Here is a 57,671-nt window from a genome sequence, read left to right as displayed (position 1 = left end):
TAAAAAATAAAGAGCTTAAAAAGTTTGTTGACGGCAAAACCGTAATGGTTACCGGAGGGGGAGGAACCATAGGGTCAGAACTTTGCAGACAAATAACAGCAAATAATCCCAAAAGGCTTATAGTAGTAGATATATATGAAAATACTGCTTATGAACTTCAAATGGAACTTAAAAGAAAACATCCTGATATAGATGTTACGGTTCTTATTGCTTCCATAAGAGATATGAACAGAATGGATAGTATATTTAATAAATATAAACCTGAAATAGTTTATCACGCTGCGGCACATAAGCATGTTCCTTTAATGGAATATTCACCTAACGAAGCAGTTAAAAATAACTGCAAAGGTACTCTTAATCTTGTTAAATTAGCTGATAAATATAAGGTAGAGAGATTTGTTTTGATTTCTACGGATAAAGCTGTAAGACCTACCAATGTTATGGGGGCAACAAAAAGAATTTGTGAGATGATAATACAGAGCTATAATTCAAAATCAGAAACTGAATTTGTAGCTGTTAGATTTGGTAATGTGCTTGGAAGCAACGGCTCGGTCATACCTCTATTTTTAAAACAAATTGAAGAGGGAGGACCTGTAACAGTTACGCATAAGGAAGTTACTAGATTTTTTATGACTGTAAGAGAAGCGGTATCTCTCGTTATACAGGCAGGACTTCTTGCCAAGGGCGGGGAGATTTTTGTCCTTGATATGGGTAAACCTGTTAAGATTTATGATCTTGCAGTTAATTTGATAAAGCTTAAAGGATATATACCGGGAGAAGAAATAAAAATAGATGTTGTCGGACTCAGACCCGGTGAAAAGATGTACGAAGAAATACTTATGGAAGAAGAAGGTCTTACCGGTACAAAAAATCATATGATTTATATAGCAAAACCAATAGATATAGAAATCAATGAATTTCTGACTGATTTAAATGAACTTATAAATATTGCTTATGAAAATAACGATGAAATCATAAGAAATGAAATCAAAAAGCTTTGTCCTACATATAAAGAAGTTAAGAATGATTAAATAATAACTTAAGAGATAAATCGTCTCTTAAGTTATTATTAATATTCTTGCTTTTTATTAATTATAGATTAAAAATCAATCAATATTTGTCGATATGGTGTATAATATGTATCTGACATATAAGGAGATATTTTTGTGGAGATTAAAAGTAAAAAGAGTAATGTAATATTTAATATTATAATTATAATTACAATGCTTATTTTTGTAATAAGAAATACATTGTTATTAAAACTTGATAATACTTTTTTTATAGGTTTAAACTTAATAAGCTTCTTTTTGTGCATTATTGTCTTTGTATATAATTATATGAAGACATATAATGAATTGAATTTAAAAAAATTTATAAAAAATAATATAATTATTATTTTATATTTTATTTTTAGGATTATTACTTTATTTATAAAAGATTTCGATAATGCGACTCTCAGAAGTATAATTATAGAATTTTTCTTGTTGGTGATTTTATTTAGAGGACTTACTTTAAATGGAAATGATCCAAAGAAAATATTAAAACCATGTATTATTATAATATCATTGGTATCGGCATTTTTTATTTTAAGAGTTGTTTATTATCTTTTTACAAGCAGTGGACTGGAAGAAGCCTTTTTAAAATCTTTGATATACTCTGTTTCAGGTACGACCTTTAGCGTAAATCCCAATGACGGCGGAGTACTTGTGGCTTTTGTGATTGCATTTAGTTTATTATATATTGAAAAAAAAGATTATAAATATTATATATTCCTTATAATATCAATCTTGTATCTATTTATATCGGGATGCAGAAGTGCAATAACCGGATTAATTGTTGTAATGTTATGTTATTTGATAACAAAGTTTTGTAAAAAAATAGGATTTAAAAAGCAAATGGGTGTTGTTTTATCGATATCGCTGGCTTATTTGATAATAATGTTTTCCGTTGTAGGTGTAAACAGCAAGGTTGCAGGATTTACTCCATTTGAAAACTTATGGAATACCTACAGTTCACAGAGGTATATGCTGGATAAGTATACTATTTTATCTTTAAAAGATGATTTTTTATTAGGCTTTGGGAGTTATGAGTATACCGGTGAGAAGAGGTATAATTATTTGATGGATAACATTCCCCAAATGGTAGATGTCAAACTCGGAGCTGATGCAGGGTATGCAAGCAAATATAAGACACTAAATGCGCATAACGGATTTCTTGATTTTATAGCAGGAAATGGTCTTATATGCTTGATTTTGTTTTTGTATTTCTTTGTAAGAAGAATTAAAAATTTAGATGATAAAGTGTGCAGAAAATATTTTTTACCTATTATATATATGATTGTGGTTTCTAATTTTGAAAACACTATTTTAAACATTATTCCATTCATGTTTTTCCTTATGATATTATTCATAGCATCTATGGAATATGAACAATTAAGAATCAATGAATCAAATGAAAATATTTAAATTTGGGAGTTAAAAATGGAAAACAACGAAAGAATTTTTTTAGCTTCACCACATATGAGTGATGAAGGATACGAACAAGAATACATAAAAGAAGCCTTCGATACTAACTGGATAGCACCTCTTGGGGCAAACGTAAATAATTTTGAAAAGGAAATATGTGAAGTAACCGGAGCAAAAGATGCTGCTGCGCTGGTTTCCGGTACTTCCGCCATTCACCTTGCTCTTAAACTGTTAAATATAAAAGAAAATGATATAGTATTTTGTCAAAGTCTGACTTTTTCAGCAAGTGCTAATCCTATCATATACGAAAACGCTACTCCTGTTTTTATAGACAGCGACAGAGATAATTGGAATATGAGTCCTAAAGCTTTGGAAGCGGCGTTTGAAAAATACAAAGAAAAAGGAATTAAACCAAAAGCAGTAATTGTTGTACACTTATATGGTATTTGTGCAAAAATAGATGAGATAATTGAAATATGTAATAAATATGATACTCCTATAGTCGAAGATGCAGCGGAGAGCCTAGGAAGTATATATAAAGGAAAAATGACGGGAACTTTTGGTGATTATGGTATTTTATCTTTTAACGGAAATAAGATAATTACTTCTTCTGGGGGCGGTATGCTTCTTGTAAATGCACCTGATAGCAGTGAAAAAGCTGAAAGAGCAAGATTTTTATCTACTCAGGCAAGAGAAAATAAAAGATACTACTATCATAAAGAAGTCGGATATAACTACAGAATGAGCAATATCGTAGCGGGTATAGGCAGAGGTCAGCTAAAAGTTTTGGATAAAAGAGTGGAAAAGAAAAGAGAGATTTATTTCCATTATAAAGAAGCATTCAAAAATATTTCTGATATCGAGATGATGCCTATTAATGATGAGGAAACTAGATGTAACTGTTGGTTAACCACAATATTAATAGATGAAAAATCAAAGGTAAAACCTTTGGATGTGATTTTGAAGCTTGAAGAAAACAATATTGAAGCAAGACATGTTTGGAACCCTATGCATAAGCAGCCATTTTTTGAAAAATACGATTATATCGATAACGGCGGTGTAGGAGAGTATATATTTAATAATGGAGTATGTCTTCCTTCCGATACAAAAATGACAAAAGAAGATATGGAAAGGGTAAGTAATATTATAAAAACGCTTTGGGATTAATTATGATTAGAAAACGTACTTTTTATGATAAATATATAAAACGGATCATAGATTTTATTTTATCACTATGCGGGATTATAGTGCTTAGTCCTGTTTTATTAATAGTATCGTTTTTGGTCAGAGTGAAACTAGGTTCACCAATTCTATTTAAACAGGAAAGACCGGGGCTTAACGGAAAAATATTTATGATGTATAAGTTTAGGACAATGACTGATGAAAAGGATGAGAACGGGGAACTTCTGGATGACGAGATAAGACTTACTAAGTTTGGTAAGATCCTCAGATCCACAAGTCTTGACGAGCTTCCCGAGATGTTTAATATATTAAAAGGAGATATGAGTATAATAGGTCCAAGACCTCTTTTAGTTAAATATTTGCCTTTATATAATGAAAGACAAGCTCATAGGCACGATGTAAAACCCGGACTTACCGGATATGCACAGGTAAACGGAAGGAATGCAATAAGCTGGGAAGAAAAGTTTGAGCTTGATATATTTTATGTAAATAATTCTTCATTGTTTATGGATATATTCATATTTTTTAAAACAATAAAAAAAGTATTTGTTAAAGAAGGTATCGACAGCGGTACTTCAGTAACAATGGAAGAATTTCAAGGATCCAGAGAAGTCGAAGAGGTTATTTAATGAAAAAGATAGTTGTTATAGGCGGAGGCGGACATGCCAAAGTCGTTATTGATATAATAAAGAAAAACGGATATGAACCGTCGGAATTTGAAGTTTTAGATGACAATTTAGAAGTCGGCAGTGATATTTTATCTTGTAAAGTTGCGGGTAAAGTTAAGGACGCTTTAAAATATAATAAAGATACTAAATTTATAATTGCCATAGGGAATAATCAAGTAAGAGAAAAGATTTCTAAGGAATATGATCTTGATTATTCTACCTTTATTCATCCATCTGCCGTAATAGGTGAAGATGTAGTAATTGGTAAAGGCAGTGTGATAATGGGCGGCAGTGTAATTAACAGCGGAAGTATAATAGGAAATCATACTATAATCAATACTTCCGTCAGCGTAGATCACGACAGTAATATTGATGATTTTGTTCATTTATCTCCCGGAGTTCATATGGGGGGTAGTGTAAGCATTGGAAAAGGGACTTGGCTTGGAGTTGGGACTTCAGTTAAAAATAATGTAATTATAGGCGAAGATATCATAATTGGTGTTGGAAGTGTGGTTGTAAAAGATATAAACGAAAAAGGAGTTTATGTCGGAAATCCTTTAAAAAGAATCAAGTAATTAATGGAGTAATATATGAAAGTATGGATTTTAAATCATTATGCAACTAATATGTATTTTGATGAACTGGGAAGACATCAGAGTTTTGCGAAATACTTACTTAAAAAAGGGCACGAAGTAAAAATTTTTTGTGCCAGTACCGTTCATAACAGTGATGAAGTTGTGGATTTAAATAATAATTTATATATAGAAAAAAAAGGAAAAGATGATGTTCCTTATGTTTTTGTAGAAACTTCTCCTTATATGGGAAATGGAGTTTCGAGAATAAAAAATATGCTTTCATATTATAAAAATGTTAAAAAAGCGGTATATGAATATATAAAAAAAGAGGGTAAGCCTGATATAATATATGCTTCTTCCGTTCATCCTTTGGCTCTCGTTGCGGGGATTAAAATTAAAAAGAAATTTAATATACCTTGTATAAGTGAAGTTAGAGATTTGTGGCCCGAAAGTCTTATAGAGTATGGTATAATAAAAAGAAAGAGTTTAGTTGCAAACGTCCTATATAAGGGAGAGAAGTGGATTTATAAAAAGTCCGATGCGGTACTTTTCACTATTCCTGGCGGAGAAAAATATATAAAAGACAGAAATTGGACAAGTGTGATTCCTCAAAAAAAAGTTTTTTACATCAATAACGGGGTAGACCTTGAGGAATTTGAAGATAATAAGAACAAATATAGTTTTGAAGATGAAGATCTAAATAATGATAAGTTATTTAAAATAGTATATGCCGGTTCCATAAGAGATGTAAATAATATAGATGAAATCCTTGATATGGCAAAAATTTATAAAGATAAACATTTAGATAAAATCAAGTTTATAATTTACGGAGACGGCCCCAGAAAAGAGCCTTTGGAAGAAGAATCAAAACGATTGTCGTTGAATAATTTAGTATTTAAAGGAAGAGTAGAAAAGAAGTATATTCCTTTTATATTATCTAAGAGTGATTTGAATTTGATTAGTGGTATATCCGGAAATATAGGAGCCTATGGAGTTAGCTGGAATAAGCTTTTTGAATATATGGCAAGCGGTAAACCGATATGTGCTAATTATAATCTCGGAGAATTTAATTTAATAGAGGATAATAATGTAGGTATTTGTAAGAAGTACAATGAGCTTGATGAATACTGTGATGATATAGAGAAAAAAATAATATCCGATAAAGATATGTATTCTAAATTATGTGACAATGCACTTAATGCAAGTATAGAATTTAGTTTTGATAAACTTACGGATAAGTTGGTTGATATAATAGACTATTTAATTAAGTAAGATAGGGTGAAAAATATGAAAAACGAACTGTTAAAGAAAATTAAAAATAAAGAAATAATCGTTGGAGTAGTCGGTCTTGGTTATGTTGGGCTGCCTCTTGCCGTTGAAAAAGCAAAAGCCGGATATAAAACTATAGGTTTTGATGTTCAGCCGCAAAAAGTCAATATGGTAAACAGCGGTGAAAATTATATCGGAGATGTGGTCGACAGTGATTTAAAGAAGCTTACTGAAAGTAAAATGTTATCGGCTACGACTGATTTTAGTTTTGTAAAAGATGTTGATTTTATTGCTATATGTGTTCCGACTCCTCTTGATAAACATCAGCAGCCGGATATATCTTATGTTAAAAGCTCTACTATAGAAATATCCAAGTATTTAACCAAAGGTACTATGGTAGTATTGGAATCAACTACTTATCCGGGAACAACCGAAGAGCTTATCAAACCTATTTTGGAAGAAGGCTCTGGGCTTAAATGCGGTGAGGATTTTTATCTTGGATTTTCTCCGGAAAGAGTAGATCCGGGTAATCTTATTTATAAAACCAAAAATACACCTAAGGTAGTAGGCGCTATAGGTAAAGATGCGACGGAAGTAATAGCGGCAATGTATAGTTCGGTTTTGGAAAGTGATATCCATACTGTTTCATCTCCTGCAGTTGCGGAAATGGAAAAGATACTCGAAAATACTTATAGAAATATAAACATAGGTCTTGTAAATGAGCTTGCAATGCTTTGTCACGAAATGGGGATAAGTCTTTGGGAAGTTGTTGACGCTGCAAAGACTAAACCTTACGGTTTTCAAGCTTTTTATCCCGGACCTGGGCTTGGAGGTCACTGTATTCCTCTAGATCCATATTATCTTTCATGGAAAGCAAGGGAATATGGTTTTCATACTTCCATGATTGAGAGCTCTATGATGATAAACGATAAAATGCCTGAGTACTGTGTTGAAAGAGCAATGAAAATACTTAATAGACATGGTAAGGCTTTAAGTACATCAAAAGTACTTGTGTTGGGCGTTGCTTATAAGCAGGATATAGACGATTACAGAGAATCCCCTGCACTCAGTGTTATAGATATACTGGGTGAAAATGGGGCGGATGTAGATTTTTACGATCCTTTTATAAGTGAATATAAACATGAAGGAAAGAGTAAAAAGGGAATAAATAAAATAGACGGTAAAATAATATCTTCTTATGATTTGATTATGATCACTACAGCTCACAGTAATGTGGATTATGAAATGGTAGGTAAAAATGCTAAAGCAGTATTTGATACAAAAAATGTAATGAAAGATATTAAAAATAGAGATAATTTAGAAGTTTTATAATATATTTAGGAGAATAGATATGAAATATGCGTTAATAGGCTGCGGTAGGATTTCTACCAACCATATAAAAGCTGCTGTTAACAATGATTTAGAAATAGTGGCTGTATGTGATATTTTAGATGAAAGAATGGAAGAAGTCCTTTCAAAGCATGGTTTAGAAGAGGACAAAAGTATAAAAAGGTATAATGATTATAAAGTTATGGTGGAAGAAGTTAATCCCGAACTTGTAAGTATTGCTACACAAAGCGGTTCACATGCTGAGATAGCGTTGTATTTAATAGATAAAGGAATAAATGTAATAATAGAAAAGCCTATGGCGATGAGTATCAAAGACGCTGATGAGATAATCAGGCGTTCAAACGAAAAAAATGTGAAAGTATCTGCATGCCATCAAAACAGGTTTAATATCGCAGTTCAGGAGATGAGAAATGCTCTTGAAAGCGAAAGGTTCGGGAAACTTTCTCACGGTTCTATTCATGTGAGATGGAATAGAAACAAAAATTATTATGAACAAGCGCCTTGGAGAGGGACTTGGGCTGAAGACGGCGGAGCATTAATGAACCAGTGTATTCACGGTATAGATTTACTCAGATGGATGATGGGGGATGAAATCGAAGAAGTTTACGGCGTAACAAAACAGCAGTTTCATGACTATCTTGAAGCCGAAGACATAGGTATGGCAGTGGTGAAATTTAAAAATGGAGCTGTCGGAACGATCGAAGGGACTACAAACGTATATCCTAAAAATCTTGAAGAAACTCTTTATTTGTTTGGGGAAAACGGTACGGTAAAACTTGGAGGAAAATCTACAAACAATATAGACGTTTGGGATTTTAAAGATGAAACCGAGGAAGACAGTAAAAATAAAGGTTTGGAAGAAGTCACCGGCAATGTTTACGGAAACGGGCATACTTCTTTATTCAAAGATGTAATGAACGCCATTAAAGAAGACAGAAAACCATATGTAGACGCCGTAGCGGGAAGGAATGCTCTTGAACTAGTTTTAAGCGTATATAAATCACAAAAAGAAGGAAGAGCAGTTAAGCTTCCTTTAAAAGATTTTTCAAGTATAGATATGAAAGGCGAGTTTTAAATGAGCGATTATTTTGTTCATGAATCAAGCTATGTAGATGAAGATGTCATAATTGGTAAAAATACCAAGGTATGGCATTTTTGCCATATACAAAAAGGTGCAAGGATAGGCGAAAATTGTTCTTTCGGACAGAATGTCAATGTGTCAAACAATGTGATCATAGGTAACGGATGTAAGGTTCAAAATAATGTGTCTATTTATGAAGGAGTGGAACTTAAAGATTATGTGTTCTGCGGTCCTTCTATGGTATTTACCAATGATTTGACTCCGAGAGCTAAGTATCCAAAAGGTCCTTTGGGGTATAAAAAAACTATTTTAAATACAGGTTCAACAGTAGGAGCAAATGCAACAATAGTTTGCGGTCATAACCTAGGTAAATGGTGTATGGTTGCTTCAGGAGCTGTAGTCACAAAAGATGTTCCCGATTATGCTTTATATGCGGGCGTTCCCGCAAAGCAAATAGGCTGGGTGTGCGAGTGCGGGAATATACTCGATGAAAATTTAGAATGTTCTTGTAAAAGAAAATACAAAAAAGGAAGCAATGGACTTATAAAAAGGTAGGAATAATAATGATTAAAGTTTGCCATATGACAAGTGCACATAAACCGACCGATGTAAGGATATTCGAAAAAGAATGTGTTTCGTTGGCTAAAAAAAATGAATATGAAGTATATTTGGTTGCAAAAGGTGACAGTTACGAAAGTAAAAGGGTTCACATCATTGGTATAGGTGAAAGCAGCAGAGGCAGAATATCAAGGATGTTATTTACTGCAAAGGATATATATAAAAAGGCTTTAGCGGTTGATGCGGATATTTATCATTTTCATGACCCTGAACTTCTTCCTTATGGTCTTAAGCTTAAGAAAAAAGGAAAGAAAGTGATTTTTGACAGTCATGAGAATTACAGTGAGCAGATAAAAGAAAAATATTATATTCCTAAAATGCTAAGAGGATTTATTTCAAAAGTATTCAAAAGCTATGAAAGTAAAGTTAGCAAAAAAATAGACGGGGTAATATTTCCATGCCCGATGTTTGATAAACATCCTTTTGAGGGAAGAAGTAAAAGATGTGTATATATAAATAATACTCCTATATTGGAAGAGCTTTATGATAAATACGAAGAAGTTAAAAAGGATTATTCCAAACCTGTTGTTTGTTATGCCGGAGGGCTTAATTATAACAGAGGTATAACTCATTTGATAAAAGCAAGCTATAATGCAGGAGCAAAGCTTATTCTCGGGGGAAATTTTGTGCCTGCTTCTTACGGAGAAGAACTTAAAGAGACTAAAGAATATAAATGCGTAGATTTCAGAGGATATCTAAACAGAGATGATATCTTAAATATGTATAAGGAGTCAACCATAGGTGCAAATGTACTTTTAAATGTAGGTCAGTATGCGGTACTTTCAAATTTATCGACAAAAATATATGAATTTATGTCCATGGGACTTCCCGTTATAAGTAACGATTATCCTTATGCCAGAGAAGTCATTGAAAAATATAATTTCGGTATCGTTGTAAATTCCGATAACGTTGATGAAATTGCAAAAGCAATAAAATACTTAAGTGACAATCCAAAGGCAGCCAAGGAAATGGGCGAAAATGGAAGAAGAACGATAAAAGAGCATTTTAACTGGAGTATAGACGAAAAAGTATTATATGATTTATATGAAGATATATTGAAGTGAGGATAGTTATGGAGTTCAGAGATTTAAAAACACAATATAAAGTACTTAAAGATAATATTGACAAAGCGGTGGTTGAAGTTATGACTAATTGTAACTTTATAAGCGGTAAGCAGGTAGAGAAATTGGAAAAAGAACTTGCAGAATATGTCGGTGTTAAACACTGTGTAACTTGTGCTAACGGTACCGATGCTTTGTCCTTAGCCTTAATGGTATGGGAAATAAAAGAGGAGGATGCCGTTTTTGTTCCTGATTTTACATTTTTTGCTTCAGGAGAAGTTGTATCCCATATAGGAGCAACACCGATATTTGTTGATGTTGATAAGGATACTTTTAATATTTCTGCCGAAAGTCTTGAAAATGCTATATTGAAAGTCAAAAAAGATGGTAAATTAAATCCAAAAGCTGTTGTTGGAGTCGACTTGTTCGGTTTACCTGCCGATTATAATCAAATAAAAAAAGTAGCTGATAAGTATGGACTTTTTATACTTGAAGACGCTGCACAGGGATTTGGTGGAGAAATAGAAGGTAAAAAGGCTTGCAGTTTCGGTGATATAAGTACGACTTCATTTTTTCCCGCAAAGCCTCTCGGTTGTTACGGCGACGGCGGTGCTGTTTTTACTGATGACGATAACATATGTGAGCTTCTGAAGTCTTACAGAGTACACGGAAAAGGGTCTATGAAATACGATAATGTAAGGATCGGTGTCAATTCAAGACTAGATACGATTCAGGCTGCAATATTATCTATTAAATTGAAAGCCTTTAAAGAATATGAGCTAAAAGATATAAATAAGGTAGCTGATAAGTATAGTGAAAAACTTGAGGGAGTGGTGAAAACTCCATATATACCTAAAGGGTTTTACTCCAGTTTTGCTCAGTATACTATCACTTTGGATAATAAAAAAGTCAGAGACGATTTACAAAAATATTTAAAAGATAATGACATACCTACAATGATTTATTATCCAAAACCGATGCATGAACAAAAAGCATTTGATTATCTTGAATATAAGGGAGAAGGTTTTAAAAATACGATTTCTCTTTGTGATAATGTGCTTTCCTTACCTATGCATCCTTATTTGAAGGATGAAGAAATTTCAAAAGTAGCTGATACAATAAAGAAGTTTTTTAACGGAAATAAATAAATGAAGATATTGATAATTGGGAATGCAAATTCCTTTTGGATTAAAGAATACGTTGAGTATATACTCCCGGGTAGTGATAATGAGGTATTTATTGCCGGCAAAAGTGTTGTAAATAAAGATTTCAATGATTTTTATAATAAAAATAATATTAATATATTAGAAACAAATCACGGTACATTTTTATTTGATCGTATACCAAAGTTAAAGACATTAGTAAATATGTATAGGAAAGTAAAAAAAGAAGCAGATAACGGGATGTTTGATGTTATTCATATTCATTCGGTCCCAAGTAATTTTATGGTTACTTTTTTAAACAAGTTTATAGTCAGATTTGGCAAGAGAATTGTTTGTACTTTCTGGGGATCCGATTTACTTTCTAAAACAAAGGAACAGCTTATGAAAGCCATACCTTGCCTGGATAAAGCAAAGTGTATATCTTATTCTTCGGACGGTATGGATAGATATTTTCATGATGTGTTCGGAGATATTTATAATGATAAGATAGTAAGGGCTAAATTTGGTATATCGATATATGATGTTATAGATAAAGTAAAAAGTCATAAGAGTAAAGATGAATGCAAAGAGTTCTTTGGCATAGAAAAAGATAAAATCAGTGTTATGATAGGCTATAACGGAAGTATAAGACAAAACCATTTAAAAGTCATAAATGAATTATCCACGTTAGATAATGAAACTTTGAATAAATTAAATATTGTTATTCAGCTAAGTTACGGTCTTACATCCGATGAATATCGACAAAATATTATTGATGAAATCAGTAAAATAAATGTTAAACATGTAATAATCGATGATTTTTTGAATAAAGAAAAATCTGCTATGCTAAGGAATGCTACCGATATTTTTATTCATGCACAGGAAAGCGATGCTTTTTCTGCATCAATTCAGGAGTGCGTATACGGAGGAGCTGTGCTTATAAATCCGGAGTGGATAGTATATAAAGAATTCGATGATATAGGTATTGATTATATTAAATATCGTTCATTTAATGAATTACCTTTAATTATAAAAGATATATCTGATGGAAATGTTAATATTTACAATGCTGATAAAGTAAAAGAGTTATATGAGAAATATTCATGGAATGCGGTAAAAAAAGACTGGCTGAAATTATATAAATAGTAAATGGGGACGATTTTATGAGGGCAAAAATATTTGATAAGATATATATGGATTTTATAAATTACATATATAAAAAGACTCGTCATATATCTGAAGATATTAAGGCTAAAATAGTTGTTTTTAGCTTTTTTATGCTATTTATAAATATGTTTTTGTCTACTGCCGGGGTTTATAAGGGAAGTACTTCCATTGCCGCTTTTATAGGTGTAATAATAACATTTTTTATTATTTTATTTGGAATAGATAAAAAAATTGAAAATATAGAAATAAATAAAAACTTACTAATTTTATTATATATTGTATCAGGATTTTTCCTAATTTCTGGAATATTACATAGAGTTTTAGCATATATATTATGTTCATTGATTTTTGCTGTTTTGTTGCCTATTCTTTATATTATTTTTAATGATGAAATCGGATATAGTAAATTTTTAATAAGTTTTAATAATGGTATAAAATATAGTTTTATATTATTGATTATTGTTTCAATATTTATTTCTCCATTGACTTCCGGGCAGTATGCTTCATTCCTTGCAAATCCAAATGGTCTTGGCGCTTATTTAACAATAGTCTTTCCTTGTTTATTATATTTATTTGAGACAGAAAAAGATAAAGCGAATAAGGTTTTAGATGTAATATTGATTGGGTGTGTATTTGGATTATCTATATTCGTAAAATCGAGGACTACATATTTATCATTTATATTTATTGGTATTGTTTATATACTATATTTGTTTATAAATAAAATAAATTTAAAAGAAATTTTAATTAGATTATTTAAAATATTATTGTCTTCTGCTCTCGGGACAGTTATATTATTTTCAATGCTTACATATGTCAGTAATTTCATTATTAGTACGGAGAAGAATATATTTGGAAATTCCTTTGTCGTAACGTTTAAGGCTGAAAGCAGCTACAGAGAATTTACAAGTCTCACAGAACAAATAAGCTCTGCGGCAGACAGAAGCAAGAAAGGAATAGCCGATGATAATACTCTTTCTTCGGGAAGAGCTGAGATATGGAGTATGTATATAGGTAAACTTAACTTTTGGGGACATAATGCAGATAAGTTAAAAGTTCCTTATCAGGGAGGATATCTTGAAGCGAATTCTCATAACACATATTTGCAAATAGCTTATTCTGCTGGTATAATAGCAGGACTGAGCTTTGTAATCATGAATGTTTTATTTTTAATATACTTATTAAAAATTATATTTTATGGATTTACGAATAGAAATTTAGATATTAAATACTTATTTATAGGTTCTATGCTTATAGGGTGCGAGATAACTATGGTTCTTTCATCGGTATATTATCCATATATAAGTTCGGTATCGATAGTGTATTATTTTGTAATAGGATATTTATTTAATAAACAAGATAAGCTCAATATTTAATTATTTTGAAAATTGGTGGATAGTATGAGTGATAAGAAATTATCTTCAGGAAATATTATAATCAATCTTATCTGGAAATTTATGGAACGTATAAGTGTGCAAGCGATAAACCTGATCATTCAAATATTGCTCGCAAGAAAATTGTTTCCGGAAGATTTTGCTGCAGTAGCTATCATTACTGTTTTTATTAATATTGCAACCATATTCGTTCAAAGCGGTTTCGGAACAGCTCTTATTCAAAAAGCGGAAATTGATGAACTGGATAGCTCTTCGATTTTTTATTTTAGTATCTCTGCTTCTTTTGTACTTTATATAATTTTATTTTTTGCGGCTCCTTATGTTGCGAATTTTTATCATCAGGATATACTTAAAAACTTACTAAGGGCTGAAGCCATCATATTGGTGTTTGGCGCTTTTAATACTGTTCAGCAGGCTATTTTAGCAAGAAATTTGGAATTCAAGAAGAATTTTAAGGCAAGTTTACTTGGATGTATTGCGTCAGGCATAACTGGGGTTGGGCTTGCCTATGCGGGAGCCGGAATATGGGCGCTTGCTATTTCTACAATAGTAAATAATTTTGTTTTGACTGTAGTGCTTTGGTTTAGCGTAAGATGGCGACCAAAGTTGATATTTTCATTGAAACGAGTAAAAACTTTATTTTCATTCAGCTGGAAGCTTGTTTGCTCTTCTTTGGTCAGTGTTATTTATACTAATGTAAGGACTCTGATTATAGGTAAAGCTTTTAAATCCGATACTCTCGGTTATTACAACAGAGGGGACATGCTGGGCTCCAGTCTTATGAACGGGCTTACCGGTGCGATAAATGCGGTTATGCTTCCTGTTTTATCCACGAAACAGGATAAAATAGATGAAATGAAAAAAATGCTCAGAAGAACAATGTCTCTTAATTGCTTTGTCATATTTCCCGTTATGTTTGGGCTTGTTGCGGTATCAAAGCCGCTGATACTTATTTTATTTACGGATAAATGGCTTAATGCCGTTCCTTTTATGCAGCTTGTTTGTATTGCATATGCATTTTATCCCATGCATTCAGCTAACCTTCAAGCAATAAATGCTTTGGGAAGAAGCGATGTTGCACTTAAATTGGAAGTAATAAAACGTGTTATCGGGCTTTGTTTGATTGGGTTAAGCTTCCCATTTGGCGTATATGCTATTGTGGGAAGTGAAATATTATTTTCTTTGGTAGCAACGATTGTCAATGGTTTTCCAAATAAGTATCTTATAAACTACTCTATAAAAGAACAATGGAGGGATATCATTCCTTATCTGATTTTAGCAGTTATAATGTCTATATTGGTATATTCTTTAAGCTTAATACTTAATATTCCCAATATTTTATTGTTGATAATTCAAATTATAATGGGTATTTTCATTTATACTTTAGGTTGTCATATATTAAAACTTGATGCTTATACATATATGCTTAATAAAATAAAGTCTGTTTTATCATCAAGAAAGTAAAAGATATATTTGCTGATATATCTTTTTTATTTACTCTCTTTATTTTCTTTTTTTGTAATAAAATGATATAATGAGTTAAATACTCGAAAAAGGAGAATATTATGTCACTTAAAAGTAACAAAATAAAATCATTTTTATCTGTAATTATATGTATTTTATTTGTTTTTTTTATGTGTTCATGTTCTTCTGATGAAGGAAATGATTCCGGCGGAGCAGAGGCAAAAACAGCTACCGTTGATAATAATAAAACACCTACTTATATATCTCATAAACCAAAAGCCAGCGGGAAAAAAGTATATGGTAATGATGAAGCCGAGATTGATGCTTCTAATATAAAAGACGGATATGTAATGGTTAAATATAAAAGTAAGACAGATAAGAGGCTAAAAATTTTGGTCAATTCGCCCAATGGGGAAAGCTGTAATTATGATTTGGAAGGCGACGGGAGCTATGAAACTATTTCATTCCCTCATGGCAGCGGAACTTATAATGTAGGAGTATATAAAAATATATCGGGTAACCAGTATTCCACAGTTTATTCAACCGATTTGGATGTTGAAATAAAAGATAAATTTATGCCGTTCCTTCTTCCCAATGCATATGTAAAATTTGATGAAAATGACGAAACCATTAAAGTTGCAAGTGATATAACAAAAGATAATAAGACACAGCTTGAAATTATTGAAACCATATATAATTATGTAACGGATAAAATATCTTATGATAATGATCTTGCAGCAAAAGTTTTGAACGGCGAAACCAGCGGTTATATACCGAGTATAGACAGTGTTCTCGACAGCGGAAAAGGGATATGTTTCGATTATGCTGTTGTTATGACTGCAATGCTTAGAAGCAAAGATATTCCCACAAAACTGATTATAGGATACTCGGGGGAAGTATATCACGCTTGGGTAAATGTATATTCCAAAGAAAGCGGAGAAATCGATAAGGTAATTAAATTTGACGGTAAAGATTATGTCCTGATGGATCCGACTTTTTCTTCTTCTTATAAAGATGAAGATGAGCTTCAGGAATATATAGGGGACGGAACGAAATATCAGGAAAAGTACGTATATTAAAGGAGAATAAATATGAATAAAAAATTGGTAACGGATAGATATATCTCATCTTTTTTGGAACAGCTTTACTTGCTTGTAAAAGCAGGTGTGCCTTTAGATGAATCCATAGGCATGTTATCCAAAGGGGAAAGCAATAAAGAGAGTAAGGAATTATTAAATTCTCTTTTAAAAGACTTACTTGAAGGAAAAGACTTACATACTGCGATAGATAACTCAAAAGTTTTTCCTCATTATATGACGAAGATGATAAAAGCAGGGGAGACTACCGGGCATTTGGAGGATACTTTAAAGTCCTTGTATGAATATTATGACAGAATGGACAGACTCAATACCAGTATTAAAAACGCTGTTTTTTATCCTTCCATTTTAGCCGTTATGATGCTTGCGGTAATATTAGTTCTTATAACTAAGGTGATGCCGATATTCAGTGAAGTGTATGAACAAATGGGCAGTACATTGACAGGCTTTTCACTTGCAATGCTTAATATAGGTAAATTTTTAAATCACTATGCACTTCCTTTCATAATCATTGTTGCTGTTATGATAATTTTACTTATGTGGCTTCTTAAAAGCGAAAAAGGTAAATCTATACTTATCGGAAAGCTAAGAAAAAGTAATCTATATGGTGAAATCGTTAAGTCAAGATTTTCATCCGTAATGGCAATGGCTCTCGGAAGCGGTTTAGAGATAGATGAAGCTTTAGATTTGTCATTGGAGACGACAAATGATATAGATATGGAAGAAAAGGTAAAGTCTTTAAAAGAACAAATGGCAGAAGGCGTGAGCTTTTCAGATGCTGTAAATGAAGTAAAACTTCTCTCTGAAATAGATGCTAGATTTTTAAGCGTAGGTGTAAAGACAGGCAGTGTGGATAAGGTAATGAAGCAGATTGCCGACAGGAGCGAAGAGGAAGCCAACGAGCATATAAACAGTTTGATCAGTAAAGTGGAGCCGAGTCTTGTAATAGTTTTGGCGGTAATAACCGGAGCTATACTATTATCGGTGATGATTCCTCTTGCAAATATAATTTCGCTTATAGGATAGAGATATGAAAAAGAGTATTTATAAAGAAAATGGGATATTTTCTCTTATAAAGTCCAATTTATTTGGAATAATTTTGTTTTTATTCATTTTTATTTTTATCGTTTCGGGGATAAATTCTCTCGGAAGTAAAAGTAAGGAAGAAGAAATGAAAATAGCAAAAGACAGTATCAATAAAGCAATAGTGAGCTGTTATGCTATAGAAGGTAAGTATCCTAAAGATTTTGATTATTTGGTAAAAAACTACGGAGTACATATCAATGAATATAAATATAAGGTAAATTATCAAATATTTGCTTCAAATATTCTTCCCGATGTGACAATAATAGAAAGGTAAGTAGTATGAAAAATAATAGTAATTCTCATACAATTCAAACTGCTATGGCACTTATAATGTTTTGCTTATTTTTAGTAAGTATTCTTTTGGTGTTGACAAGCGGTGTTAAATCTTACAGCTCTATTGCTTCTAAACTTTCAAGCAGATATGAAAGCAGGACATGCCTTAATTATATATCTTCCAAAGTAAAGTATAATGATACCCAAAATAGTGTGGATATAAAGGATTTTAACGGTAAAAATGCATTATATATAAAAAATCAGATTGACGATAAAGAATTTAATACTATTATTTATTATTATGACGGATACGTTAAGGAACTGACGGTAGAGGAAGGTAAAGAACTGGGGTTAAACAGCGGTCAGAATATAGTGCCGATCAAAAATATAGAGTTTAAGAAGGTAAAAAATAATCTTATACATATCTACTGCACAGATAATAAAGGAGATAAAAAGGACGCTTATATTTCTTTGAAATCCGAAGACGGAGGTACCAGTAATGGAAAATAAAAGGTCTAAATCCGTACTGTTTTTAATGGAACTTATTTTAATAATATTCTTTTTTTCTATATGTTCAAGTATTTGCCTTAAAGTATTTGCTTCCGCAAAGACAGTGTCGGATTACAGTGATAACTTAAACAATGCATGCGTTCTTGCACAGGACGGAGCAGAGTGTTATAAGGCTTATAACGGAGATTTAAGTAAAGTTGCAAAAGAACTTGGCGGCGAAATTGATAACGGTAATGTTGTCGTAAAAGGTGACTTGGATTTATATATTGTAGGAAATGAAAAAGAAGCAAATGTATATGTTAACATGAGCGGAGAAAATGATATTAGTAAATCCTTGTTTTCTGTAAAAGTAGGAAATGGGGGTAAATGATATGAAGAGAAATAATAGCAATGAGTATGGGATCAATATCGGAAGCAGTACTCTTATTATGATATTTGCTCTTCTTTGTCTTGTGGTTTTCTCCCTGCTTGCATATAAAACAGCTTTAAATGAAAAAAACTTGGCTTTAAAAATTTCAAATGAAACAAAAGCATATTATGAAGCCGATTATAAAGCAACAAAAATAAAAAATAAAATAGAAAATAATATAACTAATGGTAAAAGTATTGCTTCTCTTGTGGATTATGAAAAGAATAGAAATGGAAGTAATTATATCGGATATAGTGTTAAAATAGATGAAAATAAAAAATTATTTGTAGAACTTAGACGCAGCGGAAGTAATTTAAAAGTTGTCAAGTGGACAGAAGTCAATGAGGCAAGTGAAGATTACAATAATAAACTTGACGTTTGGGGAGGAGAATTAGGTGATTAGTTTAAATGAACTTCTAAAAAGAGCCGTAGATGATAATGCATCTGATGTATTTATCATTGCAGGAAGGGGACTTTCATATAAAGTTAACGGAGTTATAAAAGAGATAGACAGTGAAATCGTTATGCCTGATATTTCAGAGCGTATGATAAGAGAAATATTTGATATCGCAGATAGAAATATCGATAAGTATATTGAAACGGGAGATGATGATTTTTCCGTTACTATAAGAGGTCTTTCTCGTTTCAGAGTCAGTGTTTATAAGCAAAGAGGTTCCTTTGCCGCAGTCATTCGTATAGTTCCTTTTGGTATCCCGGATTACAAGAAGCTTGGTATCGGTGAAAATGTAATGGATGTGGTAAATAAGACGAAAGGACTTATCCTTGTGACCGGACCCGCGGGAGGCGGTAAATCAACGACCCTTGCTTGTATGATAGATAGGATAAACCATTCCAGGAACTCTCATATAATAACTTTGGAAGAGCCGATAGAGTATCTTCATAGGAACGATAAGTCAATAATATCTCAAAGAGAAATCGAATTCGATACGATGGATTATGTGTCTGCTTTGAGAGCTTCTTTAAGGCAGGCTCCGGATGTTATATTAGTTGGAGAGATGAGGGATTATGAGACCATAAGTACAGCTATGACCGCTGCAGAGACCGGACATCTTGTTATTTCCACTCTTCATACTGTGGGTGCCAGCAATACAGTTGATAGGATTATAGACGTTTTCCCTGCAAATCAACAGCCTCAAATCAGAGTTCAGCTTGCTATGCTCCTCCAGGCAATCGTATCTCAGCAGCTTGTTCCTACTGTAGACGGAGGGCTCGTTCCCGTATTTGAAATAATGTATGCAAATAATGCAATAAGAAATATGATAAGGGAAAGCAAGACTCATCAGCTTAATGCTACGATAGTTTCAAGTGCTTCTGAAGGTATGATAAGTATGGATAATAGCCTTTTAGAGCTTTATAAAAAAGGAGTTATATCAAAAGACATAGCTATACGCTATGCTCTTAATCCGGATAATTTATCTAAGCGAATAGAATTATAAAAATAAAAACCTTATTCATTTTTGAATAAGGTTTTTTATTTATTAGTTGTTAGGCTCCAGGGGGGAAATCGTAAATTTAATATCCAAATCAGGTTTTGCGATTTTCTTTTTGAAGTCTCTTGCAATCCTTCCAGATACCATATCCGCATTTTCAAAGCTTGTGGACGGAAGCATAACTATATATTGACATAAACTATACCTTGTAAATACGTCTCCTCTTCTTAGCGATTCTTGTATTGAACAGTGAAGTTTATCCATATATTTATTCATTATATGCTGCTTGATAGGTGATCCGTTTATATCTATTATCGTAAATAATGCCAAGTTTATAGATACCCCGGTTCTGGCTATGGACCTGGCTTCTATCTGGCATAATTCTTTGAATAAACCGAGTTCACAATAAAAAGCACCTTTAGAATAAGATTTTTCCTTTAAATTTTCTTTAATAACATTTAGGTCAAATTCAACATTTTTTGTTGTATCCAATATTGTCTTATATAAACTTGTAAGCTTTTGTGAAAGATTTAGTCCGAACTGCTTATAAAATAAGTCTACGACGTATTCATAATGTTCCAATGCTTCTTTATTCTTTTCATTTTTTGCTAAAGCATAAATCAAATGATAATGTAAATCTTCATCATATGGATCTATTATAACTGCTTTTTCGCATATTTCAGCAATAGACTGATAGTCATCCTTTTCTTTTAATATATTTATCATATCATTTATCATGGTAATATACATATTTTGGTAGTATGTAGCTAGCGGAACAACCCATGACTCATATGCACTTTTGGGTAAGAAAGTGCCTTTATATATATCAATTGCTTTAAGATAATATTCTAACTTTTCATTTTTATTATCAGAAAATTTAGCTTTATCAATTAAATTTTTGAATATTTCAATATCAATTTCAAAATCTAGGTCATTGTTCCAATGATATGAGCCCCTTGAAAATTTAATCATGTTTTTCCCTTCGGTGTAACCCAGACTATCAAGGACATTTCTCGCTCTGTGTACCAAAGTTTTTAAATTATTTGTCGGAGAAGAAAGATTTTCATCTTCCCAAAGGACTTCGATCAACTCATTTTGAGATATTTCTTTTTCTCTGAAAGCAATAAGATATTCTAATAAAGACCATACTTTCTTAAATCTGCTTGTAGAGTCATTTAAAGTATTGTCTTTATATGAAATCGAAAATTCTCCGAGCATTTTTATTTTTAAATTATTATCCATAACTTATCTCCCAGCGTAATTATACACTAAATCAGGTGAAAAAACAATGTTTTACAATTAAGGTATAGCGTCATGATTTTCTGATTTGGCTTATAAGTACCATCTGTTATTTTATTTAAATTTACAGTTATTTTTCTATTATATAATTGTATATTTTATAATTAAAGAAGTAAATAAAATTTGATTATTTTTATTAAAAATATAATTGATAATACTATATAGTTATAAAACTATTATTATTTGTAAAGTTATATTGCCATTTGTAACTTGAATTAACCTTTATAAATTTTTATATAAAAATATATAAGTTTGAGATGTTTAGAGTCGTTATGTAAAAGTTTAATCTTCTTAAAAAGTTATTTATTTTTTTGTTCTGGTAGATATTTTATTTAGATATTAAGTTTTATGTTATAATAAAAAGAAAATTATAATATGGAGATTATATAGTGGAAAAAATTGCGGTTTTAGGACCTAATGGTACTTTTAGTGACAGTGCGTCAATAGAATATATAAATGAATTTAATAATGAACTTGAGCAGGTTTATTATTCAACGATCGACGATGCATTTCATAGTGTGGGAGCTGAATGTGAAGTTGGTATCATACCCGTTGAAAATACTTTGGACGGATATGTTCAAAGAACTTTGGATTTATTGCTTGAAATGAATGTTTACATTGAAAATGAAATAAGTATCCCTGTTCAGTTTTCTTTGGTTAGCAATACTGAAAATATTGAAGACATAAAAAAATTGTACGTTCAGTTCAAAACAAGCGGACAATGCAGGAAATTTATTGATGGACTGCGCGATGTACAAATAATAATAACTGAGAGCAATATGGAATCTTTTAATAAGGCAGAAGAAGGAAATATTGGTGAAGCTGCAATAATACCGGGACATATGTTTGAACATTCAACAGCATCTTTTAAGATAAAAAATGTGACCGATTCAATCAATAACTATACACGTTTTATAGTTGTTAGGCAGGGGGATCTTAAAGTAGATATAACTGATAATAAAGATATAAAAGTTCCCCTATATATAATGCCGGATAATGACCGCCCGGGGATATTGTTCGATATATTAAAAGAATTTTCTTTAAATAGAATAAATCTCGTCTCAATAATGTCAAGACCAACTAAATTAGACATGGGAACTTATAATTTTTATCTGGAAATAAACGGAGATTTCAAACAAAAGGAAAAAATCATTAATACTATAAACAAGATAAAAGAAGATTATAAAATTAAGGTTTTGGGATTTTATTCTATAAACTAAAAGACTATTTCTATGGTCTTTTTTTATTTAAATATTAAATATAAAAATATTTTTTATATTATATGTTACTCCTATGTAACTGGTAGGTGATATTATAATATTAAAATAAAGTTTAAATCTATTAAGAATGAGTATTAATATAGATATCGGAGGGTATTATGAAAAAGTTAAATAGAGTATTAAGCTTAATGTTAATTTCATTTATGATATTAAGTTTAATTCCTTCAAATGTTTTTGCTAAGGATATACAAAATAAAAGCGGTAAAACCGTAAGCATTTCTTATGAAAAAGGCTGGGATGACGGGGTTACCGGAGATGTTCCTGATACCAGTAAGTATGCTGTTGGAGAAACCATAAGTATAAGGACGGGCACACTTGCAAGACCTAATTATAGGTTTGCGGGCTGGAAGTATAGTAATTCTTCAACGAACTGGGCTGAAAAAGTTGTAAAAGCGGGGGCTAACTTTGTTGTTCCTGATGTTGATACTGTATTCAGACCTGTATGGGAAAAGGAACCTTATAAAATAAAGATCGTATATCATTATGAAAATGATAAAGTTGCAAGTGAAGTCACATATAAACCCAGTAACCAAACTATCGAAAGTGAAATATCAGCATTTAATGTAGATGTTTATAACAATCATAAACCAGTAAGAAATGGCTATACATTTGCGGGATGGTTTGTGAACAGTAAGGATGGCAGAGATTATGATAAAGCTGAAGGTATTACTAACAGTGAGGGAAGATATTATGAAAATAGGGCAGAAGCAGTTATTAATCCTTGGATAATCGAAACAAATAATGGCGTCCTTGATTTATATGCAGGTTGGGTAAAGGACGGTAAGAATATTGAGGATATAAATAAACCTGAAGAAGAAAAGGTGGAATATACTTTAGAATACTGGACAAATAACGGAAACGGAGTATTTATTAGAACTACCCAAAAAGAGGGTAATTTAAATATAATAAATAAAGTTCCTAAGGCTAAAGTCGGATATGAATTTAAGGAATGGAATACAAAGTCTAATGGAAGCGGAACAGCTTATAAAGCCGGTGACAGCTTTGAATTAAATAGTAATACTAAGTTATATGCTATTTGGCAGTCAAATGGTGTAGCTAATTTTTATGTATTAAAAAATACTTCTAAAGTTCCGGGCAGTGCTACTCCCGATAAACCTTCCAATTATAAACATGTAGGTAAAGGAAAAATAAATAAAGCAATCAGTAAGTCTATATACGATAATACCAGTGAAAACGGAGTTGACAGAGACGGTAACCTAGTACAAATACCTAGTATGGAAGCTCAGAAAAAGGCATTGATATCAGCAGGATATAGTGAAAAAGATATAGATAGCGGTAAGATAGCAATAAGATGGTATGTAATTAAATTTGATAAAACAGATGGTTGGCATGTCGATGGTGTTGCATATGATACTACCACTTATCATAAAGTTGTTTTTATTAATGAATATGATAAGTCTTTAAAAGATAATATATTTGAAAACTTTGAATATGTTGTTAAGTCTTATCCCAAAGTAGAAGATAATACAGGGGTTGCTAAACCTGATGTTAATCCGTATGAAGAGGGTTATGAATTTGATGGATGGTATTATGGAGACGGCACAAAGCTTCAAGATCATGAACTTAAATGGGTTAATAAAGATATAGTTGTATATGCAAAATTTAAGAAAATAACATCAAAATATGTAATAAAATATATCGATATTGATACTAAAAAAGAGATAAAAAATAAAGAAACTTTGACCGGAGAATATGGAAGTTCTCTCAAAGTTGCGGCTAAGGATAAAGGAAATATAAAAGGTTATACTCTAGTAGAAAATAACAGTGAATACCCTATAGTCATTGATGAAATTTTAAAAAACAACGGAAGCGATAAAAATGCAAGGATAATAACATTTGCATATAAGGCTAATGAGCATAAAGTAATTTATGATGCTAATCCTCCTTATAAAGGAGCTGTAGTTAAAAATGAAGATAAATTACCTAGTATAACTTCATATAAATATAATTCAAATGTAGAAGTTTCGGATTCCAAAGGTATTGAAGTCAAAGGATATACTTTTGACGGCTGGACTGTTAAAGGACTTGAAGATGTAACTGATATTGATGTTAATTCTAAGTTTGCAATGCCTGACAATAATGTAACTCTTTCAGCAAAGTGGAAAATAAATCAATATACTGTAATCTATGATGCTAATGTTCCTAATGGCGGTGTTTTAGACGGTACTGTTACATCAGATAAAAAATATGACTTTAATTCAGATGTTGAAGTTAATGGCGGCAACATAAGTGTTAAGGGATATTCGTTTGAAGGATATTATGATCAATATAATAATAGGTATACAGATGGAGTACATTTTAATATGCCTGCCGAAGATATTACATTAACTGCAGAATGGAAAGTAAATGATTATCCATATGTTGTACATTATGTTGATACAAATAATAATAAACTTCATGATGATAAAAATGCCTCAGCTGACTATGGTAAAAAGGTAACTGAAAATGCCATTGATATAAAAGGATATTCTCCTAAAAGTTCAACTGAAAATATAACTATAGATACTGAAAACAATGAAATAACCTTTGTATATGAAAAAAATATTTATAATTATGTGGTTCATTATGTAGATACCGAAGGAAATAAGTTATCAGACGATAAGAACGGTAATGCAAAATACGACGAAACAATAACCGAAAATGCAATAAATATAAAGGGATATAGTTTACAAGGTGAAAAAGATCAGAGTATCAAAATAGATACTGAAAATAATGAAATAACATTTGTGTATGAAAAAAATAGTTATGATTACATCGTTCATTATGTAGACCTTGATGGTAACACATTATCTGCAGACAAAAAAGGCAGCGGTAAGTACAAAGAAACAATATCAGAAAAAGCAATAGATATAAAAGGTTACAGTGTACAGGGCAGTGATGAGCAAAAGATAGATATAGATGTTGAAAACAACGAAATAACTTTTGTATATGATAAAAATGTCTATGAATACATAGTATATTATGTAGACAGAAATAACAACAGACTATATAATGATAAAATAATGAAAGCTGCTTTCGGAGATACCGTAAGTGAAAAAGCGATTAATATAAATGGATACGAATTAGTAAGCAGTAACACACAGTCAATAGTAATAGATACTGAAAATAATATTATAGTATTTGTTTATGATAAGGAAGAAGAAAATAATCCGATAAATCCAAATCCGGTAAATCCTGCGAGACCAACTACACCTCAATCCACACCTCCTTCTACAGGAACGACTACGACTACAACGACAGTTAATGGCGGAGGAACACCGATAGCAGCTCCTGCTGTTAATGCACCTGCAGCTAATAATCCTGCTACAACGATAGATGATGCCGTAACTCCTCTTGATAACGGTGGTACTGTGAATATACCTGACGATAAAATTCCTTTGGCAGAAGGTAACTCAAGCTGGGCATTGATCAATCTGTTATGTACTATTTTCTCAGTGTTATCAGGATTAATGCTTCTAATATTTGCAAGAAAGAAAAAAGAAGAATACTACGCAGAAGAATATTATGAGGCAGAATATGCTGATGCAGACGAATATTTACAAGAAAATAAGAAGAGAAGATTCTTTACAAAGATACTTGCAGCGATTGACGGAGTGATAGCACTTATCGTATTTATCTTAACGGAAGATATGAGTTTGCCTATGGCTCTAATAGATAAGTGGACTATATTTATGGTTGTATTTGCATTGATATCTTCAGTGACATTATTAATGGGATATAAAAATGCAAATGACGAAGCGGAAGAAGAAACAGTCGAAGCTTAAGTGTAAATAATAAAGCATTGATAATAAAAAAAGACCTTGATTTTAAGGTCTTTTTTTATTAGAATTATAAATAACAAACAAAACTCTCCAATTGTAACTGGTGTGTAACTGAGTTATGATATTATATTAATATAAAAGAAGTAATTCTAAGAAAGAGGGTTTTTGATATGGCACTAACACCTACAAAATTTATTCCCAACGAAATGAAAACAAGCATTGTTAAAATATATGCTTATGATAATAATAATCTTATTGGAACTTTATATAATCCATATTTAAAGGTTGAAAAAAAGTTTTTGTCTACCTTTAACTTATTAAACCTTATAGAAGAAACTATGGATGATATGGATTATCCTCAAGCTATCAATGAATGCAGAACATTTGTAGATAATAAAGAAAACAAAGAAGAACTGTCTATAGAAGAGATTAAGGAAAAAGAAATTTTGGCTACATTTAATATAAAAGTTTTATTTAGACAAAATGCTACATGGCAAGGTTCTATTGTATGGGTCGAAGATAATACGGTGAGTCAGTTCAGAAGTGTTTTTGAACTATTGGTATTGATGGATAGTGTACTTAAATAATAAACTTAAATCAAAATTTTATAATTTTTAAAGAAAAAAAACCTATGAGGTATTTTACTTGATAGGTTTTTTCCTTATCGGGGAAGGAAATAAAATGGAGAATTCATTAAGCTTATTGCCTGTCGGAGTTTTAAAAGTTGCGATTTTAGATGAAAATACTATAAAATTTGAAGAAGGAAACGATAATTTTTATGATATTGTATCTATAAATAAAGAGGCAATAAATAATACAGAGATAAAAAATATTATATTTGAATTATGCGGAAAAGAAATATTTAATAAAGAAAAAGCTAATATTTTTAAGGCTCTCAAATTAAATCAAGAGTATTCCAGCGAATTTGAAGTCAAATTAAAAGTGAATAATGATAAATGGGTTTTAGTAAGACTAAAGCTGGCATATGAAGAAAGTGGTTCCAAGATTATTTTTGTTTTGGTAGATATAAATAAACAAAAGCAAGTAGTCAATAGACTTGTATCTAAAATAGAAACAGCAAAATTGATCGATTCTATTTCTAAAGATGTACAATTTGAATATGATTGTTTTTTTGATACTATTACTATTCCTTTTGATGAAGCCGGAGAAAAAGATATTCCTGCTGTTACTTCCGATTTCATAAAATATAATATAGATAGACATGTTCATCCCGATTATATACATAAATTCAAAGAAATTTTCAAAGGCAAAAGCAAAAAAGATAAGGGAAGTTTTGAATATAGAGGGAGCAGATTAAATAATTCTGAATTCTTTTGGCTGAAAATTAGTTATTTTTATTTAAGAGATAATAATAGTAATTTAAACAAGATTATAGGTAGATTTTCGGTTATAGAAAGTGAAAAGCAAGCTAGGATAAAACTTGAAAAACAATTAAGCCTTGATCCGCTAACAGGTTTACTAAATAAAGTTGCCAGTGAAGCAATTATCAAAGAACTTATTGAAAATTCAAGTGAAAAAGAAAATAAACATGGATTATTGGTTATAGATGTAGATGACTTTAAAAATATCAATGATTCTTACGGACATAAAAAAGGAGACAGCGTAATAACTCTGATTGCCAAAACACTTGATAGTACTTTTCGTTCTACAGATATCATTGGAAGAATAGGCGGGGATGAGTTTATTGTTTTTTTGAAGAATGTAGATAACGATATTATAATAAGAAAAGGCAACGAATTAAAAGATAAATTATTGAACAATCCTTTCCCTGTAAGTGTCAGTATTGGAATAAGTATATATCCTGATGACGGCAAAGACTATATAGCTTTGTTTTCTAAAGCAGATATCGCAATGTATCAGGCTAAACTTAATAAAAATGAAAAGGTGATTTGTTATAGCGGAAATGAGCCTAAGAGAGAAGAAAATATAGAGAAAATAAAAAAAGAAATTAAAAAGAGAGAAAGTATCTTAATTGTTGATGACGAAGAGTTAAACAGAGAAATACTAAGAACTGCTCTCGAAGATGAATATAATATATTAATGGCTTCTAACGGAGAAGAGGCATTAAAAGTATTTGACGAGAATAAAAATAAAGTAGTTCTTATTTTGCTTGATATAGTTATGCCAAAAATGGATGGCGTTCAATTTCTAACAATACTTCGTAATGAGCTCAATGAAAAAGATATCCCTGTTATCGTTATTTCAGCAGGTGTGTCGGAAAATATGAATGATATGATTTATCAAATAGGTGTTGAGGATATAATGAGAAAGCCTTTTGATAATTTTGAAGTCAAGAATAGAGCTAAGAATTTAATAGATTTATTTAAATATCGTAATCATTTGGTAAATTTAGTTGACGAGCAAAAAGAAAAAATAGATAGGCAGATGAAATCTCTTCAGGAAAGTCAGTCAAGGATATTATCCAATTTAAGTACTTTAATTGAATTTAGAAGTTTAAAGAGCGGCGGACATGTAAATAGAATAAAAAAATATGTTAATATTTTATTAAAAGCACTTGTAAAAATAAACAATTCAAAGTACGATATAAGTAAAGAAGAAATAGATGTAATAACAGAAGCTGCGGCACTTCATGATTTGGGCAAAATAGCAGTACCTGACAACATAATTAAAAAGGGTTCAATTTTAAATTATGAAGAAAATGAGATAATGAAGACACATACTATTCAAGGTGCTAAATTTTTATCTAAAATTTTAGAGATAAAAGATGAATATTATATAGCAAGCAGAGATATAGCTTTATATCATCATGAAAGATATGACGGCAAAGGTTACCCTTATGGTTTAAAAGGAGATAACATTCCGGTGTCTGCTCAAGTGGTTGGTTTGATAGATGTTTATGACGCACTTACTATGGGAACTCCTAACGGAAATCCTATTTCTCATTCGAAAGCTTCTGAACTGATAATAAACGGAGAATGCGGGGCTTTTTCTGATGATTTGATATCAGCATTCATTGCAGTATTGGAACAATTTGAAAAAGTAGACAAAAGTAAAAGTTAAGCGAGAGGATGTATAAGTTATGAATGGTGTTTTAAATGAATTGAATGAATATGGCGTAGATATAAAATCTGTAATTGAAAGATTTGCCGGAAATGAAGAACTATGTACAAAGTTTATTCTTAAATTTGTGGATGATAAGAGTTTTAATGAGGCAAAAGAAGCTTTAATAGAAAAGGATTTTGAGCAAGTATTGGTCGGTGTACATACATTAAAAGGTGTAAGTGCTAATTTAGGTATGACTGATTTATATAAAGAATGCGATAATGTTGTAATAAAAATCAGAGCAAACGATTATGAAATAGAGCCTGACATGCAAAAGATAGAAGATGAATATAACAGGATCGTAAATATAATAAAAAAATATAAATAAAAAAGACCATTAGGTCTTTTTTATTTCGGGGCACTACGCCTCACTTCGTGAGATTCCGCGCCCCGAAGCGAGAAGGATATGAATAATACTATTTTCACGTAATCAATACGATGTTTTGATTTACGGTCGTTTCATGAAATCAAAGAAAACACGGATTTCTTTAATATTGTAAAAAATTATAAAAAAACACATAAAATTGGTATAAATAACATTATATTAATATTATAAGTAAAAATGACTGTAAGGGTTTTAATTGATATTACCTGATTTATAAAAATAAAAGATATCAATGAAAAAATAAAAATATTTCACTTGAAATTTTAATTAGAAAAGAAATAAAGAATTTATTAAATATTATTTTACTTTGGATATCTGTCTGAAACATTAATTTAAAAGATGTATTATTTATGGTATATAAGATTTCTATTTGTGATTAGAATTAAGAAAATTTAAAATATTACTCCGGTTTGATATAAATATATCCGAGAATAACAAATTAAACTTAAAAATAAAGATTTATACTGTCAGAAAGGCATTACCTTTTGACTTAAATGATTATTCCGAAGAGCAAATGGAGATAGTATTTATCTATATAATCGGCAGTTTAAGGAAACACCGTTACGAAAACGAAATAATATTTCCGGTACATATAAAAAATTTTTTGTCAGGCTTTTTATATGAGGGAATGCTGTTATGTTGTCAAGGAAGAGGATATGGAATAAAGATTTAAAGATATATTTTTATATTCTTAAATCGGTTAAAAAAGAAAAAAGTTAAAGATATGTGAGATTTTAGGCGTAATAAAATAATTAAAAAAAGTGAGATAGAAAAAATTTAAGATAAGAATATAGGGAATAAATTTCAGGGAGTTCATAATAATAAACTTCTTTTTTTATTTTAATTACTTTGATTCCTTTATATAAAATAAAATTTTTTATTAATTATATTGTATTTCATGACATGATTTTTATGTTTTATGTAAAAAATGTAGGATAATATCAGCCTTTTTTTATATTAATGTCAGTAAAAGAAATGGTTTTATATTAAATAAAACATATAAAATTTTTTAGTGAAATAAAACAAAATTAAATTTAAGAAAGGAAGATAATTATAAAAAAAGAATTACAGCGATGTTGGTTTCTGTTTTAATGTTGTCATCGTTAATTATATCGCCTGTTTGGGCTTCAAATATTGGTAAAGCAAAACAAGATTAAAAATGAAAATGAAGCTGTAACAACTCAAACACAGCCTTTGATAAATGATAATCAAACAAAAACTGCTGAGAATGAAAAAGATGAAAAAAAGGTGGAGGATAGTATAACTAAATCTTCTGAAGATGTATATGCCAAATCGGTAGGGGATACTTCTACTGATGGAAATTTTGATTTTAAGATTTTAAAAGACGGCACAGTAAGTGTATCAAGATAATCCCGCAGTTTAGGCGGAGATATTGTTATTCCCGCAAATGTGGAGCATAATGGTATTAAATATACCGTTACCGTTATTGAAGAATATGGTTTTACAAAAAACATGTTAATGATGCCGATATAACTTCTGTTGTTATACCTGATACGGTAACAACAATTGGTTCTTTTTCATTTACATCCAGTAAAATAAAAACTATTTATATCCCTGACTCCGTACTTTTAATGGGACAATATGTATTTTCAGCTTCAAGTATTGAGACTGTTGATCACTGGTCTAAAAATTTAACGAGTATACCTAGAGAGACTTTTTCTTCCAGTAAGATAAATAATTTAGATTGGATACCGGATACGGTTACAAAGTTAGATTATGGTGCATTTGCTCGTTGTAATGAATTGAAGGGAGATATTATTATTCCCGAAAGTATAAATACATTAGGAAATTATGCTTTTGCATCATGTATTAATGCTACCTCTTTTACCGGTAATGGGGTTACCAGTGTACAAAACTGGGCTTTTGCATTGGAGTCGATAATTCAAAATGACAGTAGTTTGAAATTTGTGTCATTACCTAATTTGGAAAATATTCCTGATGAACTTATGGCTCCTAATGCTAATCGTTATATAAGTAATTTAATACTTGATAAAATAGAGTTGGCATGTAAAGTTAACGGAGAAACTGATTTGGATAATTATATACCAAATTATTTAAAGGTAATAACCCGTGACGGCAGCAAAGATGATACATATAAAAGTTTAGGTTTGTCTTTAGATGTTATCAGAACACATGTATACTCCGGATGGAAAGAAGTAAAATCTCAGATTATCGTTAAAGACGGCAACAAAAAAGTAAAAGAAGTAACTATGGAAAAAGTGTGTAGCAGATGTAAAGAAAAGGAAACTAAAATCATTGATGAAAATATAAACGACAGCGAGGTTGCATCTGATAATGATAGTGAAAAGATAGATAAAAATGATTCAAACGGAGATAGCGGCAATGATAATAAAAATGCTGCAAAAACGAATAACGGCGAAAATACCAAGCAAAACATTAAATCTCCGAACACCTCAGACGTCAGTAATTTACCTTTATACGGAGGAATGATCATTATAGCACTGGGCGGTATGGGATTTGTATTAAAGAGAAAATATATCTAAATAAAAAATTATTTTACGGTATAATTATATGCCTCTATTGATACTTTGATCAATAAAAGAATTATATTCTTATTTCCCCGATAAATAAATATGATGTTATCAAAAGTATCTTAGGATATAGAGAAAATCAATATTAAAAAGCTCCTGATTATAAGGGGCTTTTTAATATTGGGGAATTTTGTATATATGATATTTTGACGTTTATTTATCGAAGATGATGCGGGGCGCGGAATCTTGCGAAGCAAGGCGTAGTGCCCCGCGGTATATACGTGTATTAATATGCTCTTTAAAATGATTTACAGCCATCGACAATTTATCTAATATATACTAAATTTATATTAGATGTGGATATTAAATTAGATAGGATTAAAATCAAATGAAATTTTATAAGAGAAAAGGATGTAACATGTTTATAATGGGGATTTCTTTCATCGGTATGATGATGTATGCAGTGTCAATGTTTTTAAGAAATAGGATATCCGGTTTCCCTTTGGGATTTATAGAAGGTATAGCTATTGCTTTGATGATATTTGGAATTATATACATGATGATAAGTTTTATAAATAAAAGAAATCTATATAACGGAGAAAATATAAGGCGTCGATAAATCAAGATGTCTTTTTTATTTTTATTTAAATTATAAAGAGTTGTAAAGTCTTGAATTAAAAGATACATGTAACAAATGTTACGGTATGTTTAAGGAGAAAGCAGTATAATATAGACAGGGAATATATGTCAAAATATAACTGAATAATTATTAATTTTTATTTATAAATATAATGTGTTTTTTATAATAATACATAAAAAGTCTTTTAAAATGTCTGAAAATTTAGTATAATATTATGAATATTAAAATGGAACAAGGAGGCAGAAATGAAAAAATTTAAAAGAGTTTTAATCGCAAACCGTGGTGAAATAGCGATCAGAATTATCAGAGCCGTTCAGGAACTGGGTATGAAAGCTATTTGCATCTACTGCGAAGAAGATAAATTATCACTTTTCAGAAGCAAAGCAGACGAGGCGTATCTGATAAAAGGGATAAATTCACCTACGGATGCCTATTTGAATATAGAAGCAATAATCGAACTTGCAAAAGCTAAAAATATCGACGCTATTCATCCCGGATACGGATTTCTATCGGAAAATCCTATTTTTGCGGCAGAATGTGAAAAAGCGGGTATCAAATTTATAGGTCCGTCTTCCGATGTAATAGAACTGTTAGGCAATAAGGTAAATGCTAAGGAAGCAGCTATCGAAGCCGGGGTAAGCGTGCTTGACGGGGTAAAAGTAGAAACTGCCGAAGAAGCTAAAGAAATCAGCTCTAAAATCGGATATCCGGTAATCATAAAAGCCAGTGCAGGCGGCGGCGGCAGAGGTATGAGAGTATGTGAAAGAGAAGACGATTTAAGAAATCAATTCGAGTCTGCCGTGAGGGAAGCCAAGAAAGCCTTCAATAACGGAGAAGTATTTATCGAAAAATACGTAAGGGCTCCGAGACACGTCGAAGCTCAGATACTGGCCGATGAATACGGTCATATAGTGCATTTATTTGAAAGGGACTGTTCTATTCAAAGAAGACATCAGAAAATAATAGAATTCTCTCCCTCACAGTCTATAAGCGAAGAAACTAGAAGAGCTATCTGCGAAGAAAGCGTGAACCTTGCAAAACACGTTGGATATACGAATGCGGGTACTGTGGAATTCTTGGTCGATGAAAATGAAAAGCATTATTTCATGGAAGTAAATCCAAGGATACAAGTAGAGCATACGGTTACTGAACTTGTAACAAACGTTGACCTTGTGCAGGCGCAGATACTCATTGCCGAAGGATATAAACTTACCGATGAAGAAATAAACATAAAATCTCAGGAAGATATCAAAATGAGCGGTGCTGCCATAGAGTGCAGGGTAACTACCGAAAACGTACTTAATAACTTCATGCCGGACACAGGTAAGATAGATGTTTACAAGACAGGTTCCGGTCCAGGGGTAAGACTAGACGGAGGAAACGGATTTGTAGGTTCGGAAATAACTCCTTATTTCGACAGTCTGCTCGTTAAGACTACCACATATGCCAGAGATTTTGACAAGGCAAGAAAGAAGATGATAAGGACTTTAAAGGAACACGAAATCGAAGGTGTTTCTACAAATAAAGACTTCCTTATCAACGTTTTGGAACATGAAGACTTCAAGAAGGGGATATGCAATACGAACTTTATTGAAGATCATCCGGAACTGTTTGATATTTCCGATTTTGATAATCAAACACTTAAGCTGCTTGAATATTTGGCTAAGACAACTCTTGCAAAGAATGATAGTTCGAGAGAAATGCTTCCTAAAATTGAAGTCCCAATTTATCAGGATATGCCTAAATTAAGCGGAACAAAGCAGATTTTGGACGAAAAGGGTCCTAAGGGGCTTGTTCAGTGGATAAAAGACCAAAAGCAGCTTTTATTCATGGATACGACCATGCGTGACGCTCAGCAGTCACTGTTTGCAACCAGAATGAGAACGAATGATTTCCTTAAGATAGCCGAAAGCGTAAGCAGATACGAAAAAGATATATATGCTTTGGAAATGTGGGGAGGAGCTACATTCGATACATCTTATCGTTTCTTAAAAGAATCTCCATGGTCAAGACTTGAACTTCTCAGAGAAATGATACCTAATATCTTATTCCAAATGCTTCTTAGAGGCTCAAATGCGGTCGGATATAAGAATTATCCGGATAATGTAATAAAAGCTTTCATTAAGCAAAGTGCCGAAAGCGGTATAGATGTTTTCAGAGTATTCGACTCTCTAAACTGGTTAGACCAAATCAAACCTTCAGTTGAAGAAGTGTTGAAGCTCGGTAAGGTTGCTGAAGTAGCGATTTGTTACTCGGGAGATATCCTCGATAAGAACAAGACAAAATATACTCTTGATTATTATGTCAAGAAGGCAAAAGAAGTCGAAGCGATGGGAGCACATATCTTAGCGATAAAAGATATGTCGGGACTGCTTAAACCTGCCGCTGCAATGAGACTTGCAAAAGCACTTAAAGACGAAATAAGTATCCCTATCCATTTCCATACACACGATACTGCCGGAAACGGTGTATCAAGTATGCTGATGGCAAGTGCCGCGGGAGTTGATATCGTAGATGCAGCCGTTTCATCCATGAGCGGCACCACATCTCAGCCTTCTCTTGATTCCATAGTTGCTGCTATTGAACATACACCGAGAGAAAGCAACATCAATGTGGATGATATCCAAGTAATCAGCGATTACTACGAAAAAGCGAGAAGATATTATACCGGGTTTGAATCCGGGCTTAAGACGGGTACTACTCAGATTTACAAATACGAAGTACCGGGAGGTCAGTATTCCAATCTTAAATCTCAGGTAGAAAGTTTTGGGCTTGGTCACAGATTTACCGATGTTCTTGAAAAATATAAAGAAGCTAACGAACTTCTAAGAGACATTATAAAAGTAACGCCGACTTCAAAGGTAGTAGGTGACTTTGCTATATTCATGCTTCAAAATGATTTGGATAAGGAAAACATCTATGAAAAAGGAAAAGACTTGGCTTTCCCTGACAGCGTCGTGGATTTCTTCAAGGGTATGATAGGTCAGCCCGAATGGGGATTTGACGAAAAACTCAGAGAAGTAGTCCTTAAGGGGGCAGATTTCGTGGATAAAAGACCGGGACTTCTTCTTCCGGATGAAGATTTTGATAAGATAAAAGCGGAATTCAAAGAAGAATTCAATATGGATCTAAATAACAAACAAGTATTATCCGCCGCTTTATATCCTAAAGTATACAAAGAATATTTAAGATTTAAAGATACTTACGGAGACCTTACTTACATGTCTTCCGACGCATTCTTCAGCGGACTTGCAAAAGGTGAAGAAACGGAAGTATTCTTCGGTGAAGGTAAGTCTCATGTTATCAAATTGGTAAGGATAGGACGTACTCATGCCGACGGTAACAAACGTATGGTATTCGAAGTTGACGGTTTCAGACGTGCACTATACGTTGAAGACCCTAATGCGATACGTTCACAGGTAATGAGTCAGGCTGTTGAAATGGCTGACAGCAATAACGACAAGCATATCGGCTCTCCTATACCGGGTTCTGTTATCAAAGTAAACGTGGCAATAGGGGATAAAGTAGAGAAAAATCAAGCTGTCTGCGTCGTTGAAGCTATGAAGATGGAAACAGAAGTCGTGTCTCCTGCGGAAGGCGTCATAAAAGACGTTCTCGTACAGGAACTTGACAGCGTAAAAGCGGGACAGTTACTAATAGAACTTGAATAATTTTATAAATAAAAAACAGCAGAGTTGTACTTTGCTGTTTTTTTGTTATGTTGATATGTCCGTCGATTATTAAACCGATTTTACCGAACTTGTAAAAGGGGCATTATAAATTAAAAGTTACTTTGTTTTGTCACTAGGGGCGCGGAATCTGCCGAAGGCAGGCGTAGTGCCCCGAAAATCATTGCAGACAATAAAAAAACCGCATTTCTGCGGTTTTCATTTTTATAACCAAAGAAGTATTATTCCGCCTTTGCCGGAATTTACGACCTTTGTAAGGGTCTTTTGGATTTTCATCTTATTATCATCTTCTATTGATATAAGTTTGTTTTGCATATTGTCGCTTATCATATTTTTCAGGTTACGTCCGAAGAATTCACTTTCCCATATCTTATCCTGGTCGTTTTTATATTCATCTATAAGTTTATCGTAGAATACCTGACATTCTTCTTCCGAACCAATCGTAGGGCTTACCGCTGTTTCCACATCAGTACATATTATGTGAAGTGCCGGTGCGGAAGCTTTTATTTTCACTCCGTGACGGGATGACTTACTTATCATTTCCGGTTCTTCCAGCTTATAATCTTCGAATTCCGGCATGACCACTCCGTATCCGCTGCTTCTGGCTAAAGACAGTGCCGATGCGATTTTCTCGTATTCTCTCTTTATTTGCGTCAAATCCGATACGAGACCGAACAAGTCGGATTCTCCCTTTATTTCGATATCGTTCTTTTCGCTGAGAAGATTATAGAATGCGCTGTTTTCGACTTTTACATCTACGTCAACGATACCGCTGCTTAAATCTATATTTGTAACTTCCATATCAAACTCATCAAAAGAAGAATTTTTAACGCCGAAAATCACCTTGTTCAATGTATCGTTATCGTTACTGTTCGATTTAATGAAATCATAAATATCATTATTTATAGTATTTTCTTCTTCTACCAAATCAAGCCATAGAGGAAGAGAATAATTGACTTCTTTTATAGGGAATTCAAATAATACGTCTTTGAGAAGAGACTCTATATCGTCTAAGGTTATATTCATTACATCCAGTACTATGACCTTACACTCATACTTTTCTTCAAGTTCCTTCCCAAGGTCTCTTGTAGCTTTACTGTTAGGTGTCGTAGTATTTAAAATCGTAACAAAAGGTTTATTTATTTCTTTAAGTTCGTTTATTACCTTTTCTTCCGCTTCTATGTAGTTGTTTCTTTCGATACCGCTTATGCTCCCGTCGGTAGTCACAACTATACCTATAGTTGAATGTTTTTCAATTACTTTTTTTGTCCCGATTTCCGCCGCTTTTTTAAAAGGCATAGGACTGTCTGACCAAGGTGTCCTGATCATTCTTTCTTCGTTTTCGTCCATGTCGCCTACTGCACCCGGGATAACATATCCCACGCAGTCTACGAGCCTTACATTTAAATTCACCCCGCTGCCAAGGTTGATGTTAGCTGCGGTGTTGGGTACGAACTTCGGTTCGCACGTCATGATCGTTTTGCCGGAGCCGCTTTGAGGTAGTTCATCCACTGCTCTTTCTCTTTTAAATTTATTTTCGATATTAGGTATTACTAAAACGTCCATAAATTTTTTGATAAAAGTGGATTTTCCACTTCTAACCGGTCCCACCACTCCTAGATATATATCACTTCCTGTTCTTTTTGATATATCTTCGTATATTCCTAAATTCATAAGAAAACCTCCAAACTCAAGTATCTTACTTATACTTATTCGCCTGGAGGTGAAAATATCATTAATTTTCTTGTTTTTTTCTATAAATTAATTTTATCGGGCTTCCTAGGAAGGTAAAAGCTTCCCTGATTTTATTTGTAAGGTATCTGGAATATGCGTCCTGTTCCAGTTCCGGTTCGTTTACGAATATTACGAAAGTAGGAGGTGCCGTTGAAACCTGTGAAGAATAAAATATCTTCATCCTCCTCGTTCCCTTTGACGGAGGATTATTCATCATCACCGCATCGCCCATTATTTCGTTTAAAAGTCCCGTCGTTATCCTCTTTCCGTACTCGGTAAGTACTTCTTCTATAAGAGGCATCAGCTTATGCGTCCTTTTCTTTTCCGTTGCACTGATAAATAATATAGGTGCGAAGTCAAGGAAATAAAGTGAACTCCTTACTTTCTTTTCCATGTCTTTCATGGTATTGGTTTCCTTTTCCACCAAGTCCCACTTGTTTATTACTATGATTACCGCTTTATATCTGTCTTTGATAAGTCCGGCTATCTTTACGTCCTGGTCGGTGACTCCTTCCATGGCGTCTATCATTAAAAGGCATATGTCCGCTCTTTCTATGGCACCTATGGCTCTTATGGTAGAATAGTGCTCTATATCGTCGTATATCTTCGCTTTTCTTCTTATCCCCGCTGTATCTATAAGGGTATAATTCTTCCCTTCATAATTGAATATGGTGTCTATGGCATCTCTTGTCGTTCCCGAGATATTACTTACTATAACTCTGTTTTCCCCGAGAAGTGTATTGACCAGGCTGGATTTTCCCGCATTTGGTTTTCCCACAACTGCGATCTTTGTTCTCTCTTCTTCTTCGATACCTTTTTTGTTTTCGGGGAAATGTTTTACCACTTCATCAAGTAAATCTCCGAACCCCAGTGCATGCTCCGCACTTATACCTATAGGCTCTCCAAGGGCTAGGTCATAAAATTCGTACCTCAGATAATCTATATCAAAAGAGTCGATTTTATTTACCGCAAGTACGCATGGCTTCCCGCTTTTTCTTATCATCGTTGCAACTTCTCTGTCTGAAGCGGTTACTCCCGCTCTTCCGTCCACTACAAGCACTATTACGTCCGCCATATCTATTGCTAGGTTTGCCTGTCTCTTCATTTGTTTTAATATAATATCGTCGCTTTTAGGCTCTATACCGCCGGTGTCTATAAGGAAGAAACTGTTTCCCGACCAAGACGTATCTGTTATTATCCTGTCTCTGGTCACTCCGGGAGTATCCTCTACTATGGAAATCCTTTTTCCGGATATTTTATTGAAAAGCGTTGATTTTCCCGTATTTGGTCTTCCTATTAATGCAACAAAAGGTTCTCTCATTTGTTTTCTCCTTAACTGCTTAGTTTATCTATCATTTTTATATCATCTTCACTCAGCGTTACTTCCACCGTTTCGTTATTTGTATATATCACTTTTCCCTCTTGCATCCCGCTGGGTTTCTTTACATATTTGATGTAAGCATAGTCCACGGGAACGTTTGAAGAATTCTTGGCTTTTGAATAATATACACACAGTTTGCACGCCAGTTCCAATGCTTCATTTGAGTATGTTCCGTTATTTGTCCTTATTATAACATGAGAAGAGGGGATATCCTTGGTATGGACCCATAAATCCGTTTTAAAAGCGAATTTTCTCGTTAGATAATCGTTATCCAGTGAATTTCTTCCCACGTATATTTCATATCCGTCGCTTGTGGTAAATTTAAGTTTCTTTACCTTTTTAAGATTGTGTTTCTTCTTTTTCTTCTTTATATATCCAAGCTCTTCCATGACGCTTTTTATATCCTCTACTTCCGGATATGTCTTGGCTCTTTCCAGATAAAGAGATTGGGATTCGAGGAAATATACATTTTCTTCACCGTCTTTTATAAGTTTTTCAAGGTGTTTCTTTGAATTTTCAAGCTTGGTGTATTTCTTGAAATACTTATTTGCGTTTTCGCTGGGCGAAAGAGCAGGGTTTAGAGATATTGTAATATCTTCGTATGGTTCTTTAAAGAAGTTTTGTACGGTTATGCTTTTATCTCCTTTTTTTATTAAATGAAGATTTGAAAGCAGAAGCTGTCCTTTAATATTGTATTTCTCGCTTCCTTCTGCTTTTTCAAGGTCTTTTCTCCTAAGTTCCAGCTTATGCTGTTCTCTTGCAAGAGAACGGTTTATAAGGTTATAAACATCTTTATATACGACCTTTAACCTGTTTAACCTGTCGATATCGTGATAGTACGTATCTATCATTCTTGACGGTGTATCAAAGGTCATCTTTTCCATGTCCTCGTATGAAGATATATCTATACAGACATAATCTTTATTATTCCCGTCTTTTCTGTATAAGTTATATTTTAGTCTTTCGTCTAAACCGCTGAAATATTCTCTTATTCTCTTTATTATGTTTTCTATATCTTCTTTGCTCAGTTCGTTTACTCCCGCATTTTTATCTATATCGAGTACGGAAGTGATTTCGCTGAAGATTATAGGGCTTATGCCGTTGAATGTACTCATTAGCGCACTTTTTAAAGTCCTGTCGGAGTTACTTCTTATATTATCCATAGCGACGAATTCGTTGAAATCAAGAGGGTTCAGCCTATCCTTTGTGGGATATTCATAGTCTATTTTAGGTATGACTTCTCTCATGAGTGGATTATCGGGTCTTATGTGTTTTATTGAATCTATTATTTTCCCGCTTTCGTCGTCAATCAAAATAAGGTTTGAATTCCTTCCCATGATTTCGGCTGTGAGCGTCAGATTTTGATATTCTCCGAGAAGATTTATACTTTCAAAACGGATTTTTATTATCCTGTCGAATTCATATCCCTCTATATTTTTTATTACGGCTCCCGTAAGGTATTTTCTAAGCAGCATACAAAAACCGTAAGGTTCGTTCATGGAAGCGTTGTAATCTTCTATGAAGTGCACTCTCGGAGTAGAGGAACCTGCGTTTATGAGTAACATTTGTTTGTCGCCGTCGAAAGTATGCAGGACTACTTCATACTTTGTGGGCATATATATTTTACTGACTTTACTTCCTTTTAGCTTACTGTTCAATTCTTTTATGATTGCGTAAGTTGTGATAGAATCAAAAGGCATTGTTTTCTCCTTACTTTTAGCATAGTCTAAATTATATATTAAAATTAATTTTATAGCAAACTATATGAAGAAAATAATTGATAAATAATACCTTTTGTTTTATAATTGGAATACTTTGTTTAGGAGAGATTATGGGGATATTAGAATTATCATTGATTGGAATAGGGCTTGCTATGGACGCTTTTGCGGTATCCATATGCAAAGGTCTTAACATGAGAAAAATAAATTACGTTCACGGGCTTATAACTGCGATGTTTTTCGGAGTGTTTCAGGCTGTGATGCCTCTTGTAGGCTTCTTCCTCGGAAGGCAGTTCAGTACATATATAACCACCGTGGACCACTGGATAACTTTCATACTTCTCGCCTTTATCGGAGGCAAGATGATATACGAAGCACTCAGTGAGAATGAAGAATGCGAAACCTGCTCCGCAGGGCTTGATATAAAGGAACTACTTCTTATGGCTATCGCAACCAGTATAGACGCACTTGCCGTGGGTGTTACATTTGCATTTTTAGACGTATCCATATTTTCATCGGTTTTGATTATAGGCGTTATCACTTTCGTGATTTCTTTTATAGGCGTTATAATCGGGAATATATTCGGGAGCAAATACAAGGAAAAAGCGGAAGTGTTCGGCGGAGTTATATTAATCTTAATAGGTCTTAAAATACTTTTGGAAGCTCTCTTTTTTTAGGGGAGCTTTTTTCTTGAAGAAAACCGGGTATTGATATATATCGGCAGTATAAAATCTTATTAATCGAAAGAGGGGAAATCATGAAGAAATAAGTATTATTTTCATTATTGTCATTGATGTTTTTACTTGTTTTTGTATCGGGCTGCGGTTCTTCGGATCAGGAAAAGCTTGCTAATGTTGAAAAATACATGAAAGAGGGTAACTATTCTGCTGCAAAGGCTGCAAAAGAAAGAAACTTTGATGATAAAGTCAATTATTATTTGGCGCAAAGTAAGTATTATATGGCACAGAATAAATACGGAGATGCTTTATATCAGCTTGATAAAGGAACAGAAGATACAAAGATAAAAAATGACGATGAGAAAGTCAAAAAACTGAAAGCGGAAATGAACAGTATTTTGAAAGAACATAAAAGTGAGATTAAAAAAATCAGAAAAGATGAAAGAGAATCCTATATAAAGCTAGTTAAAAAACTTGATAAAATACAAGAAAAAATAGATAAGGGTCTGGATGATTATTATAACAGAGCTTCATCAAAGGCAAAGCTTCTAAGGTTATATAAAAACTTAAATTATGATATACCTAGTCGTTCCATTCACTGTGAAGGACATACGGATGAATATAGAGAAACCGATAGCTATTACAGTTATGTAAAAAAAGAGCATAAGTATTTAAAAAAATTTGCAGAAAAATATTCTATGAGTGATGAAGAAAAGCTTCTGAGATATCAGGAGTATGCAAAAGAACACAGAGAAAAATTTGAAGAACTAATAAAAGAAGAACCTAAATTATATTAACTTTAAGGAACATATCATTTCCAAATAAAAGAAAGATATGTTCTTTTTGATTAGAAAAAATAACTAAATGAAGATTAATAATTGACAAGTAGTTTTAATTTTGTTACATTTATAAATGTAAAGGTTTATAAAGATTTTATTTTTTAGTTGTGGAGGAAAATATGTACAAAGAACAAAGACAGGAAGCGATTTTGCAGTATGTATATGAAAAAAAGGAAGCAAGTGTAAAAGAATTATCCGAAATGCTTGATGTTTCGAATGTGACCATAAGAAAAGATTTGATAGAGCTTGCAAAGATGGGAAAGGTCTTAAAGACTCACGGAGGGGCTACTTCCGTTGAAAGTATCCTTTCCACGGAAACTCCACATTATCAAAAGGACAAAACGTTCAGAGAAGAAAAAGAAAGAATAGGCAAAGCCGCGGCTAAGCTCGTGGAGGAAGGGAATACCATAATAATAGACAGCGGTTCCACTCCTTATCATGTGGTTCCCAATATTTTGGATAAAGAAGTAATGGTCATCACAAACGATGTAAAAATCGCATACAAACTTGCCCTTGATTCAAAGGCAAAGGTTTTGGTCGCGGGCGGATATATTGAAAAATCGGTGTTTTCACTTCTGGGACCCACTTCGGAAAGCCTGTTTGAAAACACTCATGCAGACCTTGCTTTTATAGGTCTGGACGGAATGGATATAGAGTACGGAGCAAGCGTAAAGTCTTTTACGGAAATGCCGGTAAAACAAGCTATGATAAGGAACGCCGATAAAGTCGCGGCAGTCATGGACTCATCTAAGCTAAAGCAGAAAATGCTGGTTAAATTTGCGGAAGTAGAGGATTTTGACTACATAATAACAAATCAAATGGACGAAGAAGATAAGAAAGCCTATGAAGAAAAGGGCGTTGAAGTTATCATTGCTTAATAAAAGACCTACAACTAGGTCTTTTTATTTATAGTATTTATCGGTTAAATCCTCTAATTCATAAATAAACTTATCTATTATTTTATTATTTCTATCGTTATATATTATAAATTCAAGTACTTATTTCTCCGTAAAATCTTCAGTATCAGAGAAATCATAAGCAGGGCTATTTTTATATAACTGTGTCAATATAACAAAAGGTGGATTTAAAATATTAATGTTTCGTCTAATCTGTAAAAATGATTTTAATTTTAATAACTTAATAATTTTTTCAATTAAAGTACTTTTTTATAATAGTCAGTAATTTTATATCAATATTGTTTTAAAAACATTATTGATTTATTTGATTGATTTCTTTTTTTAATGTTTATATCTTTAAGACTTTTATTTATTATATCCTAGGGGAAGCTTAAAAATAAATGTTATGTATTACTATTTGATGAAATATCAATATCAAATTTATCATCTTAACTTTTGAGAAAATTTATAAGGTATGATATACTGATTAAAAAGGAGGTTTCTTTATGAAAAAATTTATCAATAAACCTGAGAACGTAGAAAACGAGATGTTAGACGGGATAGCGAAAATGCACCCGGAATATGTAAAGAGACTGGATGGTCTTGATGTGATAGTAAGGAGCGAAAAGAAAAAAGATAAAGTCGCTTTGATAAGCGGAGGCGGCAGCGGACATGAACCCGCTCATGCTGGATATGTGGGGTATGGTATGCTCGACGGTGCGGTTGCGGGGCCTGTGTTCACTTCTCCCACACCCGACCAAATCTATGAAGCGGTAAAAGCGGTGGATGACGGTAAGGGGACTTTGCTTGTAATAAAGAACTATACCGGAGATATAATGAATTTCGATATGGCGGCTGAAATGGCAGCTATGGAAGGCATAGAAGTGGAACAAGTAGTCGTAAATGACGATGTTGCCGTAAAGGACAGCCTTTATACGACAGGCAGAAGAGGAGTTGCGGGGACAGTATTCGTACATAAAATCGCAGGAGCTGCAGCAGAAGAGGGAAGAAGTTTAAAAGAAGTAAAAGAAGTTGCAGAAAAAGTCATCGCAAATGTAAGGACAATGGGCGTTGCAATCTCTCCTTGCACCGTTCCTGCGGCGGGCAAACCCGGATTTGAAATAAATGAAGATGAAATGGAAGTGGGTATAGGTATCCACGGAGAACCGGGTACACATAAAGAAAAACTTACCACTGCGGACGAAATCACAGCTCATTTGCTTGAGTGCATATTAAAGGATATAGACTTTGAAGGAAGCGAAGTGGCGGTGATGATAAACGATTCGGGAGCTACTCCTTTAATGGAACTATATATAGTAGGAAATAAAATATCCGATATATTAAAAGAAAAGGGAATAAAGGTATATAAAAACTTTGTAGGACATTATATGACCTCCATAGAAATGGCGGGATTTTCAATAAGCTTACTAAGGCTTGATGACGAACTAAAACAATTATTGGACGCAAAAGCCGATACAGTAGGGTTCAAGACATTATAAGGAGGGTTTCATGACTAAAGAAAAACTAATTAAACTTATAAATGATATTGCGGATAAGATAGAAGAGAATAAAGATTATCTTACCGATTTGGACAGTGCCATAGCCGACGGCGACCATGGGATAAACATGGCGAGAGGATTTTCTGCGGTAAAGGGAAAACTTAAAACTGTTGAAGATAAAGACTGCGGGACTATCCTTAAAACAGTGGGTATGACGTTAGTTTCCACCGTAGGGGGAGCTGCTGGACCTTTATACGGTACGGCTTTCATGAAAGCGGGAATGGCAGTACAGGGAAAAGAAGAAATAAGCGGTGAAGATTTTATCAAGATGATGGAAGAAGCCATAAACGGAGTCAAGATGAGAGGAAAATCGGAAGCGGGAGAAAAGACTATGCTCGATTCTATGATACCCGCTTACGACGCCTTTAAAGAAGGACTTAATGTCGGAGCAAAATCGGCAATGGAAAAAGCTTTGAAAGCTTCAGCTGACGGAGTGGAGTATACGAAGACCATAAAAGCCACGAAGGGAAGAGCTTCCTATATAGGAGATAGGAGCATCGGTCATCAGGACCCGGGGGCTACTTCTTTTACTTATATTATGGAATGCATAAATGATATTATATAAAAAATAACCCCATATTAAACTATGGGGTTATTTTTTATTTAATGTAGTTCAACCTCATAATTTTCACATATATCTTTTATATTATTTAATAATGGTTTAAAGTTACTAAAATCTATTTCTTGATAGTTGTTCATAATAAATTGAGAAAATCTTTCTTTACCATAAAATTTAGATTTATCATAATCATTACTTTTACAAAATTCTTTTGCATTAATTTTGTGTGATAAAGTTTCTTTTGTAAATAAATCTTCAATTTCACTTTCTTCTTGGTCTTCTATTAATGGAGTCATTGATAGATATAAATTACTTTTTAGTTTTATCCATAAGTTTGAGTTAAAATATGACTTTTCTTCAATCGATAATTTGTCTTTTACAAAATTATAAATAGGTTTTTTATTATTTTGCAGTTCATTATCAAATAGTAATATAACTGGATTTTTCGGATCTTTTTGACTTAACTTTTTAAATATTTCGATATAGTTGGGATATTTTTTTCCTCCTTGATTAGAAAAAAATTTATAAATATTATTCATAGAATTGGCTCCATATTCTTTTAAGTTTAAAAAATGTGATATACGAGCATTTCTATTTAAAAAAAATACTTTATATTCAAATTGTCCGTTCTCATTTTTATGTATTAATTTCGGGTATTCTTTATATAAATTTTTTAATGCAGCTTTTAAATATACAATATCAGTTTTGCCTTCTGTTATTATTAACGGTTTTAAATTTGCAAAAAAATATTTATAAAAAATAAATTGACTATATGTTTTTTCTTTACTACTTAAATTTTCAAAATTATGCTTTTTTATTTTTGTATCAATTTTGTTATTGTATTCTTCAAGTTGATTAATAAAAGAAAATCTTCCTTCAAGTTGATTTATAGTACCTTTTATATCCTTTTCTATAAAAAACTCACCTGTTTTATATAATTGGTATGCCATTGCTCTAGTTTTTTTATAATACTCTCTTTTTACATTTAATTTTTTGTTTACAATAATCCCTGTAACTTCTTGTCTAGAATTTTTATATTGGAGTCTTGTTTTATTAGAGTTTACTTTAAAACCTGAATTATTAATTTCTAATATTAATTCATTATAAAAATTATCTTTAAAATCTAAAAATTTATTATTGTTTGTGGAAAATGTCAAATCATCTGCATATCGTGTATAATCCATTTTATATTTTTTTGCAAGTTTTAGTAATCTTATATCAAATATATTACAAATTAAATTTGTTATTATAGGTGAACAGGGACCGCCTTGCGGTAGTTTTCCTTTATAACAAGCTAATTGTGCTATTACTGTCGCAACTTCTTTTGGTAATAAAAAATTATGGTTTTTATTGAAATATCCTACAATGCGACCGAAATGAAAACTATCAAAAAAGTTTTCTAAATCAATGTTAAATACGAATTTTTTATTCCTATGAACTTTAGCATTCGTTATAAAACTTTTATCTTTTTCAAATGCATGAGAAATATTAGGAGTTATTTGTTTTTCTTCCCATATTTTTCTTTCATATGTAGTTAATGCATTTGCTAGTTTTTCCTGTATATCTTTTAAATCCTTTGTGGGTGAATTTATGTGTCTATTATCTCCGCTCTTTTTAGGAATATCAAATGATTTATATAAATTGTCAACGCCCTTAACATATAAAATATATGTTAATTTTTTTCTCGGAATATCTAAAAAATCTGCCAGTTCATTTCTTGTTTTTATATCACAAATATAGTCCATCTTTTTTTTCCTCAATAAAACGTGTGATTACTCATTAGGCGATGCTTAGTATTAAAATAACAATTATACTTATACATTTAATAGATTTGAATAGCAAATACTCCTGCCATTTTAGTCAACACTTGCGAAACACAAGTCCATAATCTAATCACACGTTTATAATATATATTCTAATAAAGGCAGACTTTATTTTCAACAAATTTTAATAAATTAACACATTTTTTTATAAAAATAAGATTTGATGTAAAATTGATTATATTATTATTCTAGCTTATTCAACTATTGATATAATATGATATAATGATATAAAAATAATTTAGTAAACGGAGAAGAAAATATGTTAGGAATGGTAATAGTATCACACAGCGAAAAAATAGCTGAGGGTGTAAAAGAACTTGCACTTCAAATGGCAAAGGATGTAAGTATAGTTCCTGCGGGGGGACTTGGTGACGGGAGTATCGGTACAGACCTTGAAAAGATAATGAATGGGATAAATGAAGCGGACAGCGGAGACGGTGTTATCGTACTTATGGATCTCGGAAGTGCGGTGATGACGACGGAAATGGCGATAGATATGGTTGAAAATAAAGTAACTATGATAGACGGTCCCGTAGTTGAAGGTGGTATTGCCGCAGCAGTGACTATCATGAGCGGAGGAAGTATCGAAGATATAAAAAAGGCTGTGGATGAATGCAAGACCATAAGTAAGTTTTAGTTTTCTTTAATTTTTAATTGGGGATTTAAATTATGATTTTTTATCAAAGACAGAGAAAAATAGAATAAAAAATATAAATCTTAAAAAAGACCTTATGGTCTTTTTTTTATGAAATTATGCGGGGTAAAAAATAATAAATGTGGTATTGAATGATTAAGATAATGGAGGCTAAAAAGCAAATGTAAAAATGCGGGATTTGTGTCGTTCGTATTTTAATCGCGGTATTTGAGTTAGGGGCGCGGAATCTGCCGAAGGCAGGCGTAGTGCCCCGAGATACGGAAGTATTGTTTTATATTTTTGTTTTAGCATATATGTTTTTTATTGTGTATGTTATCTAAATTTATAATAGATGATAATTATATTATATATCGACAATTATCTTGCTTTTCTGTATACAGTATGTTAATATTTTAAAGTAAATTACAATGAAATAGACCTTATTTAGAGCGGTGGAGTGAATAGGCACTATGAAACCCGGCAACCGGCAAAGGTACGGTGCTAATACCTACGGGATTTTTCCGAATGATGAGTATTAAGATAATCTCATGGGAGAACCTATGAGAAATTTTTTTATTTAAGGTCATGGAAAGGATAGAGTAATGAATAAACATTTTTTTACGTCGGAGTCTGTAACAAAGGGACATCCGGACAAGATATGTGACCAGATAAGCGACAGCGTTTTAGACGCTATCATTGCACAGGATCCATATGCCAGGGTAGCCTGTGAGTGTGCGGTGAATACCGGGCTTGTGCTCGTAATGGGAGAGATAACCACAAGCGGTTATGTGGATATACCGAAGATAGTTCGTAAGACCATAAAGGATATCGGATATACTAGGGCGAAGTACGGATTTGACGGGAGTACATGCGGGGTCATAACTTCCATAGACGAGCAGTCAAGCGATATCGCAATGGGAGTGAATAAGTCTTTGGACTGTGATGACAGTACGGAAGAAGAAAACGGAGCGGGAGACCAAGGGATAATGTTCGGCTTTGCCTGCAATGAAACGGAAGAATATATGCCTCTTCCCATATCTCTCGCAAACAAGCTTGCATTCAAGCTTACCGAGGTCAGAGAAGACGGGACGTTAGACTATTTGAGACCCGACGGTAAGACTCAGGTGACCGTTGAATACGACGGGGATAAGCCGGTAAGGGTGGATACCATAGTTATATCTACTCAGCATGATGAAAAAGTATCTCTCGATACCATAAAGGAAGATATGATAAAACATGTCGTTAAAGCCGTTATAGATGAAAGTCTCCTCGATGAGAACACAAAGTATTTTATAAATCCTACGGGAAGGTTTGTTATCGGCGGTCCTCAGGGGGACAGCGGACTTACGGGAAGAAAGATAATAGTGGATACATACGGAGGATATGCAAGACACGGCGGCGGAGCATTCTCGGGAAAAGACCCTACAAAGGTAGACAGAAGTGCTTCATATATGGCAAGGTATATCGCAAAGAACATAGTTGCAAGCGGTATATGCGATAAGATAGAAATAGAAGTCGCTTATGCCATAGGTGTGGCAAGACCGGTTTCCATATATGTAAATACGTACGGAACGAGTAAATTAAGCGATGAAAAAATAGTTGAAATAATAAACGAAAACTTTGATTTAAGACCTACAAGGATAATCGAACACCTCGATCTGAGAAGACCTATTTACAGAAAAACAGCAGCTTACGGACATTTCGGCAGGAGCGAATTTCCTTGGGAAAAACTGGATAAAGCCGAAGAATTAAAAAAATATTTATAATTTAAAGTAAATGCCAAAAAAAGGTTTATTATTTTAAGCAAATGTAGTAATATGGTTTTAAGGTATCATCATATTACTACAGGAGTTCTTATTATGGATTTGATAGATAAAAAAATATTAGAGAGATTAAACGTTGACGGAAGAATAACCATGAAAAACCTTGCGACCGAGCTTAATCTTTCGGCGCCTGCGGTTGCGGAGAGAGTTAAAAGGCTTGAGCAAAAAGGGATTATAACAGCTTACAAAGCAATCATAGACAGAGAAAAGCTGGGGCAGGGCATAACCGTATTTATAACTATAGATATGCCTGCGAGTAAATATGAAGAGTTTAAAGTGTTTGCAAACAAAGCAAGCGAGATAAGCGAATTCTATTATTTGACCGGTCAGTATTCTCTTATTATAAAAGCCTATGTGACAAGCACCACACACCTTGCGGAGCTTTTGGAAGGTGCGCAGCAGTTTGGTACGACGGAGACCTTCGTAGTTATGTATGCTCATGTAAAAGACAATATTTTTTAATGTAAATATATGTAAATCTATGTCAAAAAAAGTCGAAAATTGATGTTTTTCGCCTTTTTTTATTGCTATTTAAAATTTAAAGAATTATAATAAAGAATACTATTTTGGAGGATATAATGGAAACAATTAATAAACTTGGTATAGATATTGGCTCTACGACCGTTAAGGTTGCCATTATGGATACCGATGATAATATACTTTATTCAAAATACGAAAGGCATTTCGCAAACATTCAGGACACCCTTTTATCCATGATTAAGGAAGCCTTTGAAGTAATTGGGGACTGTAAGATATACCCTGTTATCACAGGCTCGGGAGGCTTAAGTCTTTCATCGTATTTGGATATACCTTTCGTGCAGGAAGTGGTCGCCGTTTCAACGGTACTCAGAAAATTTCACCCCGATACCGACGTAGCTATTGAGATCGGCGGGGAAGATGCGAAGATAATATATTTTGAAGGAACGATAGAGCAGAGGATGAACGGTATCTGTGCGGGCGGTACAGGGTCGTTCATAGACCAAATGGCGTCATTACTAAAGACCGATGCCAACGGACTTAACGAGCTTGCAAAGGGATATGAAAATATATATCCCATAGCCGCAAGGTGCGGAGTATTCGCAAAAAGCGATATCCAGCCTCTTATAAACGAAGGAGCAACTAGAGAAAACTTGGCGGCTTCTATATTTCAAGCTGTCGTTAATCAGACTATCAGCGGGCTTGCATGCGGTAAACCAATAAGAGGGAATGTAGCTTTTTTGGGCGGACCGCTTTATTTTATGAGCGAGCTTAAAGAGGCTTTTATAAGAACGCTTGGTTTAAAGGAAGAGAATGTCATCTCTCCGAAAAATCCGCATTTGTTTGCCGCCATAGGTGCTGCTTTAAGCAGTGAAGAAGAGAATGATATAACTTTGGGTCAGCTTAAAAACAGGCTTGACAGCAAGATAAAATTAAACAGTGAAATAAAGAGGATGGAGCGTCTCTTTGAAGACAGCGAAGATTACGATAAATTTTCGAAAGAACATGCGGTTCATACCGTTGAAAAGGGGAGCTTGGAAAATTATAAGGGGAACTGTTATCTCGGGATAGACGCAGGTTCCACCACGACCAAGCTCGCTTTATGTTCCGAGGACGGGAAACTGTTATATTCTTTCTATTCAAACAACAACGGTTCCGTTTTGGAAACGACCGTAAAAGCATTGAAAGATATATATTCAAAGCTTCCAAAGGAAGCGAAGATAGTATATTCATGTTCCACGGGATACGGAGAAGACCTGGTAAAATCCGCATTCATGCTGGATGAAGGAGAAGTAGAAACCATAGCTCATTACTATGCGGCTTACTTCTTTGACCCTAAAGTCGATTGTATTTTAGATATCGGCGGTCAGGATATGAAATGTATTAAGATAAAAGACGGTTCCGTAGACAACGTACTTTTAAACGAAGCATGTTCTTCGGGGTGCGGGTCATTCATAGAGACATTCGCAAAATCTCTCGGTTACAGCGTTGAGGACTTTGCAAAGGAAGCTTTGTTTGCGAAAAATCCTATAGACCTCGGGACGAGGTGTACTGTGTTTATGAACTCCAACGTAAAGCAGGCTCAGAAAGAAGGGGCTCTGGTAAGCGATATATCCGCGGGGCTTGCTTATTCCGTAATAAAGAATGCTTTATATAAGATAATAAAACTTACAAATCCAGATGACCTGGGCAGACACGTAGTCGTCCAGGGCGGAACTTTCTATAACGATGCGGTTCTTAGAGCATTTGAAAAGATTTCCGGACACGCTGCGGTAAGACCCGACATTGCGGGGATAATGGGTGCTTTCGGTGCCGCCCTTATTGCCATGGAGAGGTACGAAGAAGGTAAAAAAAGTACTATGCTGGATTTGGAAGGCATAGAAAAACTTACTTATACCACAATGATGACCAGATGTAAGGGGTGTGCGAACAACTGCTATCTTACAATAAACAGTTTTGACGGCGGGAAAAGAAAATTCATAACCGGGAACAGATGTGAAAGAGGAGCGGGAATACATAAAGATAAGTCTCAGGATATAAACCTATTCGATTATAAGAATGAGATAACCTTCGGGTACGAGCCTTTAAGGGAAGAAGATGCGGTAAACGGAGTAATCGGTATACCGAGAGTCCTCAATATGTTTGAAAATTATCCTTTTTGGGCAGTTTTATTTAAAGAACTTAAATTCAGAGTGGAACTTTCACCTGTCTCCACGAGAAAGATATATGAGTACGGGATAGAGTCTATCCCCAGCGAATCGGAATGTTATCCCGCTAAGCTGACCCACGGTCATGTAACATACCTTATAAGGAAGGGGATAAAGACGATATTTTATCCTTGTATCCCTTATGAAAGGAATGAAACTCCCGATGCGGGAAATCACTATAACTGTCCGATAGTCACTTCTTATGCGGAAAACATCAAGAACAATGTGGAAGATATACATACAGAAGGTGTTAAATTCTTAAATCCTTTCCTTGCGTTTACGAATAAGGAAACCGCAAAAGAGGGTATCATAAGGGAATTTACAAAAGGCGGAGAAACCGGATTTGACTTGGATAAGAACGAAGTAGCAAAAGCCGTGGATAAAGCTTGGGATGAGCTTATTGATGTCAGAGATAAGATAGCAAGAAAAGGTGAAGAAGTAGTTAAGTATCTCGACGAAACGGGGAAAAGAGGTATAGTACTTGCGGGAAGACCTTATCATATAGACCCTGAAGTAAATCACGGTATAGACAAGATGATAAATTCATACGGGATAGCAGTCCTCACCGAAGACAGCGTATCTCACCTTGGTAAGGTTGAAAGACCTCTTATCGTAACGGACCAATGGATGTATCATTCAAGGCTTTATAAGGCGGCTAGCTTTGTAAAGACAAAGGATAATATAGATTTGGTACAGCTGAATTCCTTCGGCTGCGGGCTTGACGCGGTGACCGTAGACGGAGTAAGGGATATCTTAAATTCTGCGGGTAAGATACATACCGTCCTTAAGATAGACGAAGTAAACAATCTCGGAGCTGCCAGGATAAGGATACGTTCGCTCCTTGCGACGCTGAAGATAAGACATAGAAAGAAAATAAAGAGAAAAGTAAAAAATTCCGGTTATCAGAGAGTGGAATTTACAAAAGAGATGAAGAAGGATTATACGATTTTATCTCCTCAAATGTCTCCTATACATTTTTCTCTCTTTGAAGCGGCACTTAATTCCTGCGGTTATAAATACGAAGCACTTAAAGATGACAGCAAACATGCGGTGGATATAGGGCTTAAATATGTAAATAACGACGCTTGCTATCCTTCGCTCATAGTCGTGGGACAAATCATGGAGGCTCTCAACTCCGGTAAATACGATACCGACAAAGTAGCAATAATGATAACTCAGACAGGGGGAGGTTGCAGAGCGACTAATTACATAGGATTTATAAGAAGGGCGCTTGAAAATGCGGGAATGGGACATATACCCGTGGTATCTCTAAATGCCAACGGTATAGAAACCAACGAAGGATTTAAGATAACTCCGAAACTTTTAAATAAAGCGCTTCAGGCCGTAGTATACGGAGATTTGTTCATGAGGGTTTTATATAGAATGAGACCTTACGAAGTCGTTAAAGGTTCTGCGGATATGCTCCACAGAAAATGGGAAGCAAAGTGTATAGAGGATCTATCAAGACCTAGGTCATCGAAGAAAGTATTTAACGATAATATCAGGAACATAATAAGGGAATTCGATGAACTTCCTATAACGAATGAGGTAAAACCAAAGGTAGGGATAGTCGGAGAGATACTCGTTAAATTCCTTCCGGGAGCAAACAATCACCTTGTTGATTTAATTGAAAAAGAAGGTGCTGAAGCCGTAATGCCGGATTTACTCGACTTCCTGTTATACTGCTTCTACAACAACAACTTTAAATCCGAAAAGCTTGGAATGAAGAAGATGAGTGCGACCATATCAAATATAGGGATAAACTTTATAGAAACCTACAGAAAGGTATATAAAGATGAATGTCAAAAGAGCGTTCACTTTACTTCTCCAAATGAGATAAATAAACTTGCTTATTATGCAAGCGATGTCGTTTCCGTAGGCAATCAGACCGGAGAGGGGTGGTTCCTTACGGGAGAAATACTGGAACTTATCAAGACGGGAGTAAATAACATAGTATGTGCTCAGCCTTTCGGCTGTCTTCCGAATCACGTCGTGGGTAAGGGCGTAATAAAGAAGATAAGGGAGATGTATCCTATGAGCAACATCGTGGCTATAGACTACGACCCCGGAGCAAGTGAAGTAAATCAGCTCAACAGGATAAAGCTTATGCTTTCTCAGGCGAATATGAACTTGAAGGAAATCCCCGAACTCATGGAGCCGGAAATGGTATAGATATAAGTAATAAAAAAGACACCTTACTTGGTGTCTTTTTTTGTATATATGATGTCAAATTTTTTATTCTTTAAATATTCTTTATTTATACTAATGAAGTATCCTCTGAATTTTAAATCCATGGTCATTTTTCCGTTGGGGATAGTTTCTTTTATATTTATGATTATTTCACTGTCCTTTATAATAGGCTCTTCTATATCGTGCTTTATGGACGAGGAGGTAAACTTGAATGTGATAAAGAGTGTGTTATCTTTAAAATAATCCTCAGAGAACTTTTTAAGATAAGATTTATCTATATTATTGTTATTTACAAAATCTTTGAATTCATCGAAAGACGTGAACTTTAGATATCCTCCATTTTTATCCATTTTGTTCATAAATCCGTTATCGTAATCGATAAAAGGGTCTGGTATTTCTGTTATTGTGATTTTATCATTCATATCGGTTTTCTCTTCTTTATTTGTACTGTTGCTGGAACAGCTTGAGAAAGCTGTAAGCATGATTACCACTAAGCATAATATTATATTTCTTTTCATTTCTACACCGCTATTACGAATGCCAGAGCATATTCGTCTTCGTGAGATATGGATATTTTAAAGTCGCTCAATCCGAGAGTTTCCATATAATCTTCGGCTTTTCCCGAAAGCTTGATATAAGGCTTGTTGTCTTTCGTTTTTAGTATGGTGATATCTCTGAAGCTGAGCTTATCCATGCCTTTGCCCAGTGTTTTCATGATAGCTTCTTTTGCGGCGAAGTATCCCGAAACGCTCTTGGGGTTATAATTATTATGCTCAAAATAAAGTATCTCTTCTTTGTTGAATATTTTCCTAAGGAACAGATCTTTATGGGTACTGCCCAGTATTTTTTTTATTCTCTTTACTTTTACTATGTCCACTCCGTTGGAGAGTACTTTTTCATCTACCATATCAATATATTTCCTTTTTATACTACAAAAAGACCTTACCGGTTATAGGAAGGCCTTAAATAGTCTATATAATTATACTAACCTAAAGCATTTACTTTTTTAGCTAATTGTGCTTTTTTTCTGTCAGCAGCATTCTTATGAATGATACCTTTGCTTGCAGCCATGTCGAATTTCTTGCTTGCAACTTTGCATGCTTCCTGAGCTTTTTCTACGTCGTTAGATAAAATAGCTTGGTCGAATTCTTTTTGAGCTGTCTTTAAATTAGTCTTAATAGCTTTATTTCTAAGTCTGCTTTTTTCGTTTGTGATTGCTCTTTTCTTTGCAGATTTAATGTTTGCCACTTGCTACACCTCCACTTTAATAGTCTCGCGAATGATATTATATCATTTTAGTATATTAAATGCAAGCATTTTTTTCCTTTATTTTACGGTGTTTCGGCAAAATATATAAGGAAAATAAGTCCTGCTATACTGCGTATTGTTCTTTGTTTAAAACTACGCTGGGTTTTTTATTTAAGCTTACCGCTTTTTCCTCAGCCAATGCTTTTTGATATGCAATCAGTCCTTTATCCAATATGTTTACCGCTTTTATGAGGTCTTCTTCTTTTAGTACATATGCTATCCTTACTTCATCAACTCCGAGTTCTTTTGTAGCGTAGAATTCGCTTGCGGGACAAAGCATTACTGTCTCGCCTTTATGGTCGTATTTTTCAAGGAGCCATTTTGAAAATTCATGTGCATTTTCAACGGGGAGTTTTACTATCATATAAAATGCTCCCGCAGGTTTCTTTACTTCTATGCCTTTTACTTTTTTAAGCCTGTTATAAATCGTGTCTCTTCTGTTTTTATATTCTTTTTTCACTGCGTTTATGTAGTCTTTGCTTGTGTTTTTGATTACAGCGGCAGCTCCCACTTGGTCGAGGTATGGTGCACAAAGTCTTGCCTGAGCAAGCTTTAATACATGAGCCATGAATTCTTCGTTCTTTGAAGCGAGAAGTCCTATCCTTGCTCCGCATGCGGAAAATCTTTTTGAGATACTGTCTATTATTATAACTCTGTCTTCCATTCCTTTTACGCTTGAAAAGCTGATGAATTCTCCGTCGTATACGAATTCTCTGTATACTTCGTCCACTATTATGAATAGGTCATGTTCTTTTGCTATTTCGCAAAGTAAATTTATTTCGTCCCTTGTGTAAACTCTGCCCGTTGGGTTTGAAGGGTTTGTGATACAAAAAGCTCTCGTTTTATCGGTTATCTTAGCTTCGATTTCTTTTTTTGTCGGAAGTCTGAAGTTTTCTTCGGGTTTTGTCGTTA

The 57,671-nt window shown here is 33.3% G+C and carries 48 protein-coding genes and 1 riboswitch (2 of these 49 running past the window's edge); of the genes, 39 read left to right on the top strand and 9 right to left on the bottom strand.

Annotation, left to right across the window (positions count from 1 at the left end):
- The 21 genes from Q0516_RS06125 to Q0516_RS06025 all read left to right on the top strand — a co-directional run.
- On the top strand, positions 1 to 1,031 hold the 3' portion of the coding sequence (locus Q0516_RS06125; RefSeq protein ID WP_294464939.1) for a nucleoside-diphosphate sugar epimerase/dehydratase. It extends 733 nt beyond the left edge of the window; 1,031 of the gene's 1,764 nt are visible here — the last part of the coding sequence; its start codon lies off the left edge, out of view; its stop codon occupies positions 1,029 to 1,031.
- A gap of 456 nt (positions 1,032 to 1,487) precedes the next feature.
- Positions 1,488 to 2,465, top strand: coding sequence for an O-antigen ligase family protein (locus tag Q0516_RS06120; RefSeq protein ID WP_294464412.1), 978 nt, complete (start codon positions 1,488 to 1,490; stop codon positions 2,463 to 2,465).
- 15 nt (positions 2,466 to 2,480) lie between these two features.
- Positions 2,481 to 3,632: an aminotransferase class I/II-fold pyridoxal phosphate-dependent enzyme gene (locus Q0516_RS06115; protein ID WP_294464409.1), complete on the top strand. Its 1,152-nt coding sequence runs from the start codon at positions 2,481 to 2,483 to the stop codon at positions 3,630 to 3,632.
- Positions 3,633 to 3,634: 2 nt separating this feature from the next.
- Positions 3,635 to 4,276 carry a sugar transferase gene (locus Q0516_RS06110; protein WP_294464406.1) on the top strand — a complete coding sequence of 214 codons (642 nt, stop codon included), beginning with the start codon at positions 3,635 to 3,637 and terminating at the stop codon, positions 4,274 to 4,276.
- A complete protein-coding gene (locus Q0516_RS06105) occupies positions 4,276 to 4,890 on the top strand; it encodes an acetyltransferase (RefSeq protein ID WP_294464401.1) in 615 nt (204 codons plus the stop codon). Before Q0516_RS06110 ends, Q0516_RS06105 begins: the two co-directional genes overlap by 1 nt.
- A 15-nt stretch (positions 4,891 to 4,905) precedes the next feature.
- Positions 4,906 to 6,162, top strand: a complete 1,257-nt coding sequence (locus Q0516_RS06100) for a glycosyltransferase family 4 protein (protein WP_294464399.1) — start codon at positions 4,906 to 4,908, stop codon at positions 6,160 to 6,162.
- A 15-nt stretch (positions 6,163 to 6,177) separates the two neighbouring features.
- A complete protein-coding gene (locus tag Q0516_RS06095) occupies positions 6,178 to 7,491 on the top strand; it encodes a nucleotide sugar dehydrogenase (protein WP_294464396.1) in 1,314 nt (437 codons plus the stop codon).
- Positions 7,492 to 7,510: 19 nt separating this feature from the next.
- A complete protein-coding gene (locus tag Q0516_RS06090; RefSeq protein ID WP_294464392.1) occupies positions 7,511 to 8,584 on the top strand; it encodes a Gfo/Idh/MocA family oxidoreductase in 1,074 nt (357 codons plus the stop codon).
- Positions 8,585 to 9,145, top strand: coding sequence for an acyltransferase (locus tag Q0516_RS06085; RefSeq protein WP_294464390.1), 561 nt, complete (start codon positions 8,585 to 8,587; stop codon positions 9,143 to 9,145). It abuts the gene before it with no gap.
- Positions 9,146 to 9,153: 8 nt separating this feature from the next.
- The gene (locus tag Q0516_RS06080; RefSeq protein ID WP_294464388.1) at positions 9,154 to 10,272 is read left to right on the top strand and encodes a glycosyltransferase family 4 protein; all 1,119 of its coding nucleotides are present in this window, start codon (positions 9,154 to 9,156) and stop codon (positions 10,270 to 10,272) included.
- 8 nt (positions 10,273 to 10,280) lie between these two features.
- Positions 10,281 to 11,417, top strand: coding sequence for a DegT/DnrJ/EryC1/StrS aminotransferase family protein (locus tag Q0516_RS06075; RefSeq protein WP_294464383.1), 1,137 nt, complete (start codon positions 10,281 to 10,283; stop codon positions 11,415 to 11,417).
- A complete protein-coding gene (locus Q0516_RS06070) occupies positions 11,418 to 12,557 on the top strand; it encodes a glycosyltransferase (protein ID WP_294464380.1) in 1,140 nt (379 codons plus the stop codon).
- Between the two features lie 17 nt (positions 12,558 to 12,574).
- The gene (locus Q0516_RS06065; protein ID WP_294464378.1) at positions 12,575 to 13,954 is read left to right on the top strand and encodes an O-antigen ligase family protein; all 1,380 of its coding nucleotides are present in this window, start codon (positions 12,575 to 12,577) and stop codon (positions 13,952 to 13,954) included.
- A 24-nt stretch (positions 13,955 to 13,978) separates the two neighbouring features.
- Positions 13,979 to 15,436: a lipopolysaccharide biosynthesis protein gene (locus Q0516_RS06060; protein WP_294464375.1), complete on the top strand. Its 1,458-nt coding sequence runs from the start codon at positions 13,979 to 13,981 to the stop codon at positions 15,434 to 15,436.
- Between the two features lie 101 nt (positions 15,437 to 15,537).
- A complete protein-coding gene (locus tag Q0516_RS06055) occupies positions 15,538 to 16,515 on the top strand; it encodes a transglutaminase family protein (RefSeq protein WP_294464372.1) in 978 nt (325 codons plus the stop codon).
- 12 nt (positions 16,516 to 16,527) lie between these two features.
- Positions 16,528 to 17,559, top strand: coding sequence for a type II secretion system F family protein (locus Q0516_RS06050; RefSeq protein WP_294464370.1), 1,032 nt, complete (start codon positions 16,528 to 16,530; stop codon positions 17,557 to 17,559).
- Between the two features lie 4 nt (positions 17,560 to 17,563).
- Positions 17,564 to 17,893 (top strand): hypothetical protein, encoded by a 330-nt coding sequence (locus Q0516_RS06045; RefSeq protein ID WP_257479764.1) that lies wholly within the window; start codon positions 17,564 to 17,566, stop codon positions 17,891 to 17,893.
- 5 nt (positions 17,894 to 17,898) lie between these two features.
- Positions 17,899 to 18,402: a DUF4860 domain-containing protein gene (locus Q0516_RS06040; RefSeq protein ID WP_294464366.1), complete on the top strand. Its 504-nt coding sequence runs from the start codon at positions 17,899 to 17,901 to the stop codon at positions 18,400 to 18,402.
- Positions 18,392 to 18,772 carry a hypothetical protein gene (locus tag Q0516_RS06035; protein WP_294464363.1) on the top strand — a complete coding sequence of 127 codons (381 nt, stop codon included), beginning with the start codon at positions 18,392 to 18,394 and terminating at the stop codon, positions 18,770 to 18,772. The genes Q0516_RS06040 and Q0516_RS06035 overlap by 11 nt, the downstream gene beginning before the upstream one ends.
- Position 18,773: 1 nt before the next feature.
- Positions 18,774 to 19,214: a hypothetical protein gene (locus tag Q0516_RS06030; protein ID WP_294464361.1), complete on the top strand. Its 441-nt coding sequence runs from the start codon at positions 18,774 to 18,776 to the stop codon at positions 19,212 to 19,214.
- Positions 19,210 to 20,268: a type IV pilus twitching motility protein PilT gene (locus Q0516_RS06025; protein WP_257479802.1), complete on the top strand. Its 1,059-nt coding sequence runs from the start codon at positions 19,210 to 19,212 to the stop codon at positions 20,266 to 20,268. The genes Q0516_RS06030 and Q0516_RS06025 overlap by 5 nt, the downstream gene beginning before the upstream one ends.
- A gap of 42 nt (positions 20,269 to 20,310) precedes the next feature.
- On the opposite strand, the gene Q0516_RS06020 is transcribed toward Q0516_RS06025, so the two are convergent.
- Positions 20,311 to 21,504 (bottom strand): BTAD domain-containing putative transcriptional regulator, encoded by a 1,194-nt coding sequence (locus Q0516_RS06020; RefSeq protein ID WP_257479767.1) that lies wholly within the window; start codon positions 21,502 to 21,504, stop codon positions 20,311 to 20,313.
- Between the two features lie 446 nt (positions 21,505 to 21,950).
- On the opposite strand from Q0516_RS06020, the gene Q0516_RS06015 reads away from it, so the two are divergent.
- From Q0516_RS06015 to Q0516_RS05975, 9 genes are all read left to right on the top strand, one after another.
- Positions 21,951 to 22,781 carry a prephenate dehydratase domain-containing protein gene (locus Q0516_RS06015; RefSeq protein ID WP_257479768.1) on the top strand — a complete coding sequence of 277 codons (831 nt, stop codon included), beginning with the start codon at positions 21,951 to 21,953 and terminating at the stop codon, positions 22,779 to 22,781.
- Positions 22,782 to 22,939: 158 nt separating this feature from the next.
- On the top strand, positions 22,940 to 26,626 hold the full coding sequence (locus Q0516_RS06010) for a MucBP domain-containing protein (protein ID WP_294464355.1): 3,687 nt from the start codon (positions 22,940 to 22,942) through the stop codon (positions 26,624 to 26,626).
- Positions 26,627 to 26,793: 167 nt separating this feature from the next.
- Entirely contained in the window at positions 26,794 to 27,210 is a 417-nt protein-coding gene (locus Q0516_RS06005; RefSeq protein ID WP_257480608.1) for a hypothetical protein, read from the top strand.
- Between the two features lie 94 nt (positions 27,211 to 27,304).
- Positions 27,305 to 29,665, top strand: a complete 2,361-nt coding sequence (locus Q0516_RS06000; protein ID WP_294464350.1) for a diguanylate cyclase — start codon at positions 27,305 to 27,307, stop codon at positions 29,663 to 29,665.
- Positions 29,666 to 29,684: 19 nt separating this feature from the next.
- The gene (locus tag Q0516_RS05995; protein ID WP_257480610.1) at positions 29,685 to 30,035 is read left to right on the top strand and encodes an Hpt domain-containing protein; all 351 of its coding nucleotides are present in this window, start codon (positions 29,685 to 29,687) and stop codon (positions 30,033 to 30,035) included.
- Between the two features lie 1,191 nt (positions 30,036 to 31,226).
- Positions 31,227 to 31,463 carry a hypothetical protein gene (locus tag Q0516_RS05990; protein WP_294464346.1) on the top strand — a complete coding sequence of 79 codons (237 nt, stop codon included), beginning with the start codon at positions 31,227 to 31,229 and terminating at the stop codon, positions 31,461 to 31,463.
- An 83-nt stretch (positions 31,464 to 31,546) separates the two neighbouring features.
- On the top strand, positions 31,547 to 32,617 hold the full coding sequence (locus Q0516_RS05985; protein WP_307983359.1) for a leucine-rich repeat protein: 1,071 nt from the start codon (positions 31,547 to 31,549) through the stop codon (positions 32,615 to 32,617).
- A gap of 376 nt (positions 32,618 to 32,993) precedes the next feature.
- Positions 32,994 to 33,224 carry a hypothetical protein gene (locus Q0516_RS05980; protein WP_294464343.1) on the top strand — a complete coding sequence of 77 codons (231 nt, stop codon included), beginning with the start codon at positions 32,994 to 32,996 and terminating at the stop codon, positions 33,222 to 33,224.
- Between the two features lie 266 nt (positions 33,225 to 33,490).
- Entirely contained in the window at positions 33,491 to 36,916 is a 3,426-nt protein-coding gene (locus tag Q0516_RS05975) for a pyruvate carboxylase (protein WP_294464340.1), read from the top strand.
- A gap of 222 nt (positions 36,917 to 37,138) precedes the next feature.
- On the opposite strand, the gene spoIVA is transcribed toward Q0516_RS05975, so the two are convergent.
- The 3 genes from spoIVA to Q0516_RS05960 all read right to left on the bottom strand — a co-directional run bounded on the left by spoIVA (position 37,139) and on the right by Q0516_RS05960 (position 41,749).
- Complete coding sequence (spoIVA, locus tag Q0516_RS05970; RefSeq protein WP_294464337.1) at positions 37,139 to 38,608, bottom strand: stage IV sporulation protein A; 1,470 nt, start codon at positions 38,606 to 38,608, stop codon at positions 37,139 to 37,141.
- A gap of 61 nt (positions 38,609 to 38,669) precedes the next feature.
- A complete protein-coding gene (der, locus tag Q0516_RS05965; protein WP_257480583.1) occupies positions 38,670 to 39,989 on the bottom strand; it encodes a ribosome biogenesis GTPase Der in 1,320 nt (439 codons plus the stop codon).
- Positions 39,990 to 40,000: 11 nt separating this feature from the next.
- Complete coding sequence (locus Q0516_RS05960) at positions 40,001 to 41,749, bottom strand: NFACT RNA binding domain-containing protein (RefSeq protein WP_294464330.1); 1,749 nt, start codon at positions 41,747 to 41,749, stop codon at positions 40,001 to 40,003.
- Between the two features lie 131 nt (positions 41,750 to 41,880).
- On the opposite strand from Q0516_RS05960, the gene Q0516_RS05955 reads away from it, so the two are divergent.
- From Q0516_RS05955 to dhaL, 5 genes are all read left to right on the top strand, one after another.
- A complete protein-coding gene (locus Q0516_RS05955; RefSeq protein WP_294464327.1) occupies positions 41,881 to 42,444 on the top strand; it encodes a manganese efflux pump MntP family protein in 564 nt (187 codons plus the stop codon).
- A 116-nt stretch (positions 42,445 to 42,560) separates the two neighbouring features.
- Positions 42,561 to 43,241: a hypothetical protein gene (locus tag Q0516_RS05950; RefSeq protein ID WP_294464324.1), complete on the top strand. Its 681-nt coding sequence runs from the start codon at positions 42,561 to 42,563 to the stop codon at positions 43,239 to 43,241.
- Between the two features lie 161 nt (positions 43,242 to 43,402).
- Complete coding sequence (locus tag Q0516_RS05945) at positions 43,403 to 44,161, top strand: DeoR/GlpR family DNA-binding transcription regulator (protein ID WP_257480587.1); 759 nt, start codon at positions 43,403 to 43,405, stop codon at positions 44,159 to 44,161.
- Positions 44,162 to 44,685: 524 nt separating this feature from the next.
- Positions 44,686 to 45,678, top strand: a complete 993-nt coding sequence (gene dhaK / locus Q0516_RS05940) for a dihydroxyacetone kinase subunit DhaK (RefSeq protein ID WP_294464317.1) — start codon at positions 44,686 to 44,688, stop codon at positions 45,676 to 45,678.
- A 10-nt stretch (positions 45,679 to 45,688) separates the two neighbouring features.
- Entirely contained in the window at positions 45,689 to 46,303 is a 615-nt protein-coding gene (gene dhaL, locus Q0516_RS05935; protein ID WP_294464314.1) for a dihydroxyacetone kinase subunit DhaL, read from the top strand.
- 38 nt (positions 46,304 to 46,341) lie between these two features.
- On the opposite strand, the gene Q0516_RS05930 is transcribed toward dhaL, so the two are convergent.
- Positions 46,342 to 48,042, bottom strand: a complete 1,701-nt coding sequence (locus tag Q0516_RS05930; RefSeq protein ID WP_294464312.1) for a retron Ec67 family RNA-directed DNA polymerase/endonuclease — start codon at positions 48,040 to 48,042, stop codon at positions 46,342 to 46,344.
- Between the two features lie 337 nt (positions 48,043 to 48,379).
- Here Q0516_RS05930 and dhaM point away from each other — a divergent pair, with 337 nt between their 5' ends.
- The 4 genes from dhaM (at position 48,380) to Q0516_RS05910 (ending at position 55,433) form a co-directional block, all read left to right on the top strand.
- Complete coding sequence (dhaM, locus tag Q0516_RS05925; protein WP_294464310.1) at positions 48,380 to 48,757, top strand: dihydroxyacetone kinase phosphoryl donor subunit DhaM; 378 nt, start codon at positions 48,380 to 48,382, stop codon at positions 48,755 to 48,757.
- A 434-nt stretch (positions 48,758 to 49,191) separates the two neighbouring features.
- Positions 49,192 to 49,289: riboswitch (SAM riboswitch) on the top strand.
- 67 nt (positions 49,290 to 49,356) lie between these two features.
- Positions 49,357 to 50,520 (top strand): methionine adenosyltransferase, encoded by a 1,164-nt coding sequence (gene metK, locus Q0516_RS05920; protein WP_294464307.1) that lies wholly within the window; start codon positions 49,357 to 49,359, stop codon positions 50,518 to 50,520.
- A 93-nt stretch (positions 50,521 to 50,613) separates the two neighbouring features.
- The gene (locus Q0516_RS05915; protein WP_257480591.1) at positions 50,614 to 51,039 is read left to right on the top strand and encodes an Lrp/AsnC family transcriptional regulator; all 426 of its coding nucleotides are present in this window, start codon (positions 50,614 to 50,616) and stop codon (positions 51,037 to 51,039) included.
- A 116-nt stretch (positions 51,040 to 51,155) separates the two neighbouring features.
- Complete coding sequence (locus Q0516_RS05910) at positions 51,156 to 55,433, top strand: 2-hydroxyacyl-CoA dehydratase (RefSeq protein WP_294464302.1); 4,278 nt, start codon at positions 51,156 to 51,158, stop codon at positions 55,431 to 55,433.
- A gap of 23 nt (positions 55,434 to 55,456) precedes the next feature.
- Here Q0516_RS05910 and Q0516_RS05905 read toward each other — a convergent pair whose 3' ends face one another.
- The 4 genes from Q0516_RS05905 to Q0516_RS05890 all read right to left on the bottom strand — a co-directional run.
- Positions 55,457 to 55,969 (bottom strand): hypothetical protein, encoded by a 513-nt coding sequence (locus tag Q0516_RS05905; RefSeq protein WP_294464299.1) that lies wholly within the window; start codon positions 55,967 to 55,969, stop codon positions 55,457 to 55,459.
- Between the two features lie 2 nt (positions 55,970 to 55,971).
- Entirely contained in the window at positions 55,972 to 56,358 is a 387-nt protein-coding gene (gene acpS / locus Q0516_RS05900; protein ID WP_294464296.1) for a holo-ACP synthase, read from the bottom strand.
- Positions 56,359 to 56,435: 77 nt separating this feature from the next.
- On the bottom strand, positions 56,436 to 56,699 hold the full coding sequence (rpsT, locus tag Q0516_RS05895; protein WP_007049942.1) for a 30S ribosomal protein S20: 264 nt from the start codon (positions 56,697 to 56,699) through the stop codon (positions 56,436 to 56,438).
- A 124-nt stretch (positions 56,700 to 56,823) separates the two neighbouring features.
- On the bottom strand, positions 56,824 to 57,671 hold the 3' portion of the coding sequence (locus tag Q0516_RS05890; RefSeq protein ID WP_365945307.1) for a pyridoxal phosphate-dependent aminotransferase. It continues 289 nt past the right edge of the window; 848 of the gene's 1,137 nt are visible here — the last part of the coding sequence; its start codon lies beyond the right edge, outside the window — the gene reads right to left on this strand; its stop codon occupies positions 56,824 to 56,826.

The sequence above is a fragment of the uncultured Anaerofustis sp. genome (assembly GCF_938029165.1).
Classification (GTDB): Bacteria; Bacillota; Clostridia; order Eubacteriales; family Anaerofustaceae; genus Anaerofustis.
This window is presented reverse-complemented; position numbering and strand designations above follow the sequence as displayed.

Bases quoted from the DNA above. Each gene is read 5' to 3' on its own strand.
- Q0516_RS06115 (WP_294464409.1), top strand. From the start codon at position 2,481: ATGGAAAACAACGAAAGAATTTTTTTAGCTTCACCACATATGAGTGAT.
- Q0516_RS06110 (WP_294464406.1), top strand. From the start codon at position 3,635: ATGATTAGAAAACGTACTTTTTATGATAAATATATAAAACGGATCATA.
- Q0516_RS06105 (WP_294464401.1), top strand. From the start codon at position 4,276: ATGAAAAAGATAGTTGTTATAGGCGGAGGCGGACATGCCAAAGTCGTT.
- Q0516_RS06100 (WP_294464399.1), top strand. From the start codon at position 4,906: ATGAAAGTATGGATTTTAAATCATTATGCAACTAATATGTATTTTGAT.
- Q0516_RS06095 (WP_294464396.1), top strand. From the start codon at position 6,178: ATGAAAAACGAACTGTTAAAGAAAATTAAAAATAAAGAAATAATCGTT.
- Q0516_RS06090 (WP_294464392.1), top strand. From the start codon at position 7,511: ATGAAATATGCGTTAATAGGCTGCGGTAGGATTTCTACCAACCATATA.
- Q0516_RS06085 (WP_294464390.1), top strand. From the start codon at position 8,585: ATGAGCGATTATTTTGTTCATGAATCAAGCTATGTAGATGAAGATGTC.
- Q0516_RS06080 (WP_294464388.1), top strand. From the start codon at position 9,154: ATGATTAAAGTTTGCCATATGACAAGTGCACATAAACCGACCGATGTA.
- Q0516_RS06075 (WP_294464383.1), top strand. From the start codon at position 10,281: ATGGAGTTCAGAGATTTAAAAACACAATATAAAGTACTTAAAGATAAT.
- Q0516_RS06070 (WP_294464380.1), top strand. From the start codon at position 11,418: ATGAAGATATTGATAATTGGGAATGCAAATTCCTTTTGGATTAAAGAA.
- Q0516_RS06065 (WP_294464378.1), top strand. From the start codon at position 12,575: ATGAGGGCAAAAATATTTGATAAGATATATATGGATTTTATAAATTAC.
- Q0516_RS06060 (WP_294464375.1), top strand. From the start codon at position 13,979: ATGAGTGATAAGAAATTATCTTCAGGAAATATTATAATCAATCTTATC.
- Q0516_RS06055 (WP_294464372.1), top strand. From the start codon at position 15,538: ATGTCACTTAAAAGTAACAAAATAAAATCATTTTTATCTGTAATTATA.
- Q0516_RS06050 (WP_294464370.1), top strand. From the start codon at position 16,528: ATGAATAAAAAATTGGTAACGGATAGATATATCTCATCTTTTTTGGAA.
- Q0516_RS06045 (WP_257479764.1), top strand. From the start codon at position 17,564: ATGAAAAAGAGTATTTATAAAGAAAATGGGATATTTTCTCTTATAAAG.
- Q0516_RS06040 (WP_294464366.1), top strand. From the start codon at position 17,899: ATGAAAAATAATAGTAATTCTCATACAATTCAAACTGCTATGGCACTT.
- Q0516_RS06035 (WP_294464363.1), top strand. From the start codon at position 18,392: ATGGAAAATAAAAGGTCTAAATCCGTACTGTTTTTAATGGAACTTATT.
- Q0516_RS06030 (WP_294464361.1), top strand. From the start codon at position 18,774: ATGAAGAGAAATAATAGCAATGAGTATGGGATCAATATCGGAAGCAGT.
- Q0516_RS06020 (WP_257479767.1), bottom strand. From the start codon at position 21,504: ATGGATAATAATTTAAAAATAAAAATGCTCGGAGAATTTTCGATTTCA.
- Q0516_RS06010 (WP_294464355.1), top strand. From the start codon at position 22,940: ATGAAAAAGTTAAATAGAGTATTAAGCTTAATGTTAATTTCATTTATG.
- Q0516_RS06005 (WP_257480608.1), top strand. From the start codon at position 26,794: ATGGCACTAACACCTACAAAATTTATTCCCAACGAAATGAAAACAAGC.
- Q0516_RS06000 (WP_294464350.1), top strand. From the start codon at position 27,305: ATGGAGAATTCATTAAGCTTATTGCCTGTCGGAGTTTTAAAAGTTGCG.
- Q0516_RS05995 (WP_257480610.1), top strand. From the start codon at position 29,685: ATGAATGGTGTTTTAAATGAATTGAATGAATATGGCGTAGATATAAAA.
- Q0516_RS05980 (WP_294464343.1), top strand. From the start codon at position 32,994: ATGAAATTTTATAAGAGAAAAGGATGTAACATGTTTATAATGGGGATT.
- Q0516_RS05975 (WP_294464340.1), top strand. From the start codon at position 33,491: ATGAAAAAATTTAAAAGAGTTTTAATCGCAAACCGTGGTGAAATAGCG.
- spoIVA (WP_294464337.1), bottom strand. From the start codon at position 38,608: ATGAATTTAGGAATATACGAAGATATATCAAAAAGAACAGGAAGTGAT.
- der (WP_257480583.1), bottom strand. From the start codon at position 39,989: ATGAGAGAACCTTTTGTTGCATTAATAGGAAGACCAAATACGGGAAAA.
- Q0516_RS05960 (WP_294464330.1), bottom strand. From the start codon at position 41,749: ATGCCTTTTGATTCTATCACAACTTACGCAATCATAAAAGAATTGAAC.
- Q0516_RS05955 (WP_294464327.1), top strand. From the start codon at position 41,881: ATGGGGATATTAGAATTATCATTGATTGGAATAGGGCTTGCTATGGAC.
- Q0516_RS05950 (WP_294464324.1), top strand. From the start codon at position 42,561: ATGTTTTTACTTGTTTTTGTATCGGGCTGCGGTTCTTCGGATCAGGAA.
- Q0516_RS05945 (WP_257480587.1), top strand. From the start codon at position 43,403: ATGTACAAAGAACAAAGACAGGAAGCGATTTTGCAGTATGTATATGAA.
- dhaK (WP_294464317.1), top strand. From the start codon at position 44,686: ATGAAAAAATTTATCAATAAACCTGAGAACGTAGAAAACGAGATGTTA.
- dhaL (WP_294464314.1), top strand. From the start codon at position 45,689: ATGACTAAAGAAAAACTAATTAAACTTATAAATGATATTGCGGATAAG.
- Q0516_RS05930 (WP_294464312.1), bottom strand. From the start codon at position 48,042: ATGGACTATATTTGTGATATAAAAACAAGAAATGAACTGGCAGATTTT.
- dhaM (WP_294464310.1), top strand. From the start codon at position 48,380: ATGTTAGGAATGGTAATAGTATCACACAGCGAAAAAATAGCTGAGGGT.
- metK (WP_294464307.1), top strand. From the start codon at position 49,357: ATGAATAAACATTTTTTTACGTCGGAGTCTGTAACAAAGGGACATCCG.
- Q0516_RS05915 (WP_257480591.1), top strand. From the start codon at position 50,614: ATGGATTTGATAGATAAAAAAATATTAGAGAGATTAAACGTTGACGGA.
- Q0516_RS05910 (WP_294464302.1), top strand. From the start codon at position 51,156: ATGGAAACAATTAATAAACTTGGTATAGATATTGGCTCTACGACCGTT.
- Q0516_RS05905 (WP_294464299.1), bottom strand. From the start codon at position 55,969: ATGAAAAGAAATATAATATTATGCTTAGTGGTAATCATGCTTACAGCT.
- acpS (WP_294464296.1), bottom strand. From the start codon at position 56,358: ATGGTAGATGAAAAAGTACTCTCCAACGGAGTGGACATAGTAAAAGTA.